Raw genomic sequence first — 54,869 nt, 5'->3', positions numbered from 1 at the left:
GAACACTCCTGGTCCGTACCGGACACGGCTCGGCGGCGGCCTCGGCCGTCCCCGGACTGCCGGACATCACGCCGGACACCAGGGTCGAGGTCGCGGCCGAGGTCACGGCGGTGCTCCCCCCGGTACCGCTGGACCCGCCGGACCTCCCGCCCGTGCCGTCCGCCCCGCCGGTGATCCCCGCTCCGCCGGCCGAGCCGCCGGCCGTCCCCGCGCTGCCGCCGGCGCCGTGCGCGCCGTTCGCGACGCAGGCCCCCGCCGGGCCCGCGATCGAGCCGCTGATCACCCGGGCGCCCGGCCTCAACTGGGCCGGACCGGGCGACCAGTGGAGCCGGGCCTGGGCGCTCCAGACCATCGACGCGTCCCACTCCGCGGCCGGCCCCGAGCCCGTGCCCGAGCCCGTGCCCGCACCCGATCTGCGCGCCGCGGCCGAACAGCCGCCCACCGCAAGGGACATCGAGCTGATCCGGGCCAGCCTGGCGGTGGTCGAGCCGGTCGCGGACCGGGCCACCGCGCACTTCTACGCACTGATCTTCCTGCACCACCCCGAAGTCCGGGCGCTGTTCCCGGCCGCCATGGACGTCCAGCGCGACCGCCTCTTCCGCGCCCTGCTGGCGGCCGCCCGCAGCGCGGACGACCCGGACGCCCTGCGCGCCTACCTGAGCGGTCTCGGCCGCGGACACCGCCGGTACGGCACGCTGACCGGCCACTACGCCCCGGTGGGGGAGTGCCTGCTGCAGGCGCTGGCCCGGTACGCGGGCAGCCGCTGGGACGCGGGGACGGAGCTGGCCTGGCGCCGGGTCTACCGGCTGGTCTCCTCGATCATGATCGAGGCCGCCGAGGAGGCCGCCCGCACCTCCCCGCCCTGGTGGCAGGCCGAGGTGGTGTCGCACCGGCTGCGCACCCGGGACGTCGCGGAGATCACCGTCCGCCCGGACCAGGCCTACCCGTACCGGGCCGGGCAGTACACCAGTCTGGAGACGCCCTGGTGGCCGCGGGTCTGGCGGCACTTCTCGTTCGCCTCGGCGCCCCGTACGGACGGCCTGCTGACCTTCCACGTGAAGGCCGTCCAGGCGGGCTGGGTGAGCAGCGCGCTGGTGCACCGCGCCGCCGCCGGCGACGTCCTGCGGCTGGGCCCGGCGGCCGGGGCGATGACCGTCGACCACGCGGCCGGCGCCGACCTGCTCTGCCTGGGCGGCGGCACCGGTATCGCGCCGATCCGCGCCCTGGTGGAGGAGGTCGCGGAGCACGGCGCGGCCGGCCGCTCGGTGGAGGTCTTCTACGGCGCCCGGCAGACCGAGGGCCTGTACGAGCTGGAGGCGCTGCGCGGGCTCGCCCAGCGCCACCCGTGGCTCTCGGTGCGGCCGGTGCTGTCCGGTCCCGGGGCGGCCGGCAGCGGTGCGCTCACCGGTGAACTGCCCGAGGTGGTGGGCCGGTTCGGGCCGTGGCAGGGCCGGGAGGCGTACCTCAGCGGGCCCGCCGCGATGGTGCGGCGCGCGGTCGGCGTGCTGCTGCGCGCCGGAGTGGCGCAGGAACGGATCCGGCACGACCTGGTGGGCGAGCTGGCGGCGGGCTGATCCCGCGGGTCCGGTCGTCCGCTCGTTCGACGGGGTCGGTTCGGCGGGGCTCAGCCGAGGTCGGGGGCCAGCAGCGCGCGGACGCCCTCGATGTTGGCCGCCAGGTACGCCCGCAGCCGGGGCGGTACGACGTTCACCGAGGTCACGCCCTCCCGGGTGAAGGGCAGCCGGACGACCTCGTACTCGCCGTTCGGGTCGTCCACCTCGGGGCCGTGCCGCCGGGTGAGGTCCATCGCGGCGAGCCGGCAGACGAAGAAGTGCTGGACCTTGACCCCGTGCGGCTCGATCAGGGTGCCGTCGTCGACGGCGCCCCCCTCGCCCGCCGGGTGGGGAAGGGGGTGGCTGATGGTGTCCACGAAGGCGGGGACGACGTCGACGACCTTGCCGCCGAGCTCCTCGTCGACCTCCCGGTGCAGCGCGTCGACCACCGTGGGGTCGCCGCGTTCGACGCCGCCGCCCGGCGTGATCCAGTACGGGTGGGGTGAGTCGGGCCGGGTGCGCTTGATCAGCACGATCGAGGCCGGGCCGTACGGGTCCTCCCGGTCCAGCTCCAGCAGGATCGCCCGCGCGGTGCGCTTGACGACGGGCCGCGGCGGACGGGGGATCGGGGTGCCCATGGCGACCTCCGGGGCTGGAGCGTTGTGCGGGAGTCTCCCGCAGGTCGGCGGGGCCGAAACGCGGGCCGTCCCGGGTGCGTCCGTTCGGGGGCAGGAGGCGCTATTGATGGATCTTGGATAGCGAAGTCGAAGCTTGAAATTCTCTTGCAATTATCGGATCAAAACAGCATTTCACCTTTCATTCAAAGGATTTTGCCAAGTGAACCGTGCGAGAGTGATTGCAGCTCCGCCTGCCCTGTGCTGCAATGAGCGACTATCGGGCAAATCGGAGCACTTCACTCCGCATGTCCTCCTGGTGCAATGACTCGGGTTGGGGGCTGGGTGTGGCCATGGATCAGATCGCAGAGCCGTCCCGTACGGTCCGGACGGGAGGGGTGGCCGTGTCGCCGAAGCCCGCGTCTCCGAAGCCCGCGTCACCGGCGCGCAAGGACCGGCAGCCTACCTTGATCACCTCGGTCCAGCGGGCGCTGCGCCTGCTGGAGGCCGTCGGCGGCTTTCTGCAGGGGGCGACGGCCAAGCAGCTCGCCCGCGCCGCCGGCCTGCCGCTCGGCACCACGTACCACCTGCTGCGCACCCTGACCCACGAGGGCTATCTCCGCCGGGCCGAGGGGAGGTTCTTCTACGGGGATTCGGTGGACGACATAGGCCGGGCCGACGACCGGCAGTCCGAACGCCACGATCTGCGCGGGCGGATGGAGCAGCTGCGCGACGAGCTGGGCGCCGCCGTCTACTTCGCGCTCTACCAGGACGGCGAGATCCACGTGGTGGACACCGCCGCCGGGCCCGGTCAGCCCGCCGTCGAGCCCTGGGCGGACTTCCGGGCCACCGCCCACGCCCATGCGATCGGCCAGTGCCTGCTGGGCCAACTGCCCGAGGACGCCCGGCGCGACCACCTCGCCCGCCACCCGCCGGCCGGGCTCACCCCCTCCACCCTCACCGACGAGTCCGCCATCCTGCGCCGGCTCTCCTCGCTGCGGCCCACCATGCCCGTTCTGGAGCGCCAGGAGTACGCGCTCGGCACGGTGTGCGCGGCGGTGCCCATCACCGTCGGTGCCGTGGTGGCCACGATGGCCGTCTCGCTCCCCGTCGAACAGGCCGCCCGGCTGACCGCCACCGCCGGGCAACTCCGGCGGAGCGTCGGGGCGATGACACCGTCGTTCGTCCTCTGACGCTCCTTGCGCCGCCCCGGTTCCGCCGTGTTCACCATTTGAAAAAGCACACCTTGTCCACTACGTCCCCAAACGTGGACGATGAGGATCGAACAGGGATCGGCGGTACAAACCCACCGAATCAGCCGCACGACAGACATCGCACAGCCGCACTCCCTCCCATGACAGCGAACTGCATTGTCCGGCCACCTGCGGACCCACAGCACGCACGGCCGGGCAGAACGAGAGGTACTGGCGCCATGCAGCACAGCACAGTCCAGGGCCACCTGGTGATGAGCCTCGTGGTCTCGAACGAGCTCTCCTTCCGCATCGTGGTCGACCTTGAGTACGACGCCGCCGACCCGTACGCGGTCCGCTTCACCTTCCACCTGCCCGGCGACGAGCCGGTGACCTGGGTCTTCGCGCGCGAGCTGCTGCTCGACGGGATCAGCCGGCCGTCCGGCGAGGGGGATGTGCACATCCACCCGGTCGGCGGGGAGCTGTCCGACGTCTGCATCGTGCTGCACTCCCCCGGCGGTGACGCCCTGTTGAAGGCCTCCGCGCCCCCGTTGATCGCCTTCCTGGCCCGCACCGACCGGCTGGTGGCGATGGGGCAGGAGCTCACCGGCGGCGAACTGGAGGCCAAGCTCGCGGACATCCTCGGAGGATGCGAGAACGCCGGGTGAGCGCCCGCACTCCCCCGGCGGCCGAAGGGGCCCGCACCCGGTGGACGAACCGGGTACGGGCCCCTCGTACGGGACCGGGCGGGCGCCCGCCGGGCGTCGGTCAGTCGTCGTCGCCGAGGGCCAGGCTGAGGCCCCAGGAGACCAGGCTGATGATCAGCGCGCCGAACAGCGCGGCCCAGAAGTCCTCGACGTGGAAGTTCAGGTCGAGCTTGTCGGAGACCCAGGAGGTCAGCAGCAGCATCAGGGCGTTGATGACAAAGGTGATCAGCCCCAGGGTGAGGACGAACAGCGGCAGTGAGAGCAGCTTCACCACCGGCTTGATCAGCCAGTTCACCACGCCGAAGACCAGTGCCACGGCGATCACGGTCAGGCTCACGTGCTGCCAGTCGTCCCCGACCAGCGTGATGCCCGTGACGATCCAGGCGGCCACCCAGATGGCGGCCGCGTTGATAAGTGTCTTGATGACGAAACCCTTCATGGGGCCAGCGTCGCAGGCCGGGTGGGGCGGGGGAAGCTCTCACCGGGCATGTTGGTGTTGAATGCCCGGTGGTCCCGGACACGGAGGGTGGTACCGATGAAGCTGTTCAGGCTGGACGAACTGGACGCCGAGCGCGCCGCGAACGACGGCGCGTACCTGCGGTTCCTGCGCGAGCCGCGGATGTCCGCCGGCCTCTACGCGCTCTCCCCCGGCGACACCGACCAGCAGACCGCGCACGCCCAGGACGAGATCTACCAGGTGGTCAGCGGCCGGGCCGAGCTGACCGTCGGCGACGAGACCACCACGGTGGCCCGCGGGACGGTGGTCTACGTCCCCGCCGGGACGCCGCACCGCTTCCACCACATCACCGAGGAGCTGCGGGTCCTGGTCGTGTTCTCCCCGCCGGAGGACTGACCGGCGGGGGGACCGCCCCGCCAAGGGACTGAGTAGGGTCGTCGCCATGAGCCTGAGCCTGACGGAAGAACTCTGGGCGGCGATCGAGCCGGTCTACGCGAGGATCCTCGACCACCCCTTCATCGGCGGACTGACCGACGGGACCCTGCCGCGCGAGGCGTTCCGCCACTTCGTGGTCCAGGACTCGCACTACCTGCGCGACTACGCCCGCGCGCTCGCCGTCTGCGCCGCCAAGGCGCCCGGTGAGGAGGAGGTGCGGGCCTTCGCGGACGACGCGATCGGTGCGCTGGCCGCGGAACAGGGCATGCATGCCGAGTTCATGACGGCCTTCGGGGACAGCGCCGAGCAGGCCGCCGCCGAGCCGGTGCTGCCGACCACCCGGGCCTACACCAGCTACCTGCTGGCCACCGTGTACGGCGGCTCCTTCGCGGAGGCCCTCGGCGCGGTGCTGCCCTGCTACTGGATCTACGCCCGGGTCGGCGACGAGCTGCTCGCCAAGGGCTCCCCTGACCCGCTCTACGCGAAGTGGATCGCCACCTACGGGGACGAGGCCTTCCAGTCGGTGGTGCGCCGGGTGCTCGCGCTCGCCGACCGCCTGGGTGAGGAGCTCTCCCCCGCCGAACGCCGCCGGGTGGTGGAGCACTTCACCACCACCTCGCGCTACGAGTGGATGTTCTGGGACGCCGCCTGGCGCGGCGAGGTCTGGCCGGTCTGACCCTGCCCGGGGCGCCGGCCCGCCCCGGGCCCGGACGGGCGGGACGGGTCGGCGGGGACGGGTCGGCGGGGTCGGGTCGGCGGTCGGCTCAGCCGGCGGTGAAGAAGCCGGTCAGGTCGACGATCGCCTGGGCGGGAGCGGCGGAGTGGAGGTAGATGCCGACGGCGCCGGGCACGTCGCCCAGCTCGCTGGTGACGCCGTTGGCGACCGTCTGGCCCGGGTTGAAGTTGACGCTGGAGGTGCCCGGCCGGATGTCGTCGGCCCGGAAGACGTCCACGTGCCCGCCGGCGCCCGGTCCGGTGACCGTCACGTTCAGGGTGGCGGCGGTGGCGGTCGGCGGGACGCCGGTGTTACCGCCGGCCACCGGGAGCACCCGGGTGGCGAACGGCATGAGCGCGCTGCCGTACCGGGTGTCGAGCAGCCGGGGCTGCTCGGTGACGGCGCTGAACAGGTTGTGGCCCGAGGGCCCGTAGAAGCCGACGATGTCGACGACGAGGTCGGTGGAGCCGGTGTTGAAGACGTTGATCCTCCCGTCGGCGCCGACCGGGACGACCACCTGGTTCGCGGTGGTCCGGCCCGGCGCGTAGTTGAGGTTGGACCCCTCGCTCGGGTACGGCTCACCGGAGGGGTAGGCCGTGACGAAGCCGCTGGTGCTCGGCTCGGCGGCCGTGACGTTCAGGACGACCGCCTTGGCGCCGGCCGTGCCGAGCTCGGCCGTGGCCACCTTGGGCGAGACGATGCTGCCCCAGCCGAGCCGGCCGCCGGAGATCCGGCTGTCGACCAGCCGGGTCGGCTGGACGGCGTCGTACTTGTCGGTCCCGGTGGGCGCGTAGTAGCCGAGGACGTCGACCACCACGTGGGTGGTGCCCGCGTTGTTGTAGAGGTTGATCTGCGGGCCCTTCGCGGACCCGGGCGGGGCGACCGCGACGGCGATCGTGTTGGAGATCGTCTCGCCGGCCCTGAAGTTCAGCGTGGACGTGGCCGGGGGCCCCGGCATGTCGCCGTCCCGGCGGACGGTGAGGTAGCCGTCGGTGCTGGGGTTGGTGACGGTGACGTTGACCAGGACGGCGGTCGCTTCCTTCGGTACGACCGGGACCTCGCGCTCCGGGTGGGACTTCCAGGCGGAGAGCGGCACGTCGAAGGACTCGCCGGGGTTGAGCGGGCGGGCCTGGCCCGCCGGGGTCTCGCGGGCGTCGCGGGTGTCCAGCAGCCGCCGGATGTTCAGCGGGACGAAGGCCGCCGGGGTGGTCGACTGGCCCGGGCCCACGCCGGAGGCCGCGGTGGCGGCGGTGGCGACCGGGGCCGCGGTGGCCGGGGCGGCCGCCAGGACCGGGGCGGTCAGGGTCAGGGCCGTGAGGACGGACAGGGCGACAGCGGGTCGAGCGCGCATCTTCGTTCCCCCAAGTGTGCTGGCCTCCGGGCTTGTTCCGGAGGTCTGTACACCCATAGACGGCTGACCTCGGGGGAGGTTGCAGGTCGGTTCCAAGATCTTTCCCGGGTGGGCCCGGGGGTCGTCCCGGGTGCCGGGCTCGGGGTGATCTCCGGGTTCTATGGGGGCCGTCGGCTCTCGTTCCGGCACTTGCGTCCCCGTACGATCGAAGTATCGAAAGCAAGCGGGATGCGGCACCAGACGGCAGCCGGCCCGAGGGGAGAGAAGGAACGGACATGGCTGAGCTCTGGAAGTCGCTGCCCTCCTGGGTGCGCAACATCGTCGTCCCGGTGCTGGTGCTGGTGCTGGCCTGGAACATCATCGGATTCGTCTTCGGCGTGGTCGGCGCCCTGCTGATGCTCGTGATCAAGCTCCTGGTGGTGGTCGGCATCGCCGCCGCCGTGGTGGTCCTGGTGAAGAAGGCAGCCAAGAGCTGACCGGTGTGAGACCCCGGCGCCCGTACCCCCTGAGCGGGGGTGCGGGCGTCAGTCGTGTGCGGCGCCGGCCCGGTGCTGCCGCAGGACGGCGGTGAGGTCCCAGGCCGGGTGCCAGCCCTGGGCCCGTGCGCGGCCGAGGTCGAGCGTCACCTCGTGCGCGAGCTGGTCGACGGCGTAGCGGGTCAGGCCGGGGATCCGGCCGGTGCGGGCGGCCAGACCGGCGAGCGGCACCGGAACGTGGGCGATCCGGGCCCGGACGCCGTGGGCGGCGAGTACCGAGCGGACGGCGTCGTCGCGCCGGTAGGGCCGGGCGTCGGCGATGTTGTAGGCCCCGGGGGGCCAGGCCGGGCCGGTCGCGGCGGGGGTCGTCGAGCCGGGTGCCGTACGTGCCGGTGCCGTAGGTGCCGGTGCCGGCAGGCCGAGCGCGGTCAGACAGGCGTCGGCGAGGTTCTGTACGGCGGTGAGGCTGATCCGGACGTCCCCGCCGGGCAGCGCCAGCAGGCCCCGGCGGACCCGGGACAGCAGCTGCGGGACGAGGTGCGGATCGCCCGGGCCGTACACCGCGCGCGGGCGCAGCACGATGGCCCCCGCCGCCAGCGCGATCCGTTCGCCGGCCGCCTTGGTGCGCCCGTAGGCGTTGAGGTGGCCGCCGTCGGTGGGGTGGTCCTCGGCGACGGACGCCCGGGTGGTCCGGGGGTCGTAGACGCTGGCGCTGCTCACCCAGACGACCGGGCGGCCGAGGGCGGCGCGCATCAGCCGCTCGGTGCCGGTGACGTTGACGGCGTGCTGCCGGGCCTCGCCGGGCGAGCCCGGGGGCAGGTCGGCGACGGCGGCCGCGCAGTGCACCACCAGGTCGGCGGCGCCGAGCTCCGGATCCCCGGTGGTGGCGTCCCAGTGGACGTGCCGGCCGACCGGGCCGGGGGTGCGGCCGTGGCAGTCCACGTCGAGGCCGAGCGCGGCGGCGGCGCGGGCGACGTGCGAGCCGCAGAAGCCGCCGGCGCCGGTGACGGCGATCCGCAGGGGGGCGCTCACCGGGCCCGCCCGGCGCGGAGGGTGAGTTCGGCGTAGCCGGGCAGGGCGGCCCGGCGGTCCACCCGGGCCCGCCGGACCACCGGGCGGTAGGGGGCCAACGCGAGGAGCAGGTCGGCGAGTTGGGCGCGGGCCAGGCCGGCGCCGGGGCAGGCGTGCGGGCCGGCGCCGAACACGGCCTGGGTCGCGGCCGGGCCGGTGGCAGGCCCGGTGCGGTGGGCTCCGGCGGCGTGGCGGGCGACCAGGACCAGCCGGTCGCCGGCGGTGATCGGGTAGCCGGCGACGGTGGCGTCGGCCGCGGCGACGCGCGGCAGGATCGGCGACGGTGCGGTCAACCGCAGGAGTTCGGCGGCGAGTTCGGGCGCCGTCGCGGTGGTGGGCCAGAGCCCGGCGGCGGCGCACCAGGCGGCGGCCCGGGGGAGGGCGGCGACGGTGGTGTTCACCGCGGCGACGGCGAGCATCGCGTCCAGCGGATCGGGGAGCAGGGTGGTGAGCTCCGCGGCGGCGGCGGCGGCGCCGGCGCCGGTGCGGGGGCGTCGGCCCGGGCCGGGCAGGTGGTCGCGGACGGCGGCCGAGGCGGCCTCGGCGGCGGCCCGGACGAGGGCCTCCGGCGGGTGTCCGGAGCCGGTCAGGGCGGCGACCGTGGCACCGGTCAACTCCCTTGAGAGGGAGACGAGTTCCAGCTCGCCATCGGCCAGTGCGGGGGCTCGTGCGGCCAGCACGGCCTGCCAGTGCGGGCGGATCCGGTCCAGCGCGCCGGAGGTGAGCTCGGCGGCCAGTGCCCGGCGGGCGGCCCGGTGTTCTCCCCCGTCCTGGTCGAACAGCAGCCCGCCGTCGGTGAGTCGGGCGCCAGCCCCGCCGGTGGTGCCGGGCGCGGTGCGGTCCAGCGGGACTCCGGTGAGCACCTCGCGGTAGGCCTCGGCGCCGTGCACCAGCACGGTGCGGCCGATCCGGACCACCGGGCGGCGGCGGGTGGCGCAGAGCAGCGCGAACAGGACGGGGTGGCTGCGAAGGTAGACCCGCCGGTCGCGGCGGCGGGCGGTCCGGGAGGCGGCGGGCGTCATCCGGCGAGCTCCCGGGCGCAGTGGGCGGCGGCGGCCGCCCGGTCGGGCTTGCGGGAGCGGCCGGCCAGCGGGACCTCGCCGAACAGGACGGCGTCCGGGCGGGCGGAGCCCATCCGGTCCAGCGGGCCCTGCAGGGCGGTGCGCAGGCGGTGCGGGTCGGTGCCGGGCCGGGGCTGGACGAGGGCGACCAGGAGTTCCTCCCCCGGCTCGCCGCTGCGCGGGACGCCCACCAGGACGGCGAGTTCGACGTCCGGCAGGTGCAGGGCGGGCTCGTACAGGCCGGGGTAGATGTTCTCGGCCCGCCGCAGCACCATGTCCTTGAGCCGGCCGGCCAGCACGATTCGGCCGTCCGGGGTCAGGGCGGCGCGGTCGCCGGTGCGGATCCAGGGTTCGGGCTCCTCGCCGAGGTGGCGGTGGCGGGCTCCGGGGCCGGTGACCAGCAGTTCGCCCTCCTCGGTGAGATCGGTGCGCACGCCCGGCAGGGGAGCGCCGACCAGGTCGCCGGGGCCGGTGTGGGCGCTCTTCTCGGTCTCCTCGACGGCGGCGGCCGGGAACAGTTCGGTGAGCGCGTACACGCCCCAGGCCTGGTCGGCGCCGGCCTGCTTGACCCGGCGCAGCAGGGCGGCGTCGGCGGGGGCGGAGCCGGTCCAGACCCGGCCGGTGAAGCGGGCTCCGGCGGCGAGGGCGGCGCGCAGCTGCGGGGGTGTGAGGTAGGTCTGGGCCGGTGCAAGACGGGCGAGTTGGCGGGCCAGGGTGCGCGGGGAGCGGGCCGGCAGGGCGACGGCGGCGCCGGCCGCGAGGGCGGGGAGCAGGACGAAGAAGGTGCCGCCGAGGACGGTGCTGCCGGGGCGCGGGTCGACCAGTTCGGTGACGGTGCGCAAGCCCGCCGCCAGGCCTTCGCGGGTGTGCACCACGGCGCGCGGCCGGGCGGTGGTGCCGGAGGTGAAGACGATCACGGCGTCGCCGTCCCCCTCCGGCCGGCCGGCCGCGGGCGGGGGTGCGGGTCGGCCGGCCGGGCCGAGGGCCGGGGCGCAGCCGGGCCAGCGGCGGCCGAGGGTGGCGACCGGGCCGAGGGCGGTGAGCGGGGGCAGGGCGAGGTCGGCGCGGCGGGCGAGCTGGCGGGCCCAGCCGGCCACCGCCTGGGCGGCGGCGTCGGCGAGCACCAGGTCGGGCCGGGCCAGGGCGAGCCGGGCGGCGAGGACGTCCGGTCCTGCGGTCGGGTCGAGGACGGCGATCCGCACCCCGAGGCGGTGGGCGGCGAGCAGGACGGCGAGGGCCCGGGGTCCGGGGCGGACGGCGACCCCCAGGGTGGTGCCGGGGGTGAGGCCGCGGGCGTGCAGGGCGGCGGCGTAGCCGTCGGCGAGGTCGGCGAGGTCGCCGCGCCGGATCCGGACCTCGGCGGCGCCGGTCCGGGTGTGCCGCAGGACGGCGGGGCGCTCGGGGTGGTCGGTGCGCAGCGCGTGGTGGAGCCGGTCGAGCATGGTCGCGCCTCCTCGGGGGCGTCGGGCCTCGGTGGGTGCGGGGGTGGCGGGGCGGGCCTCAGCGGACGTCGACCGAGCGCGGTCCGGCGCCGCGCTCCAGGTACCAGCGGGCGGTGCCGGCCACGCCGTAGGCGCGGATGCGCCGGGTGGAGTTCTGCACCACCATGTCGCGGCGGTGGACGATCGCGGTGGTGTGCCGGCGGATCCGGTTGACGAACATCCGGTCGGTGGGGGAGGGCCGCCGCGGCATGCCGCCGACGGCCAGGTACAGCTCGGCGGTGATCGCCATGTTGTTGCCCGCGTGCATCCGGTACGGGGTGAGGTAGCCGTGCCGGCGGCGGTGCGCGGGCCGGATCCGGCCGAAGAGGGCGCCGAGCGCGACGAGCAGGCGGAACACCGCGCGCCCGGTCGGCCCGTGCTCGTCGCGGCGGGCGGTGACGCGGCCGCAGACCAGCCCGCCGCAGGCGTCCAGGCCGGCCCGGGCGGCGGCCGTCCAGCCGGGCTCGGGCAGGCAGTCGGCGTCGGTGCGGGCCAGTAGGGCGGCGCCGTGCGCGATGGCGTACCGGAAGCCGGTGTCGATCGCCGAGCCGACGCCCTTCTCGGGCTCGACCAGCACCTCGACCGGGAACGGCGCCCGCCCGGCGAAGGCCCGGACCTTGGCCGCGGTGGCGTCGGTGGAGCCGTTGTCGACCACGAGGAGGGTGAAGCCCTGGTCCCGCTGCGCGGCCAGCGCCCGCAGGGTCCCCTCGATCCGGGCCTCCTCCTGGTAGGCGGGGACGACCACCCACAGCCGGGTCACGATGCCTCCCAGACCATCGTCATCAGGCTGACGCCGCCGCCCAGGCCGATCAGCAGGACCTTGTCGCCAGGGTTCAACTCGTGCTTGATCCGGTCGAGTTGGATCCCGAGGGTGGCGCTGGCCACGTTGCCGAGCTCGGGCACGGTGAGGACCAGCCGGTCCTGCGGCACGCCGGTGAGCTCGACGAAGCGCTCCAGGTACGGGACGGTCACCTGGTGCACCAGCACGCGCGCGTAGTCGTCCCAGCCGAGGCCGGTGCGGTCGGCCACCCGGGTCAGGATGGCGCCGCCGATCCGCTCGAAGACTCCGCGCAACTCCTTGCCGCCGCCCCGGAAGTAGCTGTACTCGTCGCCGCGCGGGTGGCGTGAGCCGCCGCCGGGTATGCCGCCGGCCTCCCAGTGCTCGGAGGCGGTCTCGGTCTCGATGTCCAGGATGCCGCCGCGCTCGACGGCCTCGACCAGCACGGCCGCGCCGGCGTCGCCGAAGGTGTAGCCGGCGAAGCCCGCCCGGAAGTCGCCGGGGCCGGAGGGGGCGCGGCGCATCGCCCGGCTGGGTGTCTCGCCGGTGACGACCAGGGCGCGTTCGGCCCGTCCGGCCAGGATCATCGCGCGGGCCAGGTCGATCCCGTTCAGGAAGCTGTTGCAGGCGTTGGAGACGTCCAACGCGTGGGCCCGGGAGCCTAGTTCGGCCTGGACGAGGTGGGCGGTGGCGGGCTCGCAGATGTCCCTGGTGGCGGAGGCGTACAGCAGCAGGTCGAGGTCGAGCGGGTCCAGCCCGCGGTCCTCCAGGGCGCGCCGGGCGGCGGCGATCGCCAGCGTGGAGGCGTACTCGCCGTCGGCCGCGAAGTGCCGGGTGGCGATGCCGGTCGCCTTCTCGAACATCCGCTCCGGCAGGCGCAGTCGACCGCCGGCGGTGACCTCGTCCTGGAGCTGCTGCGAGGTGAGGCGGCGGGCGGGCAGGTGGGATCCGACGGCGGTGATGCCGATCCGCGCGGTGGCAGCAGGGTGCATGCCTCCATGCTCCGGCGGACACGGCCGCGCCCGCGTGAGTACGGGTACTCACGCGGGCGCGGGCGGCTACCCAGTGGGCGGGTGGCCGGGGGGCCTGACTACTTGTTGCGGTAGTAGCCGAAGAGGTCGGCGATCACGTGCGTGGAGCCGGAGTTGTTGGCGATGTCGAAGCGGCCCGCGGCGTCCACCGGGATGGTGGTGTGGTTGGGGACGTCCAGCCCGGCGGTGGCGTTGAGGTTGCTGGTGCCGGGCTTGGCGCTGCCGGTGGCCCAGGCGGTGAGGTGGGTGGCCTCGGTGGTCTGGGTGGCGGTGAGGTTGACGGCGGCCGCGGTGGCGCCGGCCGGGACGCCGCCGACGGTGCGCACCGAGCCGCCGCCGAGCGGGTTGCCGTTGCGGGAGTCCAGCAGACGGGCCGGGGTGACCGGGGTGAACAGGCCCTGGCCGTCCGGGCTGAAGTAGCCGAAGACGTCCACGATCGCGTGCGAGCTGCCGTTGTGGTTGTAGATGTCGATCGAGCCGTCGGCGCCGAGCGGGACGATCACCTGGTTGGGGATGTTCCGGTTGGGGACGGTGTTGAGGTTGGAGCCGGCGGAGGGGCGCTGGGTGCCGGCCGGGAAGACGGTGAAGAAGCTGGTGGCGGTGGACTCGGTGGCGGTCACGTTGAGGACGACCGAGGTGGCGTTGGCCGGCACGCCGCCGGAGCCGGCCACCTTCAGGCGGCGGGTGGCGGTCTCGCCGATCGGGCCGCCGGCGCTGCGGGTGTCGAGCAGCCGGGCCGGGGCCAGCGAGGTGAACCCGCCGGGGGCGTCGGCCTTGTAGTAGCCGAGGACGTCCGCGATGGTGTGCACCTGGCCCGCGTTGTTGCGGATCACGACCTTGCCGTCCGGGCCGATCGGCACGGTGACCAGGTTGGAGACGTCCTGGCCGGCGGTGAAGTTCACGTTCGAGGTGATCGGGCGCTCGCCGCCCGCCGGGTACACGTCCAGGTGGCTGGCGGCGGTGCCCTGGGTGGCGGTCAGGTTGAGCACGACGGCGGTCGCGCCAGGCGGGACCACGTCGGTGGCGCCCCAGGTGCGGCCGCGGACGTACAGCTCCATGGTGTCGCCGCCGCCGAGCCGCGGGTAGCGGCTGCCGACCGCGCGGGTGTCGAGGATCCGGGTCGGCGCGATCGCGGTGAAGCCCGCGGGGGTGTACGCGACGGTGACCTGCTGGGTGCTGGTCGCGCTGGCGCCGTTGTCGTCGGTCACGGTGACCTTGACGGTGTAGGTGCCGGGCTTGGCGTACACGTGGCGCTCGACCTGGTAGCCCTCGTTCGGCTTGGCCGGGCCGTCGCCGAAGTCGAAGGAGTAGCTCGCGATCCGGTACGGGCCGGAGGTGGCGACCCGGGCGCTCACGGCGAGCGGGTCGCGGTCGCTCTCCTGGGTCACCGTCAGGGCGGCGCCGAGCGGCTTGTCCTCGCCGACCTGCACCGGCTGGCTGTAGGTGGTGGTCACCGAGCCGCCGCGGCCGTCGGTGACGGTCACCTTCGGGTGGAAGTCGCCGATCGCGGTGTAGGTGTGCCGGACGGTCTTCGAGGCGCCGCTCACCGGGGCGGTGCCGTCGCCGAAGTCGAAGGTGTAGGTGAGCGTGGTGTCCCACCGGTTGGTGGCGTCCGCGGTGAGGTCGACCGTCAGCGGGGCCGGGCCGCCCGGGTACTCGTGGACGGTGCCGACGACCCTGAGGTCGACGGCGAGCAGGCCGCGGACCTCGTAGGCGCCGCGGTCGCGGAACGTCCCGTTCGGGCCGGAGTTCGCGACGGAGGGGTGGTCGGCCGCCGGGTTGCCGAGCAGGTCCTGCCCGATGACGCCGGGGGCCTGCGGGTCTGCGGAGTCGATGGCGGCCCTGCCGCTGCTCTGGGCCGGTACGGCGAGCGGGAGGAAGGCGTTGTCGAAGGCCACGGCGATGTCGGTGTCGTGGGTGCCCTGGCCGGTGGCGGCCAGCAGCTCGGCGGGGGTGCGGTAGCCGGCCCCGGCCCAGCTGTAGGCGGGCAGTCCGGACACCGGGTGCGCGATGTTGTAGTCGAGCGTGGTGCCGGTGGCGGAGCCCGCCGAGACCGTCACGGTCGATTCGTTGACGATGTTGTTGTAGACCGCGGAGCCCGTCGAGGCGCCGTTCAGCGCGAGACCGGAGGTGGAGCCGTCGGTGAGCGTGTTGTTGGTGATGGTCGTGCCGGGGGCGTCGGTGACGTCGATGGCGGTGCCGGACATCGTCCTGCTGAACTGGTTGCCGACGACGGCCGTCTGCTTCGAGCCGGCGCCGACCGACAGGCCGCGGGTGTTGTAGAAGACCGACTGGGCGATGGTCACCTGCTCGCTCGACCCGGAGACGGCCACGGCGGGGGTGGTCACGGTCGAGCCGAGGGCGGGGTTCTCGAACCAGTTCCGGGAGAGCTCGACGCGGGCCGATCCGACGACCTCGACGGGATCCAGGTCGAAACCGGTGAGGACGACGTCGTGCACGTTCGAGAGCCGGATGGGGCGCTTCGAGCTGGGCACGATCGCCGACTGGGAGTAGTCGCTGAGGCCGGTCATCGGGGCGCCGCGAATGATGATCGGCTTCCCGGGTTCGCCCGAGCGCGTGATGACGAGGTCGTCGAAGTACTCGCCGTACGGCGCGACCTGGACGGTCTGTCCCGGCTGTGCGGCGTCGGCTGCGGTCTGGATGGTGCAGTACGGCGTGGCGGCGGTGCCGGTGCCGTGCTCGTCGCAGCCGTGGCCCAGCTGGTTGTCGACGTACAGGACCGGGGCGGGTGTGGCGGCGACGGCCGGAAGGGGCAGTCCGACGACGGCGGAGACGACGGCGGCGCTGAGGCCGGCGACATGACGAAGGCGCACGGTGTGCTTCCCCCTGAGCGTGATGAATGTCGGTGCTGCTCGACGCGTCGGCGCCCGCCGGCGGGACGGTGCGGGCGGCCTGCGGAGCAGATGTGAGCATTATGCGGCCGGGTGTGATCGCCGATGTCGCCAGGGTGTCGTTGTCGGAGTCCTTTCGACACGGAGGTGCCCGCCCGCGAACTGCTGCGGACGGGCACCTTGGCGTGAAGCCAGGACGAAACGGTCAGCCCTCGACGGGGATCTGCTGGACCGGCACCGCGGCGGCGGTCGGGGCGGCGGCCGGAGAGGCCTGGTCCGCCGGAGCGGTCACCTGCATGGTGGCGAGCAGCTGACGGGCCAGGCCGAGGCCGGTGCCGCCCATGGTGAGGGCCTTGGCGAACATGTCCCCCATGCCCTCGGCGCCGTTCAGCAGCACCATGTGCTCGACGTTGCCGAACGCCTCGGCGCCGGCGCGGACGATCTCGGGCCACTTCTCGGCGAGCTGCTGGGCGACGACGGCCTCCTGGTTCTCGGCCAGGGCGGCGGCCCGGGCCTTGATCGCCTCGGCCTCCGCCAGACCCAGGGCGCGGGTGGCCTCGGCGGTGGCCAGGCCCTTGGCCTCGGCCGCGGCGGCCTCGGCCTGGCCGGTCGCCCGGGTGGCCTCGGCGGAGGCCAGACCGCGGGCCTTGGTGGCCTCCGCCTCGGCGGACGCGGCCACCTTCACCCGGTTCGCCTCGGCGGCCGCCTTGAGTTCGGTCTCCTTGGCCTGCGCCTGCGCGGCCGAGATCCGGGCGTCGCGGTCGGCCTCGGCCTTGGTGCGGGTCTCGTACGCGCGGGCGTCGGCGGGCTTGCGGACGTCCGCCTGGAGCTGCTGCTCCTTGCGGTGCGCCTCCAGCTCGGCGACCTTGGTCTCCTGGACCACCACCTCCTGCCGGGAGGCGGCCTGGGCCAGCGGTCCGGCCTGCATCGCGCGGGCGGTCGCCGTCTCCAGCTCGGCCTGGTAACCGGCCTGCTGGATACCGCTGTTGCGGGTCGCCTCGGCCTTGCGGGCGAAGGCCTCCTGCTCGGCCTCGGTGGCCTGGCGGTCCGCCTCGGCCTGGGCGATGCGGGCGTCCCGCATGACGGCGGCGGCGTGCGGAGCGGCCAGGTTCTGGATGTACCCGGTCGGGTCGATGATCTCCTGGATCTGCAGCGAGTCGATGATCAGGCCGAGCTTCTCCATCTCGGAGCCCGACGCGGCCCGGGTCTCCCCGGTCAGCCGCTCGCGGTCGCGGATCATGTCCTCGACCGTCAACCCGCCGACGATGGACCGCAGATGACCGGCGAAGACGTTGTGGACCCGGTGGCCCATCATCTCCTGCTGGTCGAGGAAGCGGCGGGCGGCGTTGGCGATCGACACGGTGTCGTCGCCCACCTTGAAGATCACAACACCCTTGACGTGGACCGGGATTCCCTGCGACGTCACGCACTCGACGTCCAGGTCCGCCTCGTTCAGGTCGAGGGAGAGCTTGCGCACCACCTGCACGCCCGGGGTGACGAGCGTGCCCCGGCCGGTGACGATCCGGAAGCCCAGGCCCTCGCCGACACCCTCGGTGCGGTGCCTGGAACCGGAGATGATCAGGGCCTCGTTGGGCTCGGCGACCCGCCACATCAGCTTGAAGAGAACGATCAGGATGACGATGGAGGCGACGACCGCCCCCGCGATGCCGATCAGCATCGGCGAATTCCCCCTTCAGGGCACACCGGTCCCGTGGCTGCGCTCTGTTGCAGGATGGCGCGGAACGCGGTGGCAGCAGGGATTCTGCGCCTCTTGTGGATCAGTGGGAAGGACTTTTCGTCCCGACTTCGCACCAGGACCGTCAAGACCGCGTCAAGGCCGTGTCAGGACGGTGGCAGGACGGCGGTGTGACGGCGGTATGACGAGGCCGCCGAAGGGCGGCCGCGGCGTCAGCCCAGCGCGTGCGCGACGTAGACCGTCCGCGGCGGCTGGTACTCCACCACGACCACCGGCGTGCCGGGCGGCAGCACCTCGCCGGGCACGGCCGGGTACGCGAGGAACGCCTCCGTGCCCTGCCGTTCGCGGACGTGCAGCAGCACCTCGCCGACCAGACCCGGACCGATCCTCCCGGTCACCCGACCGGTCGCCCCCACCATGCCGCCAGTGTGCCAGCGCTTCCCACTGGCTGGAAGCCGTCTGGACCAGCGGCGATCCGCTCGCTACGGTGTTGGACGTCATGCGCAGGCAACACCGCCTGCGGACACGGGAGCTCGGAGCACCGGGCTGAGAGGGCGCTGAACGGCACGTCGGTGTACGTGCCAACCGCTGCGTCGACCGCAGGAACCTGACCGGGTAATGCCGGCGTAGGGAGTAGTAGGTCTGATGACCGCATTTGATGTACAGCCGCAGTCTGCCCGGACGTCCGCCGCCAGCAGCACCTCCACCGGCTACCCGACCCCGGCCTGGCGCAAGGCCTACCGCGAGGGCTCCCGCCCCGACCTCGCCGTCCCGTACCGCGAGGTCGTGCTCACCAACGGCCGGACCGTCCCCCTGTACGACACCTCCGGGCCCTACACCGATCCGGCGTACGAACCCGACGTGCGGCGCGGCCTGCCCGCCCTGCGCGACTCCTGGATCCGCCAGCGCGGCGACGTCGAGGAGTACGACGGCCGCGAGGCCCGCCCCGAGGACGACGGGATCAAGCACACCTCGCCGCGCGGCGGGAACCTGAAGAACCTGGACGCCGTCTTCCCCGGCCGGCCGCGCCGCCCGCTGCGGGGACGCGGCGGAGCGGCCGTCACCCAGCTCGCGTACGCCAAGCGCGGCGTCGTGACGCCGGAGATGGAGTTCGTGGCCCTGCGCGAGGGCCTGGAGCCGGAGTACGTCCGCGCCGAGGTGGCCCGCGGCCGGGCCGTCATCCCGGTCAACGTGAACCACCCCGAGGTGGAGCCGGCGATCATCGGCACCAACTTCCTGGTGAAGATCAACGCCAACATCGGCAACTCCGCCGTCACCTCCTCGATCGAGGAGGAGGTGGAGAAGATGACCTGGGCCACCCGCTGGGGCGCCGACACCGTCATGGACCTCTCCACCGGCCGCAACATCCACACCACCCGTGAGTGGATCCTGCGCAACTCCCCCGTGCCGATCGGCACCGTGCCGCTCTACCAGGCACTGGAGAAGGTCGACGGCCGGGCCGAGGACCTGAGCTGGGAGGTCTACCGCGACACCGTCATCGAGCAGTGCGAGCAGGGCGTCGACTACATGACCGTCCACGCCGGCGTGCTGCTGCGGTACGTGCCGATGACGGCCCGTCGCAAGACCGGCATCGTCTCGCGCGGCGGCTCGATCATGGCCGCCTGGTGCCTGGCGCACCACCAGGAGAACTTCCTCTACACCAACTTCGAGGAGCTCTGCGACATCCTCGCCGCCTACGACGTCACCTTCTCGCTCGGTGACGGCCTGCGCCCGGGTTCGATCGCGGACGCCAACGACGAGGCGCAGTTCGCCGAGCTGCAGACCCTGGGCGAGCTGGGCCGGATCGCCCGCGAGCGCGACGTCCAGGTGATGATCGAGGGCCCGGGCCACGTCCCGATGCACAAGATCAAGGAGAACATGGACCTCCAGAAGGAGATCTGCGACGAGGCGCCGTTCTACACCCTGGGCCCGCTCACCACGGACGTCGCCCCCGGCTACGACCACATCACCTCGGGCATCGGCGCCGCGATGATCGCCTGGTGGGGCACCGCGATGCTCTGCTACGTCACGCCCAAGGAGCACCTGGGCCTGCCCAACCGGGACGACGTGAAGACCGGCGTCATCACCTACAAGATCGCCGCGCACGCCGCCGACCTGGCCAAGGGCCACCCCGGCGCCCAGGAGTGGGACGACGCGCTCTCCGACGCCCGCTTCGAGTTCCGCTGGGAGGACCAGTTCAACCTGGCCCTCGACCCGGAGACCGCCCGCTCGTTCCACGACGAGACGCTCCCGGCGGAGCCCGCCAAGACGGCCCACTTCTGCTCGATGTGCGGCCCGAAGTTCTGCTCGATGAAGATCTCCCAGCAGATCCGCGACGAGCACGGCGACGGCTCCAGCGCGGTCGCCTCCGGCTACGACGCCGAGGCACTGGCCGGCATGCAGGCCAAGTCCGAGGAGTTCGCGGAGCACGGCAACCGGGTCTACCTCCCGCTGGCCGACTGACCGTCGCCCGTATCGCACCGGTCCGCGCTCCGGAGGGGGGAGCGCGGACCGGTGCGTGCAAACGTCGTCAGGCGTCCCAGGTGGTCACGATCGGCTCCGGCCAGTCCTCGGCCGTCGCTGTGAGATTCGCCGACAGTATCGCGGGCAGTAGGGACCGGCTGCCGGCGACGTACTTCAACGGGGGCTCCTGGGCGTCGTCCTTGGCGTCTCCTGCTGGGGCAAGCCCTAGTGCCGTCGGCGGGCTGCGGCTCGGCCGCTTCGCCTCACGAGGATGACAAGTCCACCGCCCAGGGCGATGGCTACCGCCGAGCCGACCACGATGTTGATCGATCCGCCTGCGCCGGTGGCGGCGAGTGCCTGATCCGACTCCTTCGGGTGCTGAACGGCGCTGGCTGGTACGTTGCCGCCCTGTTCGTGACCGCCTTGAACGGCGCTGGCTGGTACGTTGCCGCCCTGTTCGTGACCGCCTTGAACGGGACCGCCGCCCTGCTCGTGACCGCCCGGCACGTTGCCGTGGTTGCCCTGGTCGTTCCCGTGATCACCTTGCTCGTGACCGCCGTGCCCCTGGCCACCGTGACCGCCTGGCGATTGGGGCGGTCCTGCGGGCCCTGCCGGTCCTGCGGGCCCTGCCGGGCCTGCGGGTCCCGCCGGGCCTGCAGGTCCGGGTACTCCGGGTGAGCCGTTGGCGCCGGGTGAGCCGTTGGCGCCAGGGAGTCCGTTGGCGCCGGGCGAGCCGTTGGCGCCGGGCGAGCCGTTGGCACCGGGTGAACCGTTGGCGCCGGGTGAACCGTTGGCGCCGGGCGAGCCGTTGGCGCCGGGCGAGCCGTTGGCACCGGGCGAGCCGTTGGCACCGGGCGAGCCGTTGGCACCGGGTGAACCGTTGGCGCCGGGCGAGCCGTTGGCGCCGGGCGAGCCGTTGGCACCGGGTGAACCGTTGGCACCGGGCGAGCCGTTGGCGCCGGGCGAGCCGTTGGCGCCGGGCGAGCCGTTGGCGCCAGGGAGTCCGTTGGCACCGGGCGAGCCGTTGGCGCCAGGAGCTCCAGGGGCGCCATTAGGCCCCGGGGCACCCGGAGCACCGGGAGAGCCGTTGGCGCCGGGAGCGCCGTTGGGACCGGGGGCACCGGGAGCACCCGGAGCACCGGGAGCGCCGTTGGGACCGGGCGCACCGGGAGCACCCGGAGCACCGGCCGCGCCGGAAGCACCGTCGGGGCCGGGGGCACCCGGAGCACCGGGAGAGCCGGGCACGCCGGGAGCGCCGTTGGGACCGGGGGCACCGGGAGCACCCGGCGCACCGGGAGCGCCGTTGGGACCGGGCGCACCGGGAGCACCCGGAGCACCGGCCACGCCGGAAGCACCGTTGGGGCCGGGAGCACCCGGAGCACCGGGAGAGCCGGCCGAGCCGGCGGGCCCACTGGGGCCGGCAGGCCCGCTCGGACCCGCCGGCCCGCTCGGACCCGCCGGCCCGCTCGGTCCGGGCGGGCCGACGGTGCAGGCCGCCCTTGTGATGGTGTTGTCGTCCAGCGTGACGGCCCCCGTGCGCGCCAGGGCGCGGCCTTCGATCACCGAGGCGTGGTTCACCGTGATGGACGTCATGGCCAGGATGTTGCCCTTGAAGAAGGAGCTGACGTCGATGGTGGCGGAGCTGCCCACCTGCCAGAACACATTGCAGGGCTGCGCCCCGTTGATCAGGCTGACGACGCTCGACGGGGCCGTGATCAACGTGGAGGCGATCTGGAAGATGAAGACGGCGCTGGGATCGCCCAGGGCGTCGAGAGTGACGGTCCCGGTGAGGTTCAGCGACGACGTCGCGTTGTAGACGCCGGGCGTCAGCGTCAGTCCGCCGATGTCGCCCGGAGACGTCAAGCTGGCCGTGGGGGCCCGGCCTGCGGCGTCGTTGTAGGCGATGACCAGATCGGACTGAGCCTGTGCGGCCTGGGCGTCGTTGACATGCTGGACTCCGTTCACGATCCCGGGCGGAAAGCCCGTCACGCTGGTGCCCGGGCTGAGGCCGAGGTCCCCGTTGATCACGCTGGGACCGGTGTTGGTGACCGTCGAGGCGCCCAGGACCGCGTAGCTGGTGTCGGTCCCCAGCGTCACCGGTGCCTGTGCGGCGTGTGCGGGGCTCGCGACCAGGCCCGCCGTCGCAAGCAACGTCAGTCCGGACAGCAGGACGAGCGCCCCGGTGAGTCGGGAGCGTTTACGCCCTCTCTCAGGTGGGGCGGACGGAATGGCATTGACTGCCATAGGACAGGACCCTTTCTAGTCGCGTTGGGATCCGTCACTCGGAAAGATGATTTCGGAGCGCCGGTAGTGAGTTCTGGTCGGACCACAAGCCCTCGTGCATGCGCCAGGGCGCCACGGGCGTCACCCCAGGAGGGCCGCGGAGCGGCAGCCGACCAGGGATGGTGATGCACCGTCACCAACTCAGTACACCGTGCAACGAAAACATGAAAAGGAAAGAATGATAAAGATGCAAAAGGGTGACGCACTGGCGCCAACGGGGCATATTCATCCCTGCCCCGGCGTGTCGTTTGCTAACGAACTCAATGCCGCGTACGGGGCCGTCGACTTCTGCTTCGGTCGGCTCCCCCGAGTCCTGCCATGCCGGCGGAACCCGGCCTCGCCCTCGGCGGAGCCCGCCAACCCGGCTTCCACCGCAACCCTCCCCGAGTCGCCGCTCACGCCTTAGCAGTACCGTTTTTCCTCTTGGCTGCGTCCAGGGTGGTGAAATGACGTATCGCCCGGGGGATGGATTCGTTGGCCCGAATATGAACGACCCAACGAATCCGCAGGGCGGGCTGCTCGCGGCACCCGAAGGCAACGCCGGCACCGTGGCCGAACGCTGTCGCATCGCCGGCGGCCTGCTCAGAGTCACGCTCGGGGAGCTGCGCGAGGCTCTCGGGTATCGGAGACTCGGCAAGTACGTCCTGGACGAGGTGGCCGAGAGTCTGACCGCGGAGGGGCTCGGCTGGTTTCCGGCCTGGCGGCTGTCACCGAGGGAGAACGGTGAACCGCGCAAGGAGCACGAGCTGTGGGTGTTCCTCCGGGACGACGGCCTGCGGTGCCAGGTCATCGACGCCATCCAGACCCCCGACGGTTTCGACGTCCCCACCGTCCTGAACGGTTTGCTCGCCGACCGCCCCCAGGACCTCTCCCCGGAGCGCAAGCTCGGCCTCATCCGCGAGATCCTCGGGCTCTGAGCCGCCGAGCGGGTGGCCACGGGCGGTAGGGCGGATCAGCCGGGCGCGGGACACGTTCTACGCATGTGCGCGAGGTGATCTGGGGATTGCCGGGCCGCCTCCGCCCTCGGGTGGTCGGCCTCGGGCGTGGCAGCAGCCGGACCTCGAATCGTCGTCCTGACGGCCGCGGCGCCGAGGCGGGAGTCGAGGGCCGGTCCGGCGGAGGGTGACGCGGAGTACCGTGGGGAGTAACCGAGGACACGTCGCATACCGGTATTCACGCCGGTGTCGCCCTGGGTCATGAGCGGCCCTCCTGCCGAGGGCCCGACGGGCGGCCACTGATGATGGCGATCCCCCTTCCCTTCTCCTCCGCGGGCCCGTGGTCCGTTCCGGGTGTGCCGCTGCTGCCGCGGCTGGTGCTGGAACCGACCTTGGCGCGGGGCGGGATGTTCGACGGCGCCTGGTGGCCGCGGTCGAAGGACATCCGGGCCGAGCTGCCCGATCTGATCACCGCGCTCGGGGCCCATCTGGGCCGGATCGTCCGGGTCGGCCTCGACACCGGCGCCTGGGGTGACATCCCCCAGTCGGTCGTGGTGGACGGGCTGGTGGTCAGGATCGGATGGTTCGCCGCCAGTGGCGAGACGATCAGCCTCACCCGGGGCTTCCAGGACCACTTCCTCCTGTTGGTGGTGCCGCCCGGCACCGACGCGGGGATCGCGGCGAGCGCGATGGCGGGTGCCGCTGCGCTGGGGAACCACACCCCGGCGGCGGAGCTGCTCGCCTGAGCGGCTACTGCGCGACGTCCTGCGGGTACCAGCGCAGCTCGACGGTGTTGCCGTCCGGGTCCTGGACGTAGACCGAGGTGGCGCTGCCGCGTGCGCCGTACCGCTGGACCGGTCCTTCGAGGACGGTGAAGACGCCGCTCGCGATGACCTCGTCCCAGTCCAGCGGCTCGACCGTGAGGCAGATGTGGTCGACGTTGGACTCGCCGCGGTCGCGGCCGACCAGGTCGATGATGGTCTCCTCGGCGACCCGGGCCGAGGGGAACGAGACACGGCCGGCCCGCCATTCGTCGACCCGGACCGGCGCCAGGCCGAGCAGTCCGATGTAGAAGTCCAGCGAGCGCTCGACGTCCTGGACGTTGAGGACGAGGTGGTCGAAGGCCTTGACGCGGATGGCGGCCATGGGGGGCTCCCGGGGTGGTGGTGGGTCGTGGTGACGGGTTCTACGATCCGCTGTTCGGGGGGCGGCATCAACGCACACCTGCACTACGATCGTTGACTCAGACTCAACGATCGGATGGCAGGCATGTGGGAACGGCATGAGATCGAGGCCTTCCTGACGCTCGCGCGGGAGCTGCACTTCGGCCGCACCGCGGAGAGCCTCGGCGTCACGACCGGGCGGATCAGCCAGGTGATCGCCACGTTGGAGCGCCGGATCGGCGCCCGGCTGTTCGAGCGGACCAGCCGTACCGTGCGGCTCACCGCGATCGGGCGGCGGCTGGCGGACGACCTGGGGCCGCTGGTCGCCGGGATCGAGGAGTCGGTGCGCCGGGCCGTCGACGCCGGTCGCGGTGTGACGGGGGAGCTGCGGGTCGCGTTCCTCGGCGAGTGGACCGCGACGGTGCTGCTCCGGGCCGTGAACCTGTTCGCCGAACGCCACCCCGGGTGCCGGGTCGACGTCCGCGAGGTGCAGCTCTTCAACTCCCGGGCGAGCCTGCTGGACGGCTCCGTCGACCTGCTCATCGCCGCCTTCCCCTTCGACGGGATGGCCCGCGGGCCGGCCCTGATCTCGGAGCAGCGGGTCCTGGCGGTGCCCGCCGGGCACCCGCTGGCAGGGGTGGATTCGGTGTCGGTGGAGGTCCTCGCCGAGCATCCGGTGGTGCAGTACCCGGCGGTCACCTCGATGGAGTTCAAGCGGGACCGGACACCGGACCGGACCCCCTCCGGCCGCCCGGTGCCGAAGGGGCCGGTGGGCAACACCTTCTCCGAGATGCTCTCGCTGGTCGCGATGGGCCGGGGCGTCCTCCCGGTGGGCGAGCACTCCCGGCGCTACTACCCCCGCCCGGACGTCGCGTACGTGCCGATCCACGACGCCCCGCCGATCGACCGCGGGCTGGTCTGGTTGGAGAGCAACACCACCGAGCGGGTCCGCGAGTTCGTCCGTGCGGCGACGGATGCCGCCGGGGATCCGGCCGGGCCGGCACCGCAGGTCTGACCCGGCACCGCAGGCCTGACCCGGCGTCATGGGGCGTGCCGGGGAAGATCGTCGGGCCGTCCGGTGTTCGGGTGGGGGACGAAAGGGGAGTGACGATGTCGCAGCGGATCACCGCGGTCGCGGTCCTGCGGGCCAAGGCCGGCCGGGAGGCCGAGATGCGGGAGCAGGCCCGGTCGATGATCGAGCCGAGCCTGGCCGAGCCGGGGTGTCTCTCGTACCGGAACTACGTGGACCCGGACGATCCGCGGGCCTGGGTGGTGCTGGAGGAGTGGGAGTCGAGGGAGGCCTTCGAGGCGCACCTGGCCAGCCCTCATCTGGCCCGGTCGCTGGAGCGGACGGCGGAGCTGCTGGACGGCCCGCCCGAGCTGCGGGTGCTGACCGGCGCCGGGTGAGGCCCGCGGCGGGCGGGTGCTGACCCGACCCGGTCAGCACCCGCCCGGTCGGCAACCCCTACGGTCAGACCTCGTCCGGGCCGGTGAAGGCCGGCGGGGTGTAGCCGGGGCCGGTGAAGTCCGGGCCGGTGAAGGCGGCGGTGCGGGGCTCCCGGCCCTCGGGGTCGGTCAGCCCCTCGGCGCCGGGGCTGGTGAAGCCGGGCCCGGTGTAGTGGCCGCTGCTGTAGCCGGGGCTGCTGAAGTCCGGCGGCGGTGGCGAGCCCGGGGCCGGGACTACGGGCGGCAGCGCCGGCTCCGAGTGCAGATGGGCGTGCAGGTACGGCAGCAGGGCCCGCCGGCCCAGGGCGTGCTGCCACTCCCGGCGGGCGTCGGCGAGTTCGGCGGTGAGGTCCGGGTCGGCGCCGCCGGGGGCGGTGGCACCGTCGCGCAGGGCGGTGAGGATCAGCCCGACTATGCCGACGACCATCGCGAGGGCGCCCGCCGCGAGCGCCACCCAGCCCGCCGTGAGCACCGAGCGGGCCAGCGGCAGATCGGGGTCGGCGGCGCGCAGCGCGTACCCGAGGAGCAGCAGGACGAGGGCGGCGGCCCAGGCGAGGATCGGGGTGAGCACGGTGAGCACCGGGAACAGTCCGGCGCCGCCGTTGCCCGAGCGCAGCTGGGTGAGCAGCCCGGGGGCGGTCGATTCGCCGTGCCGGCCTGGTGGGGGCGCGCTGCGCAGGCTCGCGCGCAGCCGGGTGTAGTGCTCGTACTCGGCACCGGCCGCGGCCGCGACGGTGTCGGCGGCGAGCAGCGCCTTGGTGCGCAGCTGTTCGGCGGTGAGGGCGCCGGGCGTCTGCAGGGCGGTGAGGATCGTGCCGTCACGCAGTGCTTCGTCGAGGAGGCGCTCGAACTCCGGGCGGTCCTCGGTGAGCAGGTGCGGGGCGTTGTTCATGGGGACCCCGTTCATGCGAACCCCGTGCGGCCCCGCTCCGCGGAGGCTTGCGGACACGGTGGTCCCGGGCACCTGGGCCCCGCGGGCACGGAGACGGGCCGCCACACGAGCGGCCGGGTGTGGTGTGCCTTGATGGTAGGGGCGGGTGCGGTCGCGCTGACAGTCGGTTTCCGGAATTTCGCTCCGGCCGCCGCCCCGGCCCGCGAAGGGTGCAGGCCAGGGGCGGTTGCGAACACCTGTTCAGTTGACGGTCTGGTGGGTCGTCCGGGGCGTCGGCCAGGCCGACCGACCGGTCAGCCGGTCGGATCGTCGGCCCGGTCGGGCCCGCAACCCGGTCGGCCCGGTCGGCCCCGGTCAGCCCGGTCGGACCGTCAGATCGGCCGGCCCGGTCAGATCGGCAGCCGCGCGACCAGCAGCCGGCCCTCCATGGTGACGCCGCCGTCCATGGCGACGGCGAGGTCGTCCGCGTAGATGTACGGGCCGGGGATGTGCGGGGGCGCGCCGTCGTCCGCGTGCACCGTGCCGGTGAGGTACGGGATGGGGCTGTGCCCGTGCACGACGCGCGAGCCCCCGTAGGCGTCGAGCAGCTCGTGGACGGCCTGCGGGCCGGCGTCGCCGCGGAAGGCGAAGCGCTTGGTGAAGCGGCGGAAGCAGTCCCACCACTCGTCCACGCCCTCGTCCGCGAGCAGGTCGTGGACGGCGTCGTTGACGTCGGGGATGGACTCGCCGTACTCCAGGTACGCGGTGGTGTCGGAGTGCAGCAGCAGGTGGCCGTCCTCCAGCGCGATGGCGGGCAGTCGGGAGAGCCAGCTGATGTGGTGCGCCTCCAGGCGGTCCAGGTCGTGCTGCTGGCCGCCGTTGAGCCGCCAGGCGGCGAGGAAGGAGGCGGTGCCGGCGGTGGACTGGACGGGCTCGTCGCCGTACCGCGCGGCGCCGAGGAAGAGCAGTTCGTGATTGCCCATCAGGGCCCGGCAGTACCCGCCGGCGGCGGCGGCCTCGGCGGCGAGCTGCATGACCAGGTCGATCACGCCGATGCCGTCCGGGCCGCGGTCGGTGAAGTCGCCGAGGAACCAGATCCGGGAGCGGCCGGCGGCCCAGTGGCCGTCGGCGTCGATCAGGCCCTGGTGGCGCAGCTCGGCGCGGAGCTCCTCCAGGTAGCCGTGCACGTCGCCGACGACGTAGAGCGGGCCGACCGGCTCGTCGGGGCCGGGCGCGGGGTACGGGTAGGCCGGGACGGGCTCGGCGAGCGGCGGGCCCAGCTCGATGGTCGGCGGGTCGTCGCCCTGGTGGACGGGCGAGGGCCGGTCGGGCAGGGTCGGCTCGTAGCCGGGGTGCGCGGCCTGCTGGTCGTGGACGTTGTGTGCCTGCCCGGTGGCCGGCCAGTGCTGTTCGAGGTAGCGCGCGCCGCCGTAGCCGCTGTACGTCTCCGACCCGTACGCGGCCTCGGCGTACCCGGCGGGCTCCGGTTCGTAGTAGGTGCCGTAGGGCAGCACGTCGAGGTCCGGCTGGTGACGTGGGCCTGAGTCCGGGTGTTCAGGCCCGGGGAAGCGGTCCTCGGGTGTCATTCGCCCATCATAGGAAGACCACTCTCCCGGCGTCGTCACCTGGTGGGTATCCAATCCTCCGGAGCGTCAGCCGGGCAGTCCGTCAGGTCCGTTTTGTCCCGGCTGGGGATGGTCTGGTGGCGCCATCTACACCTCGCCCGGCGGGCGCGGCGGGGAGACCGTGGTGCGCGGGCTCCGGCGCTGGGAGGACGCGCGGACGATCAGCTCGGTGGGCATCAGGGTGCCGGGCGGCGGGCCGGTGCCGGCGGTGCGGAAGCGCGGCGGGAAGAGCCGGGCGATGTCGACGCCCGTCCCGGAGTCCACTCCCTCGATGGCGTCGATGAGCAGGTTGACGACGGTGGTGCCGATCCGCCGGGGCTTGAGCGACAGGGTGGTGATCGGCGGCTCGGTGGCCGCGTAGACGTCGCTCTCGCTGCAGCAGACCAGCAGCAGGTCGTCGGGGACCCGCAGGCCGTACCGGCGGGCGGCGGCGAGCAGGTCGGTGCCGTTGGGGTCGAACAGGCCGTAGACGGCGTCGGGTCGGTCGGGGCGGGCGAGCAGCCGGTCGGCGGCGACGGCGCCGGCGGCCGGGTCGTGGGCGGGGTAGGCCTCGTACACCGGCTCCTGTCCGACCTTGGCGCACCAGCCGAGGTAGGCCTCGGTGGAGAGCCGGGTGTAGGTGTCGGTGCTGGTCCCGGTGAGCAGGCCGATCCGGCGGGCGCCGGCCTCGGAGAGGTGGTCGAGGATGCCGAGCACGGCCGCCTCGTGGTCGTTGTCGACCCAGGCGGTGACCGGGCAGTTGCCCGGTTTGCCGTCGCTGACCACCGGGACGCCGGACCGGTACAGCTCGCCGACCAGCGGGTCCTGGTCGGGTGGGTCGATCACCACGGTGCCGTCCAGGGCGATGTTGCCCCAGACGTCGTGCCGGGAGGAGGCCGGCAGGACCACCAGGGCGTAGCCGCGGCCGAGCGCGGCGCTGGTGGCCGCCCGGGCCATCTCGGCGAAGTAGGCGAACTCGGTGAAGGTGAACGGCTCTTCGCCGTAGGTGGTGACGGTCAGTCCGATCAGGCCGGAGCGCCCGGTGCGCAGGGTGCGGGCGGCGGCCGAGGGGCGGTAGCCGAGGCGCTCGGCGACCTCGCGGACCCGGCTTCTGGTCTCGTCGGGCAGGCGGCCCTTACCGTTCAGCGCGTCGGAGACGGTGGTGATCGACACTCCGGCGGCTGCTGCCACATCCCGGATGCCGGCCCGCTCCAGACGCCGTGAGGTGGTGGGCCGCCGACCGCTCTGGTTGGCTGCTGCTGTCATGGCGGACCGATCGTATGGCTCCTGACAAGGGTCTGTGACCGGCGCATCGGGAGCCCGGAAGGAGCCCGAGGAGATACGTTTCTCCGTGAGTGAGACGGCGTGCGCCCCTTCGATACCCGCTCGAAACCGGCCGTCTTACCTCTGACATGTGCCATAGGAACCCTGCAGAATGGCTGATCTGCGCCCGTAACCCGGCCGGGCATCTCACCCCTTCGGGTGAGTGCGGTCGGTATCGTTCAGGGCACCCGACCGGGGTGGTCCGGGTGCGTTCCGACCATTCCGGGCACGGCGGCGATCCCGTGGCGTGACGGGAGCGAACGCAGCGGAACTGCAGAAGAAGAAGGAGAAGGACCGTGAGCGGTACGGCAGCGCAGGGCCCCCGTCTGAGGCCGACCCTGGATGGCATTCCCACCTACAAGCCCGGCAAGCCGGCCGGAGCCGACGCCTACAAGCTGTCCTCGAACGAGAACCCGTACGAGCCGCTGCCCGGTGTGCTGGAGGCGGCGGTCGCGGCGGCGGGCTCGCTCAACCGGTACCCGGACATGGCGGTCACCGAGCTCACGGCCGAGCTGGCCCGGCACTTCGACGTCCCGGCCGAGCACATCGCCACCGGCACCGGCTCGGTCGGCGTCGCGCAGTCGCTGATCCTCGCCACCGCGGGCCCCGGCGACGAGGTGATCTTCGCCTGGCGCTCCTTCGAGGCCTACCCGATCATCGTCCAGGTGGCCGGCGCGACCCCCGTCCCGGTGGCGCTCACCGAGACCGGTGACCACGACCTGGACGCGATGCTCGCCGCGATCACCCCGAACACCCGGCTGGTCTTCGTCTGCAACCCCAACAACCCGACCGGCAACGTGATCCACCGCGCCGAGCTGGAGCGCTTCCTGGACGCGGTGCCCGGGGACGTCCTGGTCGTGATCGACGAGGCGTACATCGAGTTCATCCGCGACCCCGAGGTCCCCAACGGCATCGACCTCTACCGCGACCGCCCGAACGTCTGCGTGCTGCGCACCTTCTCCAAGGCCTACGGCCTGGCCGGGATGCGGGTGGGCTTCGCGATCGCGCACGAGCGGGTGGCCACCGCGCTGCGCAAGACCGCCGTCCCGTTCGGCGTCACCCAGCTCGCCCAGGACGCCGCCGTCGCCTCGCTGCGGGCCGAGGAGGCCCTGATGGTCCGGGTCGACGCGCTGGTCGAGGAGCGTGCGCGGGTGGTCGCCGGGCTGCGCGAGCAGGGCTGGACCATCCCGGACTCGCAGGCCAACTTCGTCTGGCTGGCGCTCGGCGAGCGCTCCCAGGAGTTCGCCGCGGCCTGTGCCGAGGCCGGCGTGATCGTCCGGCCGTTCCCGGAGGGCGTCCGGATCTCGATCGGCGAGGTCGAGGGCAACTCGATCTTCCTGTCGGTGGCCGAGGCCTTCCGCAAGGAGCTCTGAGCCCGGTACTCACGGCGGAGTGGGGAGTCGGCCCGGCCGACTTCCCACTCCGCGGTGCTTTCCGGGGTCACCCGCGGCGCAGGAAGAGCGCCGAGGCGGCGAAGCCCAGCAGCACCAGGGCGGTGTTGGCGGCGATCGCCCAGCCGACCCCGGTGAGGACGGCGGAGCCGGCGGCGGTGGCGACCGCGCTCATCACCGGGGTGCCCAGCGTGATGCCCACCTGCTGGGTCATCGTGGCGACGCCGGTGGCCAGCCCCTGCTCCCCGTCCGGCAGGCCCGAGGTGGCCGTCACCATGAAGCCGACGATCGCCAGCATGTTGCCGACCCCGCCGACGAAGGTCGCCACCAGCAGCAGGCCGAGCCAGGCCCGGCCCTCACCGAGCAGCACCAGCGAGCCGGTCGCGACGGCCTGCACCAGGAAGCCGGCCAGCAGGGCCCGGCGGGTGCCGAGGCGGCCGATCAGCCGGGGCGCGAGGATCCCGCCCACCACCGTGCCCGCACCCAGCACGCCGAAGGCCAGGCCGGTGGCCAGCGCGGAGAAGCCCAGCACCTGCTGCAGGTAGAGGGTCAGCAGGAAGACCAGCGAGGTCTCGGTGGCGAAGGCCAGCAGCCCGGCCACGTTGCCCCAGACCACCGTGCGGCGCCGCAGCACCCGGACCGGGACCAGCGGGGCGGCGGCGGACCGCTCCACGAACCAGAACACCACCAGGAGTACCGCGCCCAGCCCCAGCGCCCACAGCGCCACCGGGTCGCCCCAGCCGTGCTCGCCCGCCGTGGTCAGGCCGTAGACCAGGGCGAGCAGGCCGCCGGTGACGGTGACCGCGCCCGGCAGGTCCATCCGCGGCCGCTCGGCCGGGCGGCTCTCGGCGATCAGCCGGGGGGCGACCAGCAGCACGGCCAGCGCGACCGGCACGTTGACGAAGAACGCCCAGCGCCAGCTGAGCAGGTCGGTGAGCAACCCGCCGAGCACCGCGCCCGAGGTGAAGCCCGCCGACATCAGCGCGCCGTTCAGACCGAGCGCCCGCTCGCGCAGCGGCCCCTCGGGGAAGGCCGTGGTGAGCAGCGCCAGCCCGGCCGGCGTGACGGCGGCGGTGGCCAGGCCCTGGGCGACCCGGGCGGCCAGCAGCAGCCCTGGGCTGGTGGCCAGGCCGCCGACCAGGGAGGAGACGCCGAGGACCGCCAGGCCGACCAGGAAGACCCGGCGCCGCCCGACCAGGTCGGCCACCCGCCCGAACAGCAGGGTGAAGCCGGCGGCGGCGAGGGCGAAGGAGGTGGCGATCCACTGCAGGCCGCCGAGCCCGAAGCCGAGGCCCCGGCCGATCACCGGCAGGGCCACGTTCAGGATCGAGAAGTCCACGGCCAGCATGAACTGGGCGGCCAGCAGGACGACCAGGACGAGTCGTTGGCGTCCGGTCATACCGGTGGCGGCCTTGGTGGGCGGTGCGTCGTCGAGCAGGGCGGTGGTCATCGGCTCGCTGCCTCTCGGGAGGGGTTCCGCGGGGTACGGCAGCAGCCTGCGCCGCCCGGCGGGGCCCACCCAGGCCCCTGCGAAGGGTGGTACTCACAGGGGCAGGCTCGGCGGCGCGGCCCGGTGTTCACTGGGGACATGACCGCAACGGACACACCGACCGACCTGGGCGAGTTCCTGCGCACCCGGCGGGCCCGGCTGCAACCCGAGGACGTCGGCCTGGTCTCGTACGGCACCCGGCGGCGGGTGCCCGGGCTGCGCCGCGAGGAGCTGGCCCAGCTGGCGGGCGTCAGCATCACCTACTACACGCGGCTGGAGCAGGGGCAGAGCCGGGGCGCCTCCGACGAGGTGCTGGACGCCCTCGCCCGCGCGCTGCGGCTGAGCGCCGACGAGCACGCCCACCTGCGCAACCTGGCCCGCCCGGGCCGGGCGAGGCCGCGGCCGGCGGAGCGCTTCGAGCGGGCCAGGCCCGCGGTGCGGCAGCTGATCGGGGCGATGACGGACGTCCCCGCGGTGGTGGTCGGGCGGCGCAACGAGGTGCTGGCCTGGAACCCGCTCGGCCACGCCCTGCTCGCCGGGCAGCTCGACGTGCAGGCGCCGGACCGCCCGGAGGACCGGCCGAACCTCTCCCGGCTGCTCTTCCTCGACCCGCACACCCGGGAGCTGTACCCGTGCTGGGAGGCGGAGGCGCGGGCCCAGGTGGCGTTCCTGCGGCTGACCGCAGGGCGCCACCAGGACGACCGTCAACTGGCGGAGCTGATCGGCGAGCTGTCGATGAAGAGTCCGCAGTTCGCGGCGCTCTGGTCGCGCCACCCGGTGAACGACTGCCTGTTCGGGCGCAAGGAGTTCCACCACCCGGTGGTCGGGAGGCTGGAGTTGGACTTCGAGGCGCTGCCGCTGCTGGAGGTCTCCGGGCACCGGATGCTGCTCTACAGCGCGGCCCCCGGCTCGCCGGCCGAGGCGGCCCTGCGCCTGCTGGGCAGTGTCCTGGCGGGCGGACCCCGGGAGGCCGGGGCGGACCGCGGGTCCGCGGTGGCCTCCGGCTGACGGGAGGCGGCCTCCGGTCGACGGGAAAATCGTGAGGGGCCCTGTCCTGCGCACCGCCGTGCGCAGGACAGGGCCCCTCGTTGCTCCGTGCTCCGGTCAGCGCTGGGGACGCATCCGGCGCACGGCGATCAGGGCGCCGGCGCCGAGCGCGAGCAGGGCGGCGGCGGTGGCGGCGAGGAGGCCGTTGGGGGTGTGCGCTCCGGTCTGGGCGAGCTCGGGGGTGCCGGCCGGGGCGGTGGTGGCCGGGGCGGCGCTCGGGGTGGCCTTCGGGGCCTCGGCGGGCTTGGGCGCGGCGGTGGTGGTCTGGTCGGCGGCGGGCTTGGGCGCGGCGGGCTTGGCGGCGGGCTTGGCCGGGGTGCTGGGCTTGGCGGTGGGCTTGGCGGTCTCGGCGGGCTTGGTGGTGGTGGCCTGGCCGTGGGTGACCTTGACGGTCTTGAGGTCGCTGGCGCCCGTCCCCGCGGCGCCCTGGCGCCAGGCGTCGGCCACCAGCTGGATGGTGCCGATGTTCTTCGAGCTGGCGGCGGCGATCGAGTAGCGGAACTTGATGGTCGCGGAGCTGCCGTTGTCGAGGCGCTGGCGCTGCTCGTAGCCCGCGTCCACGGTGCGCATGCAGCCCGCGATGGACTGCACGTTCTTCCAGGCGCCGTTCTCCTGGACCTGGATGCGGACGTCCTGGGTGCGCAGCGAGGCGCCCGTGCCGGGGGTGTAGATGCCGAAGCTGGCCTGCATGCCGTGGGCGTCGACGCCGGTCTTGTTGGTGACCTGCACGGCGACCTCGTTCCAGCTGCCGTCGGCGGCGACGGTGGCCTTGGTGGAGAGGGCGGCGTCCGGGGCCATGTACTGCGCCTCGGTGTGGGTGGCGGCGGGGTTGGGGCCGCTGATGCGCATGTCGCCGCAGGCCCAGGAGGAGTCGGCGGCCACCAGCTGGACGCCGCCGGCGAGGACGGCGGTGGCGGCGACGACGGCGAGGCGACGACGGCCGGAGAGCGAGCGGGCGTTCTTCGCAAAAGCGGTGATAACGGACGTGCGCATGACGTGACTCCCCAGGGTCCTGACTCTGACAGTGTGTGAAGGTGACCGGCCGGCTCCAACTGAGCCGCAGCGCCCCCCGGCCTCGCCGGTCTCGCTCTCCGTGCCTTCATCCGTAAAGACGTGCATCCCCGCGGGAGGTTGCAGGTGGGTTCAAAAGTTTTTTCGGGAATCTTCGAGCGGGTCGCGAAGCCGGTCCCGGGGCTGGGGGACGGGGCTCCTGGCGCACTGATCCGTCAGGGGTTCTGGCGGTCCGGCGAACGCCAGGCGGCGCGGTCGGCGCCGGTGCGCGAGGGCGAAGGGACGCGGCGAGGCCCCCGCCCGGGCGGGCGGGGGCCTTCGTGTCGCGCTTAGGTGGGTATGCGGTGGCGGCCCCTGGGGTTGGCGGTGTCGGTGGTGGTGTTGGTGGTGTTGCGGTGGTGGGTTTCGGGGCCGTAGTGGCCGGCCTGGCGGGCGATCCAGGCGTACTCGGTGGTGCCGTCGGGGAGTTGGCGCAGTTCCCAGCGGCCGTGGCGGGTGATCGGCTTCGGGGCGAGGGGCTGGGAGTCGTCGTTGACCCTGAGGGCGGTGACGACGCCGAGGGCGACGGTGGCCAGGGCCAGCGCGAGGAGGGTGAGCAGGGCCGCGCCGACGAGGAAGCCGGCGGTGCCGGTCCTCATCGGCGGATCCCGATCACGCGGTGGCCGAGGTGGGCGGCGAGGGTGTGGAGGAGTTCCTCGGCCTGGTCGCGGGCGAGGGGGAGGGCGAGGTGCTCGCCGGGGCCGGCCTGGATGTCGAGGTCGACGGCCAGGCGGAGCTGGAGGGCGGCGTCGGGGACGGTTTCGACGGCGAGGTAGGCGACGGTGGTGCGCTCGGTGTGGATCGCCTCGGTGACGAGGGGGATCAGGACTCCCACGGCTCGTTCCTCCCGGTGTCGCGCAGGAGGTGGAGGAGGTTGAGGAGGGTGGCGACGGGGGCGTTGCCGAAGTCGATGAGGATGCGGCCGTCGACGGTGCCGTTGACCGTCGTCGCGGAGCCCCAGCGGATGCCGAGCGCGGATCCGCGGGTGTGGAGTTCGCCGAGGAGGGTGGTGATCTGGGCGTCGGTGTAGTCGCGCATCCGGGGGTCGTCCGGGGCGATCGGCTCGCGGGCGCTCACGCGGCGCAGTCCAGCTCGAACCAGACGGCCTTGCCGTTCTTGCGGGGGTTGGCCCCGAAGCGGTGGGTGAGGGAGCGGACCAGGTGCAGGCCCCGGCCGGAGAGCTCGTAGGGGTCGGCGGAGCGGCGGGGCTCGGGCAGGACGGGGCTGTCGTCCGCGACGGAGACCCGCAGGGTGCGGGCGGCGAGCAGGACGACGACCACGGTCGGCGCGGGGCTGCCGCCGTGCCGCCAGGCGTTGACGAACAGCTCGCAGAGGGCGAGTTCGGCGTCGCGGATGAGGTCGTCGGGCCAGGAGGCGGCGGCGAGGGCGTCCCGCAGCTCCTCGCGGGCGGCCGACCAGTCGGGCGGGGCTTCGGGCAGGTTGAAGGCACACATGGGGAACCTCCGGAATGAGGTCAGTGGAGAGGGGTTCGTCGATCACCGGCGGATACGCCACCGTGAGCCAGGCCAGGACATGGCTGCTCTGCGGTGCGAGGGCAGCAGGCGCCTACTGCCCTGGAAACAGGCGTTACTGACGATCCGTCGGATCAATGTGAGAACGACCATAGCGCAGCCTGACTTCAATTGAAGGCGGATCTCGTAGAGTTCCCTCTCCAGGGGGAAGCGTGCGCTCCAGAGCCGGATGGACCCGCGCGCGACCAGCGCGGCACACTGGCCTCACGACACGCTGAGAGGACAACATGCCCCTTCGCCGCAACCCGACCCTTCGTCAGCGCCGCCTGGGCACCGAGCTGCGGAAGATGCGAGAGCAGGCTGGTCTCGGCGGCAGTCAGCTCGCCCGTGCTCTCGGTCTGAACCCCACCCAGGTAACGCAGATGGAGTCGGCGAAGATCGGCGTCAGTGCGGCGCGCCTGCGCACGGTCGCCGCAGCCTGTAGCTGCGCCAATCAGCCCCTTATCGATGCGCTCGCAGACATGGCGGTCGAACGGAACAAGGGCTGGTGGGAGGAGTACCGCGGGGTTCTGCCAACCGACTTCCTTGAGGTCGCAGAGATGGAGGCCCACGCTTACAAGCTCTATACGTGGGCCACTACGTACATCCCGGGACTCCAGCAGACTGGCTCTTACGCCTCTGCGGTGTTCGCGCGGATTACACCACCGCTGCCCCGCCACGACATCGCGGTCAGGACCGAGTTTCGCGTGCAGCGCCAGCACGTCGTCCGCTCTGGCCGGACGCCGTACGTTTCCTTCATCCATGAGGCTGCCCTGCGGATGCAGTTCGGAGGACCACGGGTACTTGCCGACCAACTCGACAGCTTGATCGAGGACTCGGAGAAGCAGGCAATCTCGGTCCGGGTGGTCCCGTTCGATATGGACACCTTCCCCGGCGCGGGCGAGAACATCATGTTCTCCGAAGGCCGGGTGCCAGAGCTTGCAACCCTTCAGATGGACACCGCACAGGGTGTCCTGTTCTTCGATTCCCCAGCAGATCTGGCCAGTCACCGGGCGACGTTTTCGCGGCTGGACTCCATCGCCCTGTCGGAAGATGAGTCGCGTGAGTTCGTTCGAACGCTCAGCGGTGAGATGAAGGGCAAGTATGAGTAGGTCCGAGTGGCAGAAGTCGAGCTACAGCGGCGCATCCAACGAGTGCGTCGAGGTGCGCACCGTCGACGGGATGGTCGAGCTGCGCGAGTCCGACGACGGCGAGGTCATCGTCCGCACCACTGCCGTGAAGTTCGCCAAGTTCCTTCAGGGCGTCAAGGCCGGTGAGTTCGACCACCTCGGTGATCTGTGCTCCTGACTGGGCATGTGTGTGGGCTCTTCGCTGTGGAAGGCTCATCTCGTACGAAACCTTTGGGAGGACCGGTGCTTGGTGGCACTTGGCGGAAGTCCAGCTACAGCGCCTCCAATAACGAGTGCGTCGAGGTGCGCACGGTCGACGGGCTGGTAGAGCTCCGGGAGTCCGACGACGGCGACGTCCTCGTTCGCACCACTCCGGCAAAGTTCGCCAGGTTTCTCGAAGGCATCAAGGCCGGCGAGTTCGACCACCACGCCGGCCCGACTGCCGAAGAGTCCCGGCCCCTCGGTCCGCCGGGGGACGCTGTCGGCTAACCACCCACCTGGTGGTCGCGGGTGGAGTCGAGCTCGCGTACCGCGTCGGCGACGGCTCGGAAGTCGTTGCGCAGGATCTTGGAGTGGTTGCTGGCGACCTTCGCGCTGACCCGGATGTTCGGGTTGCGGGCGAGGACCGGGTCGAGGTTGGCGCGGATCCGTTCCATCAGCTTCGCGTCGCCGCCCAGGTTGCCGCCGGTGGCGAGCACGTACCGGGTCGGTACGGTCAGGCGGTCGAACACCGGGTTGAGTGCGGTGGGCGCGCAGAGCTCGTTGGCCTCGATGTTGACCTCGGCGTGTTGCGCGGCGCTCATCCGCGCGGCCAGGCCGAGCGGGCGGGCGATCGGGAACAGCGGGCTCATCCGGCGGAACAGCCTGCGGATCTGCTCCCGGCCGGCGTCGTCGAGCCACTCGTGCGGCAGAGCGCCGTCCACGGACACCGCCCCCAGGGCGCGCTCCGGGTGCCGGGAGGCCCAGTGCACGGCGAGCATGGCGCCGTAGGACCAGCCCACCAGGATCGGCCGCTCCACGCCCCTGGCGGTGAGGACGGCGTCGAGGTCGCGGACGCACGCCTCGAACGAGTAGTCCGCGGCCCGCTTCGACTTTCCGCGGGCACGCTCGTCGTAGGTGATGTGCCGGTAGCCGCCGCCGAGGTCGGAGATGACGCGTCGCCAGTGCGACTGGTCGGCGTAGCAGCCGTTGAGGTAGACCACCGGGCGGCCGGGCCCGCCGGTGTCGGTCACGGCCAGTGCGGTGTCGTCGATCGCCACCATGCCGGTCCACGCGGACTGCTTGACGATTGTGTCGATGGCCATGGTCTGCCTTCTTTCAGGGGTGGGGTGGATCCGGGAGCGGTGGACGGTGGTGTCGCCGCAGGAGGTGCGGCCGGGCGCTCGGTGGCCTCCTCGGCCCCTTCGGGCCGGGTGGCGGCTCAGAGGCTGCGGGCGGTGACGTTGCCGTAGGAGGTGGTCGCGTGGATGTTCAGGTCGGCGGTGCCGTCGGTGTTGCGGAGGGCGTTGTGGATCCGGCCGTAGGCGGTGCCGGCGTCCAGGGAGGCGGAGCTGCCGCGGGCGGCGCCGACGGCGATCTCGCCGTACTCGGTGCGCAGTTCGACCGTGCCGCGGACGGCCTCGGTGATCCGGATGTCGCCCTTCTGGGTGCTGATCTGCGCGGGGCCGGCGAGGCGGCCGACCGCGACGTCGCCGGCGAGGACGGTGAGGCGGGCGCTCGCGGCCTCGTCGAGCTTGACGGTGCTCTGGGCGGCCTCGAAGGCGACGTCGCCGAGTCGTCCGACGCCGCGGAGTTCGGCGCTGGCCGCCTTCGCCTCGATGCGGGAGCCGGCGGGGAGCTGGACGGTGATCTCGACGGATCCGGAGTTGCCGAGGATCTGGTTCCTCGCCGGTGCGGCCTGGATCCGCAGGACGCCGTCGGCGTACTCGACGGTGGTCTGCTCGGCGGCCTTCACGTCGCGGCCCTTGGCGGCGTTCGCGGGCAGGACCTCGACGGCGGTGTCGGCGCGGTCGGCGGCGATGAAGCGGATCCGCCCGGCGGGGATGTCGAGGACGGCGGCGATCGGGGCGGGGGTGGCGAACTTCTGCATCGTGCTCTCCTGTGACTCGTTGTTTCGAACGAGGGAAAAGCTACGTTGCTTTCCATATGGCTGCAACATGTTCGTTGCTCTGGATTGGTATCTCTGCAGCTCAGGGCTGCAGTATTGTTGCGATGGCCTCGAATCGAATGCAACGATAGCCTTGCTGTTCGTTGCAATGAGCTGAAGTGAACGCCACCCCGGAGGCGGCACGGACCACGAAGGCCCGCACCGGCGCCGGCCGCCGCCGTGGCGGTCGCGGCCGGGCTCCCGGATGGCTGGGGATGGCTGGGAGCCTCCTGGGAGTTCGGCCAACGACTGGCCAGGCGGCGGCCAAGCGGGGCGCACGTCAGGGGCGGACCGTGCCGGAATGCCCGGATTCGGACGTCCAGCCTTCTCCCAGCCGGGGCTCAGGACTCCGCAAGAGCGCCCGGCGAAGCTGTCCGCCATGAAGGTCCTCCCGCGACGGCGTGGTGCCGTCCTCCTCAACTCCGCGCTCGGTGTGGCCCTGGTGGGCGCCGCGGCCCTGGCGTACACCACGTTGGACGGCGGCACGACGAAGGCCGCCGGAAAGGCCCAGGTCCGGACGGCGACCGTGGCCAAGGGCACGGTCCTGGCCACCGTGTCCGGAACCGGCACACTGGCCTCGCCGACCGATGCCGCCCAGGACTTCACGACCGGCGGTAGGCTCACCGCGGTCAAGGTGGCGGTGGGGGACACCGTGACCAAGGGCCAGGTGCTGGCCACCGTGGACACCACGGCGGTCCAGCAGCAGGTGGAGGCCGCCCAGTCCGCGCTGACCACGGCGAACGCCAACCTGACCAAGGCCCAGGCAGGTGTCACGACCACGACCACCCAGCAGATTCCGGGCAGCGCCCAGCCGTCCGGTTCCGCTGCCGGTGCGGGCGGCAGCGGTGGTGGTGAACGCGGAGCGGGCGGGAGCAGCACGCCCGCTCCGCAGACCACCACCATCACCACCACCAAGGTGGACGCGGCCGCCGTGGCCCAGGCCCAGCAGCAGGTCGCCACCGCGCAGACCAGCCTGGCCAACGCCCAGGCCGCCCTGGCCGGGACGACGCTGACCGCCTCGGTGGACGGCACGGTCGCCTCGGTGGCCAACAAGGTCGGCGACACCGTTGGCGGGGGCTCCGGGAGCGGCTCGACGACGACCGCCAAGTCCACCGGCAGCAGCGGCTCCACCGCCCCGAGCGGCTTCATCGTGCTGACCAACCCGACCGGCATGCAGGTGACCGCGAACTTCTCCGAACTGGACTCGCTGAAGCTGAAGAAGGGCGAGGCGGCCACCGTCACCCTGAACGCGCAGTCCGACACCAAGCTCAACGCCACCGTGCTGTCCGTCAGTTCACTGCCCGCGGGCAGTGGCGGCACCGGCGGCGCGGCCGCCGTCCAGTACGCGGCGACGCTCCAGATCACCGGCGACACCGCCAAGCTGCGCACCGGGTTGAGCGCGACCGTCTCCGTGGTCACCGGCGAGGCGGACAACGCGCTGTCGCTGCCCACCGCCGCCCTGGCCGGCACCGGCGCCAGCCGGACGGCCACCCTGGTGCAGCCGGACGGCTCCACCGAGCGGGTCGAGGTCGGCGTGGGCGTCGAGGGCGACACCACCGTGCAGGTGGTCTCCGGGCTGAAGGAGGGCGACAAGGTCGAGATCGCCACCACCAGCGGCGGCAGCGGCTTCCCGAACGGCTCCTTCCCGGGCCTGAACGGCGGCCAGGGCGGCCGCGGCGGTGCGGGCACGGGCGTGGCCGGTGTCGGTGCGGCCGGCGGCGGCGCGGCCGGTGGCGGAGCCGGTCGGGGCGGTACGCGCTGATGGCACGCCAGACCCCCCGCACCGACGTCGGCCGGACGCCGCCACCGGTCATCCAGATCCGCGGCGTCACCAAGTCCTACGGCCACGGAGACGCCACCGTGCACGCGCTGCGCGGCCCGTCCGACCCGGTCACCGGCGAGCCGCTGGGCGTCGCGCTGGACATCGACCAGGGCGACTTCGTTGCGGTGATGGGCAGTTCGGGCTCCGGCAAGTCCACCCTGATGAACATCCTCGGCTGCCTGGACGTGCCCACCGCCGGCCGCTACCTGCTGGACGGCATCGACGTCGGCCACCTGGACGAGGGGCAGCTCTCGCTGGTGCGCAACCGCAAGATCGGCTTCATCTTCCAGTCCTTCAACCTGGTGCCCCGCACCACCGCCCTCGCCCAGGTCGAGCTCCCGCTCGCCTACGCGGGGGTGCGGGCCGCCGAGCGGCGCCGGCGGGCCCTCGCCGCGCTCTCCCTGGTCGGCCTCGCCGAGCGCTCCGGGCACCGGCCCAACGAGCTCTCCGGCGGCCAGCAGCAGCGCGTCGCGGTGGCCCGCGCCCTGGTCACCGCCCCCGCGATGCTGCTCGCCGACGAGCCCACCGGCAACCTGGACAGCCGCTCCACCGAGGAGGTGCTGGCCATCATCGACGGCCTCAACGCGACCGGCCGCACCGTGGTGCTGATCACCCACGAGGACGAGGTCGCCCTGCACGCCAAGCGGGTGATCCGGCTGGTCGACGGCGCGATCACCAGCGACGTCCGGCAGGCCCCGGTGGCCGGGCCGCCGCCCGCCCTGCACGCGGCCGCCGGACTCCAGGGGGTGCTCGCGTGATCCTCTGGCAGATGCTCCGCTTCGCCGTCGGCGGCCTGGCCGCCAACAAGGTGCGCTCCGCCCTCACCATGCTCGGCGTGCTGATCGGCGTCGCCTCGGTGATCCTGCTGCTCGCGGTCGGCAACGGCTCCTCGGTGGCGGTCAAGGAGTCGATCACCTCGCTCGGCACCAACTCGCTGACGGTCAGCTCGGGTTCGTCCTTCGGCGGCTCGCGCACCGCGGCCGGTACGAAGAAGCTCACGGTCGCCGACGCCAAGGCGCTGGCGAGCGACGCCGACACGGCCGCGATCAAGTCCGTCGCGCCGGTGGTCACCGCGAGCGGCACCGCGCTGTACGGGGACATCTCGTACAGCCCCGGCTCGATCGTCGGCACCTACCCGGCGTACTTCGAGACCGCCAACCAGAAGGTCGGGCACGGCGACTACTTCACCGCCGACGACGTGCTGAACTCCCGCAAGGTCGCGGTGCTCGGCGCCACCACCGCCAAGCAGCTGTTCGACACCGCCGACCCGGTCGGCAAGCGGATCACCGTCGGCGGCACCCCGTTCACCGTGGTCGGCGTGCTCCAGGCCAAGGGCGGGACGGGCTTCACCGATCCGGACGACGTGGTGATCGCGCCGCTGCCGACGGTGCAGAACGCCTTCACCGGGTTCGGCTCGGTCAACCAGATCCTGGTCCAGGCGACCTCGGCCGAGACCACGGCCGCCGCGCAGAGCGAGATCACCCGGGTCCTGCTCGGCACCCACGCGATCGCCGATCCGAGCAAGGCGGACTTCCGGATCAGCAACCAGGCCTCCCTGCTCACCGCCCGGGAGAGCACCACCAGGACCTTCACCGTGCTGCTCGGCGCGGTGGCGGCGATCTCGCTGCTGGTCGGCGGGATCGGGATCACCAACATCATGCTGGTCACCGTCACCGAGCGGACCAGGGAGATCGGCATCCGCAAGGCCCTCGGCGCCCCGCGCGGGGTGATCCTCGGGCAGTTCCTCACCGAGTCGACCCTGCTCTCGGTGCTCGGCGCCGGACTCGGGGTGGTGGTCGGCATCGCGGGTTCGCACTTCAGCGTCGTCGGCATCAAGCCGGTGGTGATCCCCGAGTCGGTGCTCGGCGCCTTCGGGATCGCGGTCGCCATCGGGCTGTTCTTCGGCAGCTACCCCGCCAACCGGGCCGCCTCCCTGCGCCCGATCGACGCCCTCCGCCACGAGTGACCAAGGATGTGCAGACCATGAGCAACGAGATCGAGCCCCGTACCCCCGCCGAGCAGGTCGTCCTGCTCGCCACCCCGCCGGACGCCCGGGACGTCACCGCCGAGCTGGCCGCGCCGCCACGCCGGCGGCTGCCCTGGCTGAGCCTCGCCCTGGCGGGCGGGGTGATCGCCACGGCGGCGTTCGCGGGCGGGGTCTGGTACCAGCAGGACAACGGCTCCGGGAGCGGGAAGACGGTCGCCGCGGGTGGCGGGCAGCAGCCGCGGGCCGGGGCGACCGGCGGGGCGAACGGCACCCGTCGGGGCGCCGGCCAGGGGCAGACCGGCCAGGGGCAGACCGGCCAGGGGCAGGGCGGCCAGGGCCAAGGCGGCCAGGGCGGCGGCGGTTTCGCCCGCGGCACGGTCAAGGCCGTGGACGGCACCACCGTCTACCTCACCGACGCCAACGGCAACACCGTCAAGGTGACCACCGGCGACGCCACCAGGGTGCAGCTCAACAAGGAGGGCAAGGTCGCCGACCTGCAGCCCGGCCAGAGCGTCACCGTGGTCGGCACCCCCGCCGAGGGCGGCGGCTACAACGCCACCCAGCTGATCGAGGGCGCCGCCGCCGGGGGCTTCGGCGGCGGGGGCGGCTCCGGCGGCGCCCGGACCCCCTCCGGGGGCTGATCCCCAGCCCGCCCGGGGCCGGCCCAGCCGCCCCGGGCGTACGCGCGGCCCGGCCGAATCCCTCCGGCGGCCGGGCCGCGCGGCCCCTCGACGCAGTGGCGTGCGGCGCCTCGGCGCAGTGGCGCGCGCCGTGCGCACACCATCCAGCCCGCCCCTGTGGGCTTGTTCGCCCAAATCCGCCCGATAAGGTGTTAATCCAACATTCATCGATGGCGCATAGCCTCCCCGGGCTAGCCTCAAGCTGAACGCCATCGTCCGACCGGGAGGCGGAACCCCCGTGCAAGGCACTGTGTCCACACCAGGTACCGCCGCAGTGGCCGGCGTCCCGGGCGAGGCCTTCCTCCTCGTCGTCGACGACGAACCCAACATCCGCGAGCTGCTCTCGGCCTCCCTGCGCTTCTCCGGATTCCGGGTCGCCTCCGCCGCCACCGGCACCGAGGCCCTCGAACTCGTCGCCGTCGAACGCCCCGACCTCATCGTCCTCGACGTGATGCTCCCCGACCTCGACGGCTTCACCGTCGTCGAGCGGCTGCGCGAGCAGACCAGCCGCGGACAGATAGCGGGCCCGCACGGCCACGCCGGCGACCACCTGCCGGTGCTCTTCCTCACGGCCAAGGACGGCGTCGGCGACAAGGTCCAGGGCCTGGCCGTCGGCGCGGACGACTACGTCACCAAGCCGTTCAGCCTTGAGGAGCTGATCGCCCGGATCCGGGCCATCCTGCGCCGGGCCGGCGGCCCCGCCGAGGACGGCCGGCTCGTGGTGGCCGACCTCACCCTCGACCCGGTCGCCCACGAGGTCACCCGCGGCGGCACCCCCGTCGCGCTCTCGCCCACCGAGTTCAAGCTGCTGCACTACCTGATGGCCAACGTCGGCCGGGTGGTCTCCAAGGCGCAGATCCTCGACCACGTGTGGGCCTACGACTTCGGCGGCGACCTCTCCATCGTCGAGTCGTACATCTCCTACCTGCGCCGCAAGCTCGACTCCGGAACGGCCCACGGCCCGAAGCTGATCCACACCGTGCGCGGGATCGGCTACGCCCTGCGCCGCCCGCCGCAGAACTGACCGGCGCCCGGATGCCCACCCGCTCGTCGCTGCGCGCCCGCCTGTCGCCGCTCACCCGGCTCTCGCTGCGCGCCCGGCTGCTCGTGCTGGTGCTCGCCCTGGTCACCACCGGGCTCGCGGTGAGCGACACCGTGGTGCTCGGCACCGTCCGGGTGCAGTTGGTCCAGCGGCTGGACGACCAGCTGCAGCGCTTCGGCGAGCCGCTCTCCTACCGCGCCCCGAACCGGCAGAGCTGGGCCGACTCCAGACAGCCCGCGGTCAACGGCGGCGTCAACGGCGGCAAGCGCGGCGGCCCCAACTACCTGGCGGCGCTGCCCAGCCAGTACCTCGTCCAGTACCTCTCGGCGGACGGCAAGGTGCAGCAGGTCGTCCGCCAGCCCGTCTCCGAGAACGACCCGGCGCCGCAGCTGGGCGGCCTCGACCCCGCCGCCACCGCCCCCGACACCCCCTTCGACCTCCCCGACCAGCGCGGCCAGCGCAGCTGGCGGGCCCTGCTGCTGCCACTGCAGCGCCAGCCCGCCCCCGCCAGCCTCTTCGCCGCGCCCGCGCCCACCGCCTCGTACCTGATGGTCGCGGTGTCGCGGGAGGACATCGACGCCACCGTGGCCCGGCTGCGGACCGCCTTCCTGGGGATCGGCGGCGCGGTGCTGGTCCTGATCGCCGCGCTCGGCTTCTTCGCCGTCCGGGCCGGACTGCGGCCGCTGCGCCGGATCGAGGAGGGCGCCGAGCTGATCGCCTCCGGCGAGCTCTCGCACCGGATGCCGGTGCTGCCCGCGCGCACCGAGGTCGGCCGGCTGTCCATCGCGCTCAACGGCATGCTGACCCAGATCGAGGCCGCCTTCGCCGCCCGTGCCGAGTCGGAGGCCCGGATGCGGCGCTTCGTCGCCGACGCCTCGCACGAGCTGCGCACCCCGCTGGCCGGCATCCGGGGCTTCGCCGAGCTGTACCGGATGGGGGCGCTGCCCACCGAGGCCGACGTCACCCGCACCATGACCCGGATCGAGAGCGAGGCCGTCCGGATGGGCACCCTGGTCGAGGACCTGCTGGTGCTCGCCCGCCTCGACGAGGAGCGCCCGCTCGACCTCGCCCCGATGGACCTGCGCACCCTGGCCGCCGACGCGCTGCACGACATCACCGCGCTGGACCCGAGCCGCCCGGTCGCGCTGACCGGCCCGGCCGGCACCGGCTCGCCGGGCGCCGCGCCCGTCCTCGGCGACGAGGCGAGGCTGCGCCAGGTGGTCACCAACCTGGTCGGCAACGCCGTCAAGCACACCCCGCCCGGCACCCCGGTCCGGATCGGCGTGGGGACGGCCGGCGGGCTCTGCCTGCTGGAGGTCGCCGACGCCGGCCCCGGCCTCACCGAGGAGCAGGCCGTCCGGGTCTTCCACCGCTTCTACCGGGTGGACGCCTCCCGCAGCCGCCACGACGGCGGCGGCGCCGGCCTGGGCCTCGCCATCGCCACCGCCCTCACCCACGCCCACGGCGGCACCCTCACCCTCCACACCACCCCCGGCACCGGCGCCACCTTCCGCGTGGAGCTCCCCCACCAGCGCTGACCCGCCCCGCCCGGCTGAAGCCCGGCCGATCCCCCGCCCTCATGCCTGCGACGGTGCGGCCGGCTGGCGCGGGGTGTGGTCGCGGGTGAGGTCGCGGGCCAGGAGGCCCGCCTGGAAGCGGGAGGTGGCGCCGAGCTCGGTCATCAGCTCGGCGACCCGGCGGCGGTAGGTGCGCAGTGAGAGGCCGAGCAGACGGGCGGCGGTCTCGTCGGTGTGGCCGGCCGCGAGCGCGTGCAGGATCTGACTGGTCCGGTCGGTGAGGTGTGCCGGGCGGGCGCAGTCGGCGAGGTCGGTGGCGCTCTCCCAGTTGGCCCGGAACAGCGAGCGCACGCCCTCGACCACCTCCGGGGTCTGCACCACGGTGTACGTCCGCACGCCGCGCACCGGGGCACCGGCCAGGATCGCGGTGCGCCGGTCGATGATGATCGCCTCGCGGGCGAGCGGCCCCTCGCAGAGCCGGACCTCGATGCCGGAGGCGGCGATGCGCTGCAGGCGCCGCACCTGGTCGGGGTCGGCCAGCGCGCGCCGGGTGTAGAGCTTGCGCATGACGAGGCCCGGGATCTTGTGCGGCCGCTTGCCCTCGGAGAAGGCGGCGTTGACGCCGGGGGAGAAGGTGGCCAGGTCGGCGGCCGCGACCAGGAACTCCTCGCGCGAGTCGACGAAGAGGTGGCCCGCCTGCCGGACGAGGTCCCGCTCGCCGTGCAGGGTGATGATCCGGTCGGTGCTCATGCCAGCAACCTGCCAGACCGGGTGGGGCGCGGGCCAGCGGGTAGCCGCCGCTAGGTCTCCTTGAGCGCGGCGAGGGTGTCCGCGACGAGCCGTTCGGCCTCGGCGACGGTGGCCGCCAGTTCCGGCGCGGTCGCGCCGGGGGCGGCCAGCAGGCGGTGGGCGCGGGGGCCGAAGCCGGGCGGGGCGGTCGGCAGGCCCTCGGCGGCGGCGAGGGCGCCCTTCTCGTTGAGGCACCAGCGGCGGGCGGCGGCGTGCAGCGACTGCGCCAGGACGCCGACGGCGCGGGAGAGGCAGAGCGAGACGTAGAGGGTGTCCGCCCGGGCCGCGCCCTTGGCGGCGCAGGCGACCAGGAACCCGGCCTCCCAGGCGCCCGCCGTCAGCGCCGTCCGCAGCTCCTCCGGGTAGGCCCTGGTCACCTCCTGGAGGGCGGCCAGCCGCCCGGTGGGGTCGGCGAGCACGCGGCCCAGCGCGACCTCCCCCGGGTAGCACGGGGACCAGAAGCCGAGCGGGTGGCCGGCCTGGACGCCCACCTCGTAGCGGCCCTCGCGGCAGTCCGCCCAGACCTGTTCGACCCGGTCCAGGTCGCGCAGGATCCAGTCCACCGCGACGCCGTCGACGGTCAGCCAGGCTCCGCCGTTCACCCAGGGGCCCCAGCCGCCCGGCCCGGCGACCTCGACGCCCGGCCCGGCGAGCGCCCGCAGCGCGTCCAGGTCGAGCGGCCCCCGGTAGTAGACGCCGAGGTCCCAGTCCGACTCCGGCCGGTGCTCCCCGCGTGCCCGGCTGCCGCCGAGCATGACGCCCACCACACCCGGGACCCCGGCCAGCCGTTCCGCCATCGGTTCGATGATCCTCTGCACGGAGGGGGAGTCTGGCACGGGGCGGAATCCGGGTCGACCGGATTGCCGCCCCGGCCGTACCGTCAGGGGCATGAAGGTGATATCGGTGAATCTCGGTGTACCCCGGTCCAACCCGTGGAAGAGCGGGTCCGACCTGACGGGGATCGACAAGCGTCCGGTGGCCGGGCCGGTCGCCGTCGCCGCCCCGGGGCCGAAGGGCACCGGCGCGGTCGGGCTCGCCGGGGACGAGGTGTTCGACGTCAAGCACCACGGCGGCGACGACCAGGCGGTCTACGCCTACGCCCGGGAGGACCTCGACGGCTGGGAGGGGGAGTTGGGCCGCGAGCTCGGCAACGGCTCCTTCGGGGAGAACCTCACCACCTCCGGCCTGGACGTCAACGGCGCGCTGATCGGCGAGCGCTGGCGGATCGGCTCGGCCGTGCTGGAGGTGTCCTGCCCGCGGATCCCCTGCGGCACCTTCCAGGGCTGGCTGGAGCGGGCCGGCTGGATCAAGCGGTTCACCGCGGCCGGGCTGCCGGGCGCCTACCTGCGGGTGGTCGAGCCGGGCGAGCTGCGCGCCGGGGACGAGGTGGAGGTGGTCCACCGCCCGGACCACCAGGTGACGATCGCCCTGACGTTCCGTGCGCTGACCCTCGAACCGGAGCTGCTGCCAAGCCTGTTGGCGGCCGATGCGCTGCCCGAGGAGACCCGGGACCTGGTCCGCCGCCGCGCCGGGATCTAGACTCCCCCTACGGCATCGCGTGTCGGTCACCGTCCGGGTGAGGCATGGAGGTAGCCCGTGAGTGCCTTGTAGGAGGCATTCCGCACATGACAGTCCAGTTGAACCACACCATCGTCCACGCCCGGGACCACCGGGAGTCCGCCGAGTTCCTGGCGGGGATCCTCGGCCTTGAGGTCGGGACACCGTGGGGCCCGTTCATCCCGGTGGCCACCGGGAACGGCGTCACCCTCGACTTCGCGTCGATCCCGGCGGAGTCGATCGTCATGCAGCACTACGCGTTCCTGCTCCCGGACGAGGAGTTCGACGCGGCCCTGGCCCGGATCGAGGCGGACGGCGTGGAGTACTTCGCCGATCCGCAGATGCGGCTGCCCGGTGAGATCAACCGCCACCACGGCGGCCGGGGGCTGTACTTCCTCGATCCGGCCGGGCACGGCATGGAGATCATCACCAGGCCGTACGGCAGTCACTGACCGCTGAACCACGGCGCCGCCGCCTGCCCCGGCAGACGGCGGCGCCTCGGCGTGTCCGCCCTCGGCCATCCGGCCCAGGCCGGCTGTCAAGCGCCGGATCGTCCAAGATCATCCCCGCACCCGCCCCGCCGCTCGTTGTGGCCGCCGCGGGCTGGTCCGCAGACTGTGCGCACGGCATCGCCGGTCAACCCCACCCCGCCTGTGGATCACTCGTAAGCATGATGGATACTGCTCCTTGTGAACGTGTTCACGTTCACAAGCGGACAAGCTTGCGCGGTTAAGCAGCGGTCTACGGATATAGATGAAGTTTGTCCGAAACATGCCCTTTTGAGGGGCCGGTTGGAGAGAGGGCGACGTGGAACTGGCAATCGCTCACGAGACCATCGCGCGATGGCAATTCGGCATCACCACCGTCTACCACTTCCTCTTCGTTCCGCTCACCATCAGCCTGGCCGCCATCGTGGCCGGGCTGGAGACCGCCTGGGTGCGGACGGACAAGGAGAAGTACTTCCACGCCACCAGGTTCTGGGGCAAGCTCTTCCTGATCAACATCGCGATGGGCGTGGTCACCGGCATCGTCCAGGAGTTCCAGTTCGGGATGAACTGGTCCGACTACTCCCGCTTCGTCGGTGACGTCTTCGGCGCCCCGCTCGCGATGGAGGCGCTGATCGCCTTCTTCTTCGAGTCCACCTTCATCGGGCTCTGGATCTTCGGCTGGGACAAGCTGCCGAGGAAGCTGCACTGCGCCTGCATGTGGATGGTCTCGATCGGCACCGTCCTCTCCGCCTACTTCATCCTGGCCGCCAACTCCTGGATGCAGCACCCGGTCGGCTACACGATCGACCCGGTCACCGGGAAGGCGCAGCTCACCGACATCGTGCGGGTGCTGTTCCAGGACACCACCGTGACCGTGGTGCTGCACACCCTGACCGCCGCCTTCCTGACCGGCGCGGCCTTCATGGTCGGCATCGCCTCCTTCCACCTCTGGAAGGCCAAGCGCCGGCCCGAGACGGCCGACCCCAAGCGGGTCGCCGTGATGCGGACCTCGCTGCGCCTCGGGCTGGTCCTCGCCGTGGTCTTCGGCCTGGGCACCGCGCTCAGCGGTGACTCGCTCGCCAAGGTGATGTTCCGCCAGCAGCCGATGAAGATGGCCGCCGCCGAGGCCCTGTGGGACAGCCAGGCGCCGGCGCCGTTCTCGGTCTTCGCGGTCGGCGACGTCGGCAAGGGCCACAACTCGGTGGAGCTGGAGATCCCCGGGATACTGTCCTTCCTCGCCAACAGCGACTTCAGCTCCTCCGTCCCCGGCATCAACGACACCGCCAACGCCGAGGCGGCCAAGTACGGCGGCGACCCCAAGGACTACATCCCGAGCATCTTCGTCACCTACTGGGGCTTCCGCCTCATGATCGGTTTCGGGATGACCTCCTTCGTGGCCGGGGTGATCGGGCTCTGGACCACCCGGAGAAAGTGGCTGCTGGCACCGGAGTTCCGCACCGGCGACACCGAGGTGCCCCGGCTGATGCTGGCCCCGAAGCGCGAGCTCGGCCCGTTCCTCACCAAGTGGAGCTGGCGAATCGGCATCCTCACCATGGGGTTCCCGCTGATCGCCAACAGCTTCGGCTGGATCTTCACCGAGATGGGCCGTCAGCCGTGGGCCGTCTTCGGGCTGATGACCACCGCGAGCGCCGTCTCGCCGAACGTCGGCATCGGCACCCAGATCGGCGCGCTGACCACCTTCACCCTGCTGTACGCGATCCTCGCCGTCATCGAGGTGCGGCTGCTGGTCAAGTACGCCAAGGCCGGGCCGGTGACCTCCGAGCAGCCGCCCGCCAAGGACCCGTCGCTGCGCGGCCCGTCCTCGGACGAGGACGCCGACAAGCCACTCGCGTTCGCCTACTGAGGCCGATAGGACCGATAGCGCATGCAACTCCACGACGTCTGGTTCATCCTCATCGCCGTCCTGTGGATCGGCTACTTCTTCCTTGAGGGCTTCGACTTCGGCATCGGCATCCTCACCAAGCCGCTGGCCCGCTCCACCGCCGAGCGGCGGGTGCTGATCAACACCATCGGCCCGGTCTGGGACGGCAACGAGGTCTGGCTGCTCACCGCCGGCGGTGCCACCTTCGCGGCCTTCCCCGACTGGTACGCGACGCTGTTCAGCGGCTTCTACATCCCGCTGCTGGCCATCCTGGTCTGCCTGATCGTCCGGGGCGTCGCCTTCGAGTACCGCGCCAAGCGGTCGGAGGCGCGCTGGCAGCGGAACTGGGAGGAGGCCATCTTCTGGACCTCGCTGCTCCCGGCCTTCCTCTGGGGCGTCGCCTTCGCCAACATCGTGCGCGGTGTGGCCATCGACGGGCAGAAGAACTACGTCGGCGGCTTCTGGGAGCTGCTCAACCCGTACGCGCTGCTCGGCGGCCTGGTCACGCTCTCGCTGTTCACCTTCCACGGCGCGGTGTTCGCCGCACTCAAGACGGTCGGCGACATCCGGGACCGGGCGCGGCGGATGGCGCTGCAACTCGGCCTGGTCGCCGCCGTGCTGGCCCTGGTCTTCCTGGTCTGGACGCAGGCCGACAGCGGCAACGGCTGGAGCCTCGCCGCCCTGGTGACCGCCGTGGCGACCCTGCTCGGGGCGCTGGTAGCGACCCGACTGGGCCGCGAGGGCTGGGCGTTCATCCTCTCGGGGGCGACCATCGCGGCGGCCGTCGCGATGCTCTTCCTGGCGCTCTTCCCGGACGTGATGCCGTCCACCCTCGACCCGGACTGGAGCCTGACCGTCTCCAACGCCGCCTCCTCGCCCTACACGCTGAAGCTGATGACCATCGTCGCGGCGGTCTTCACCCCGCTCGTGCTGCTCTACCAGGGCTGGACGTACTGGGTGTTCCGCAAGCGCATCGGCGTCCAGCACATCCCCGGCCACGACCCGGCCGCCGCCCTCGAGCAGCACTGACACCGTGATGAAGCCAGTCGACCCCCGACTCCTCGGGTACGCCCGCACCACCCGCGCCTTCCTCGCCGGATCCGTGCTCCTGGGCGGTGCGGGCGCGGCCCTGGTGGTCGCCCAGGCGAGCCTGATCGCCGAGATCGTCGTCCGGGCCTTCCAGCAGCGGGCGACCGCCGGTGAGCTGACCACCCCGCTGGTGCTGCTCGCGCTCACCGCGGTCGGCCGCGGGCTGGTCGCCTGGCTCACCGAACTCACCGCCCACCGCTCCGTCGCCCGGGTGAAGTCCACCCTGCGGCGCCGGCTGCTCGACCACGCCACCGCGCTCGGCCCGGCCTACCTGGCGGGCCGGCGCACCGGCGAGCTCACCACCCTCGCCACCCGCGGCATCGACGCGCTCGACGACTACTTCGCCCGCTACCTGCCGCAGCTGGCGCTGGCCGTGGCCGTCCCGGTGATCGTGCTGCTGCGGATCGTCGGCGCCGACGCCACCTCCGCCGCGATCATCGCCGGGACGCTCCCGCTGATCCCGCTGTTCATGGCGCTGATCGGGATGGCCACCCAGTCCCGGATGGACCGGCAGTGGGACACCCTCGCCCGGCTCTCCCACCACTTCCTCGACGTGGTCGCCGGCCTGCCCACCCTCAAGGTGTTCAACCGGGCGCGGGCCCAGGCCGCCACCATCGCCAGGATCACCGCCGACTACCGGCGGGCCACCCTGCGCACGCTGCGGATCGCCTTCATCTCCTCCTTCGCCCTGGAGCTGCTGTCCACGCTCTCGGTCGCCCTGGTCGCGGTCTCGATCGGCTTCCGGCTGGTGGACGGCACGCTCGACCTGGAGACCGGGCTGCTGATCCTGGTCCTCGCGCCCGAGGTCTACTTCCCGATCCGCCAGGTCGGCGCGCTCTACCACTCCAGCGTGGAGGGGCTGACCGCGGCGGACGAGATCTTCCAGGTGCTGGAGACCCCGCTGCCGAAGGCCGGCACGGTGGCCGCGCCCGCGCTGGCGGGTGCCGTGATCACCGTGTCGAACGTCCGCGTCACCCACCCCGGCCGGACCGAACCCGCCCTCGACGGCGCCTCGCTGACCCTGCGCCCCGGCGGCACCACCGCCCTCACCGGTCCGAGTGGCGCCGGCAAGAGCACCCTGCTCGCCGTCCTGCTCGGCCTCACCGCACCGGACGCCGGCACCGTGCGGATCACCGCCGCCGACGGGCGCGGGTACGACCTGGCGGAGCTGGCGCCGGACGGCTGGCGGCGGCAGATCGCCTGGGTGCCGCAGCACCCCTACCTGTTCGCCGGGAGCATCGCCGACAACCTGCGGCTCTACCGGGCCGAGGCGGGCGAGGCCGAGCTGCGCGAGGCCCTGCGGGCCGCGCACGCGCTGGACTTCGTGGAGCGGCTTCCCGAGGGGCTCGCCACCGTGCTCGGCGAGGACGGTGCCGGGCTCTCGGCCGGGCAGCGGCAGCGGCTGGCGCTGGCCCGGGCGCTGCTCGCCGCGGACCGGCCGCTCGTCCTGCTGGACGAGCCGACCGCCAACCTCGACGGGGAGTCGGAGGCGGCCGTGGTGGAGGCCGTCCGGGCGCTGGCCGCCGACCCGGCGCGCACCGTGCTGCTCGTCGCGCACCGGCCGGCGCTGCTGGCGGCGGCCGACGAGCGGGTCCGGCTGGCGGGTGCCCCGGTACCGGCGGGCGCTCCGGCGCCCCGGCTCGGGCACAGCGGCCGCCCCGTCCCGGCTCCCGAGGCTCCCGAGGTCTCCGAGGACGGCGGCGGCCTGGTCCGGGCCCCGCGCCTCGGGCTCGCCATCCTGCTCGGCGCCCTCGCCCTCGGCTGCGCGGTCGCGCTGATGGCCACCTCCGGGTACCTCATCTCCTACGCCTCGGAGATGCCGCCCGTCCTCTACCTGATGATGGCCGTCACCGCCGTCCGCGCCTTCGGCATCGGCCGGAGCGTGCTGCGGTACGCCGAGCGGCTGGTCTCGCACGACGCGGTGCTGCGCACCCTCGGCACCCTGCGGGCCGCCGTCTACCGGCGGCTCACCGAGCTCGCCCCGGCCGGACTGCCGGCCTTCCGGCGCGGGGACCTGCTGTCCCGGCTGGTCGCGGACGTGGACGCGGTCCAGGACCACTACCTGCGCTGGCGGGTGCCGGCGGCCGTGGCGGGGCTGGTGTCGCTGGCCGCCGCCGTTGCGATGGGCGCCTTCCTGCCGTCCGCCGGACTGGTACTCGGCCTGGGGCTGCTGCTCGCCGGGGCGGTCGTGCCCGCGCTGGCCGCCCGCTGGTCGGCCGGCGCCGAGCGGCGGCAGGCACCGGCCCGCGGCCGGCTGGCCGCGGCGGTGGTCGACACCTTCACCGGCACGGCCGAGCTCACCGTCGCCGGGGCGCTGCCCGCCCGACTGGCCGCCGCCCGCGCCGCCGATGCCGCGCTGACCGGGCTGGCCGCCCGGTCGGCCGCCACCACGGCGCTCGGCACCGGCCTGGTCGCCCTGCTCACCGGGCTGACGGTGGCCGCCGCCGCGGCCGTCGGCATCCGCGGCGTGCAGGACGGCGCGCTGGCGCCGGTCTGCCTGGCCGTCGTGGTGCTGACCCCGCTGGCCGCCTTCGAGGCCGTCACCGGAATGCCGCTCGCCGTCCAGGCCCGCCAGCGCAGCCGGGCCGCCTCGGCACGGCTGGCGGAGGTGCTGGAGGCGCCCGCCGCCGTCGCCGAGCCCGCCGCCCCGGTCGCCCTGCCGGGGCAGCCGCTGCCGATCGCCGTCCGCGGTCTGA

53 protein-coding genes and 1 riboswitch (2 of these 54 running past the window's edge) are annotated in these 54,869 nt (G+C 73.1%); of the genes, 27 read left to right on the top strand and 26 right to left on the bottom strand.

Translation table 11 applies throughout. The annotated features are described in order from the left end of the window. A protein-coding gene (locus ACGFZP_RS09075) for a globin domain-containing protein (protein ID WP_392930190.1) crosses the window boundary here: on the top strand, window positions 1-1,574 show its 3' portion. The gene continues 13 nt to the left of window position 1, outside the view; only the last 1,574 of its 1,587 coding nucleotides appear in the window; its start codon lies beyond the left edge, outside the window; its stop codon occupies window positions 1,572-1,574. A 50-nt stretch (window positions 1,575-1,624) separates the two neighbouring features. Here ACGFZP_RS09075 and ACGFZP_RS09070 read toward each other — a convergent pair whose 3' ends face one another. Beyond that, window positions 1,625-2,191: an NUDIX domain-containing protein gene (locus ACGFZP_RS09070; RefSeq protein WP_392930187.1), complete on the bottom strand. Its 567-nt coding sequence runs from the start codon at window positions 2,189-2,191 to the stop codon at window positions 1,625-1,627. 443 nt (window positions 2,192-2,634) lie between these two features. On the opposite strand from ACGFZP_RS09070, the gene ACGFZP_RS09065 reads away from it, so the two are divergent. Together ACGFZP_RS09065 and ACGFZP_RS09060 are read left to right on the top strand one after the other, a co-directional pair. Further along, window positions 2,635-3,360, top strand: coding sequence for an IclR family transcriptional regulator (locus ACGFZP_RS09065; RefSeq protein WP_392930186.1), 726 nt, complete (start codon window positions 2,635-2,637; stop codon window positions 3,358-3,360). A 239-nt stretch (window positions 3,361-3,599) separates the two neighbouring features. Beyond that, window positions 3,600-4,025, top strand: a complete 426-nt coding sequence (locus ACGFZP_RS09060; RefSeq protein WP_392930184.1) for an SsgA family sporulation/cell division regulator — start codon at window positions 3,600-3,602, stop codon at window positions 4,023-4,025. 100 nt (window positions 4,026-4,125) lie between these two features. Here the strand turns inward: ACGFZP_RS09060 and ACGFZP_RS09055 are convergent, their stop codons facing one another. Further along, window positions 4,126-4,503, bottom strand: coding sequence for a phage holin family protein (locus ACGFZP_RS09055; RefSeq protein WP_392930182.1), 378 nt, complete (start codon window positions 4,501-4,503; stop codon window positions 4,126-4,128). Between the two features lie 96 nt (window positions 4,504-4,599). On the opposite strand from ACGFZP_RS09055, the gene ACGFZP_RS09050 reads away from it, so the two are divergent. After that, complete coding sequence (locus ACGFZP_RS09050; RefSeq protein WP_392930179.1) at window positions 4,600-4,917, top strand: cupin domain-containing protein; 318 nt, start codon at window positions 4,600-4,602, stop codon at window positions 4,915-4,917. A gap of 46 nt (window positions 4,918-4,963) precedes the next feature. After that, a complete protein-coding gene (gene tenA / locus ACGFZP_RS09045; RefSeq protein WP_392930177.1) occupies window positions 4,964-5,632 on the top strand; it encodes a thiaminase II in 669 nt (222 codons plus the stop codon). 88 nt (window positions 5,633-5,720) lie between these two features. Here tenA and ACGFZP_RS09040 read toward each other — a convergent pair whose 3' ends face one another. Next, a complete protein-coding gene (locus ACGFZP_RS09040; protein ID WP_392930174.1) occupies window positions 5,721-7,022 on the bottom strand; it encodes a hypothetical protein in 1,302 nt (433 codons plus the stop codon). A 275-nt stretch (window positions 7,023-7,297) separates the two neighbouring features. Between ACGFZP_RS09040 and ACGFZP_RS09035 the strand changes: the two genes are divergently transcribed. Next, window positions 7,298-7,498: a DUF5326 family protein gene (locus ACGFZP_RS09035; RefSeq protein ID WP_392930172.1), complete on the top strand. Its 201-nt coding sequence runs from the start codon at window positions 7,298-7,300 to the stop codon at window positions 7,496-7,498. Window positions 7,499-7,546: 48 nt separating this feature from the next. Here ACGFZP_RS09035 and ACGFZP_RS09030 read toward each other — a convergent pair whose 3' ends face one another. The 8 genes from ACGFZP_RS09030 to ACGFZP_RS08995 all read right to left on the bottom strand — a co-directional run bounded on the left by ACGFZP_RS09030 (window position 7,547) and on the right by ACGFZP_RS08995 (window position 17,887). Beyond that, window positions 7,547-8,530, bottom strand: coding sequence for an NAD-dependent epimerase/dehydratase family protein (locus ACGFZP_RS09030; protein WP_392930170.1), 984 nt, complete (start codon window positions 8,528-8,530; stop codon window positions 7,547-7,549). Then, window positions 8,527-9,591, bottom strand: coding sequence for a cytochrome P450 (locus ACGFZP_RS09025; protein WP_392930168.1), 1,065 nt, complete (start codon window positions 9,589-9,591; stop codon window positions 8,527-8,529). The genes ACGFZP_RS09030 and ACGFZP_RS09025 overlap by 4 nt, the downstream gene beginning before the upstream one ends. Further along, entirely contained in the window at window positions 9,588-11,072 is a 1,485-nt protein-coding gene (locus tag ACGFZP_RS09020; protein WP_392930165.1) for an AMP-binding protein, read from the bottom strand. The genes ACGFZP_RS09025 and ACGFZP_RS09020 overlap by 4 nt, the downstream gene beginning before the upstream one ends. A 58-nt stretch (window positions 11,073-11,130) precedes the next feature. Further along, window positions 11,131-11,871, bottom strand: coding sequence for a glycosyltransferase family A protein (locus tag ACGFZP_RS09015; RefSeq protein WP_392930162.1), 741 nt, complete (start codon window positions 11,869-11,871; stop codon window positions 11,131-11,133). Continuing rightward, on the bottom strand, window positions 11,868-12,881 hold the full coding sequence (locus ACGFZP_RS09010; RefSeq protein ID WP_392930160.1) for a 3-oxoacyl-ACP synthase III family protein: 1,014 nt from the start codon (window positions 12,879-12,881) through the stop codon (window positions 11,868-11,870). Before ACGFZP_RS09010 ends, ACGFZP_RS09015 begins: the two co-directional genes overlap by 4 nt. Before the next feature lie 98 nt (window positions 12,882-12,979). Beyond that, window positions 12,980-15,754, bottom strand: a complete 2,775-nt coding sequence (locus ACGFZP_RS09005; RefSeq protein ID WP_392930158.1) for a PKD domain-containing protein — start codon at window positions 15,752-15,754, stop codon at window positions 12,980-12,982. A gap of 223 nt (window positions 15,755-15,977) precedes the next feature. After that, the gene (locus ACGFZP_RS09000) at window positions 15,978-17,450 is read right to left on the bottom strand and encodes an SPFH domain-containing protein (protein WP_392930156.1); all 1,473 of its coding nucleotides are present in this window, start codon (window positions 17,448-17,450) and stop codon (window positions 15,978-15,980) included. A 230-nt stretch (window positions 17,451-17,680) separates the two neighbouring features. Beyond that, window positions 17,681-17,887, bottom strand: coding sequence for a hypothetical protein (locus ACGFZP_RS08995; protein ID WP_392930155.1), 207 nt, complete (start codon window positions 17,885-17,887; stop codon window positions 17,681-17,683). A gap of 96 nt (window positions 17,888-17,983) precedes the next feature. Next, window positions 17,984-18,118, top strand: a riboswitch (TPP riboswitch). Between ACGFZP_RS08995 and thiC the strand changes: the two genes are divergently transcribed. Beyond that, entirely contained in the window at window positions 18,114-19,931 is a 1,818-nt protein-coding gene (thiC, locus tag ACGFZP_RS08990) for a phosphomethylpyrimidine synthase ThiC (protein ID WP_392930153.1), read from the top strand. Its footprint overlaps the riboswitch before it by 5 nt. 225 nt (window positions 19,932-20,156) lie before the next feature. On the opposite strand, the gene ACGFZP_RS08985 is transcribed toward thiC, so the two are convergent. After that, window positions 20,157-22,175, bottom strand: a complete 2,019-nt coding sequence (locus tag ACGFZP_RS08985) for an ice-binding family protein (RefSeq protein WP_392930151.1) — start codon at window positions 22,173-22,175, stop codon at window positions 20,157-20,159. Window positions 22,176-22,699: 524 nt separating this feature from the next. Between ACGFZP_RS08985 and ACGFZP_RS08980 the strand changes: the two genes are divergently transcribed. Both ACGFZP_RS08980 and ACGFZP_RS08975 read left to right on the top strand, forming a co-directional pair. Further along, window positions 22,700-23,131, top strand: a complete 432-nt coding sequence (locus tag ACGFZP_RS08980) for a hypothetical protein (protein ID WP_392930148.1) — start codon at window positions 22,700-22,702, stop codon at window positions 23,129-23,131. 374 nt (window positions 23,132-23,505) lie between these two features. Beyond that, a complete protein-coding gene (locus ACGFZP_RS08975) occupies window positions 23,506-23,895 on the top strand; it encodes a DUF5994 family protein (RefSeq protein WP_392930145.1) in 390 nt (129 codons plus the stop codon). 4 nt (window positions 23,896-23,899) lie between these two features. On the opposite strand, the gene ACGFZP_RS08970 is transcribed toward ACGFZP_RS08975, so the two are convergent. Continuing rightward, a complete protein-coding gene (locus ACGFZP_RS08970) occupies window positions 23,900-24,295 on the bottom strand; it encodes a VOC family protein (RefSeq protein WP_392930142.1) in 396 nt (131 codons plus the stop codon). 123 nt (window positions 24,296-24,418) lie between these two features. Here ACGFZP_RS08970 and ACGFZP_RS08965 point away from each other — a divergent pair, with 123 nt between their 5' ends. Both ACGFZP_RS08965 and ACGFZP_RS08960 read left to right on the top strand, forming a co-directional pair. Continuing rightward, window positions 24,419-25,327, top strand: a complete 909-nt coding sequence (locus tag ACGFZP_RS08965) for a LysR family transcriptional regulator (protein WP_392930140.1) — start codon at window positions 24,419-24,421, stop codon at window positions 25,325-25,327. A gap of 95 nt (window positions 25,328-25,422) precedes the next feature. Then, the gene (locus ACGFZP_RS08960) at window positions 25,423-25,719 is read left to right on the top strand and encodes a putative quinol monooxygenase (RefSeq protein WP_387941174.1); all 297 of its coding nucleotides are present in this window, start codon (window positions 25,423-25,425) and stop codon (window positions 25,717-25,719) included. Between the two features lie 64 nt (window positions 25,720-25,783). Here the strand turns inward: ACGFZP_RS08960 and ACGFZP_RS08955 are convergent, their stop codons facing one another. The 3 genes from ACGFZP_RS08955 to ACGFZP_RS08945 form a co-directional block, all read right to left on the bottom strand. Beyond that, on the bottom strand, window positions 25,784-26,665 hold the full coding sequence (locus ACGFZP_RS08955; RefSeq protein ID WP_392930138.1) for a hypothetical protein: 882 nt from the start codon (window positions 26,663-26,665) through the stop codon (window positions 25,784-25,786). A 374-nt stretch (window positions 26,666-27,039) separates the two neighbouring features. Beyond that, window positions 27,040-28,215 carry a metallophosphoesterase gene (locus tag ACGFZP_RS08950; protein ID WP_392930136.1) on the bottom strand — a complete coding sequence of 392 codons (1,176 nt, stop codon included), beginning with the start codon at window positions 28,213-28,215 and terminating at the stop codon, window positions 27,040-27,042. 126 nt (window positions 28,216-28,341) lie between these two features. Next, entirely contained in the window at window positions 28,342-29,499 is a 1,158-nt protein-coding gene (locus ACGFZP_RS08945) for a LacI family DNA-binding transcriptional regulator (RefSeq protein WP_387941168.1), read from the bottom strand. A gap of 353 nt (window positions 29,500-29,852) precedes the next feature. Here ACGFZP_RS08945 and hisC point away from each other — a divergent pair, with 353 nt between their 5' ends. Continuing rightward, window positions 29,853-30,929, top strand: coding sequence for a histidinol-phosphate transaminase (hisC, locus tag ACGFZP_RS08940; RefSeq protein ID WP_392930134.1), 1,077 nt, complete (start codon window positions 29,853-29,855; stop codon window positions 30,927-30,929). A 67-nt stretch (window positions 30,930-30,996) separates the two neighbouring features. Here the strand turns inward: hisC and ACGFZP_RS08935 are convergent, their stop codons facing one another. After that, window positions 30,997-32,397 (bottom strand): MFS transporter, encoded by a 1,401-nt coding sequence (locus ACGFZP_RS08935; RefSeq protein WP_392930132.1) that lies wholly within the window; start codon window positions 32,395-32,397, stop codon window positions 30,997-30,999. A gap of 138 nt (window positions 32,398-32,535) precedes the next feature. Here ACGFZP_RS08935 and ACGFZP_RS08930 point away from each other — a divergent pair, with 138 nt between their 5' ends. Beyond that, the gene (locus ACGFZP_RS08930) at window positions 32,536-33,444 is read left to right on the top strand and encodes a helix-turn-helix domain-containing protein (RefSeq protein ID WP_392930130.1); all 909 of its coding nucleotides are present in this window, start codon (window positions 32,536-32,538) and stop codon (window positions 33,442-33,444) included. Window positions 33,445-33,540: 96 nt separating this feature from the next. Here ACGFZP_RS08930 and ACGFZP_RS08925 read toward each other — a convergent pair whose 3' ends face one another. The 5 genes from ACGFZP_RS08925 to ACGFZP_RS08905 form a co-directional block, all read right to left on the bottom strand. Further along, window positions 33,541-34,476, bottom strand: coding sequence for a hypothetical protein (locus tag ACGFZP_RS08925; RefSeq protein ID WP_392930128.1), 936 nt, complete (start codon window positions 34,474-34,476; stop codon window positions 33,541-33,543). Window positions 34,477-34,823: 347 nt separating this feature from the next. Further along, window positions 34,824-35,132, bottom strand: a complete 309-nt coding sequence (locus tag ACGFZP_RS08920; RefSeq protein ID WP_392930126.1) for a hypothetical protein — start codon at window positions 35,130-35,132, stop codon at window positions 34,824-34,826. Next, a complete protein-coding gene (locus ACGFZP_RS08915) occupies window positions 35,129-35,368 on the bottom strand; it encodes a hypothetical protein (protein WP_392930123.1) in 240 nt (79 codons plus the stop codon). Before ACGFZP_RS08915 ends, ACGFZP_RS08920 begins: the two co-directional genes overlap by 4 nt. After that, window positions 35,356-35,610 carry a hypothetical protein gene (locus ACGFZP_RS08910; protein WP_392930120.1) on the bottom strand — a complete coding sequence of 85 codons (255 nt, stop codon included), beginning with the start codon at window positions 35,608-35,610 and terminating at the stop codon, window positions 35,356-35,358. Before ACGFZP_RS08910 ends, ACGFZP_RS08915 begins: the two co-directional genes overlap by 13 nt. Continuing rightward, window positions 35,607-35,987, bottom strand: coding sequence for an ATP-binding protein (locus ACGFZP_RS08905; protein ID WP_392930117.1), 381 nt, complete (start codon window positions 35,985-35,987; stop codon window positions 35,607-35,609). Before ACGFZP_RS08905 ends, ACGFZP_RS08910 begins: the two co-directional genes overlap by 4 nt. A 305-nt stretch (window positions 35,988-36,292) precedes the next feature. On the opposite strand from ACGFZP_RS08905, the gene ACGFZP_RS08900 reads away from it, so the two are divergent. The 3 genes from ACGFZP_RS08900 to ACGFZP_RS08890 are packed head-to-tail and all read left to right on the top strand — an operon-like array spanning window position 36,293 to window position 37,663. After that, window positions 36,293-37,156 carry a helix-turn-helix domain-containing protein gene (locus ACGFZP_RS08900; protein WP_392930114.1) on the top strand — a complete coding sequence of 288 codons (864 nt, stop codon included), beginning with the start codon at window positions 36,293-36,295 and terminating at the stop codon, window positions 37,154-37,156. Next, entirely contained in the window at window positions 37,149-37,352 is a 204-nt protein-coding gene (locus ACGFZP_RS08895; RefSeq protein ID WP_392930111.1) for a DUF397 domain-containing protein, read from the top strand. The genes ACGFZP_RS08900 and ACGFZP_RS08895 overlap by 8 nt, the downstream gene beginning before the upstream one ends. Beyond that, on the top strand, window positions 37,343-37,663 hold the full coding sequence (locus tag ACGFZP_RS08890) for a DUF397 domain-containing protein (protein WP_392930108.1): 321 nt from the start codon (window positions 37,343-37,345) through the stop codon (window positions 37,661-37,663). The genes ACGFZP_RS08895 and ACGFZP_RS08890 overlap by 10 nt, the downstream gene beginning before the upstream one ends. Here ACGFZP_RS08890 and ACGFZP_RS08885 read toward each other — a convergent pair. Together ACGFZP_RS08885 and ACGFZP_RS08880 are read right to left on the bottom strand one after the other, a co-directional pair. Then, window positions 37,660-38,478: an alpha/beta fold hydrolase gene (locus ACGFZP_RS08885; RefSeq protein WP_392930106.1), complete on the bottom strand. Its 819-nt coding sequence runs from the start codon at window positions 38,476-38,478 to the stop codon at window positions 37,660-37,662. The genes ACGFZP_RS08890 and ACGFZP_RS08885 overlap by 4 nt on opposite strands. Before the next feature lie 116 nt (window positions 38,479-38,594). Further along, on the bottom strand, window positions 38,595-39,263 hold the full coding sequence (locus ACGFZP_RS08880) for a DUF4097 family beta strand repeat-containing protein (protein WP_392930103.1): 669 nt from the start codon (window positions 39,261-39,263) through the stop codon (window positions 38,595-38,597). 436 nt (window positions 39,264-39,699) lie between these two features. Between ACGFZP_RS08880 and ACGFZP_RS08875 the strand changes: the two genes are divergently transcribed. From ACGFZP_RS08875 to ACGFZP_RS08850, 6 genes are all read left to right on the top strand, one after another. Beyond that, a complete protein-coding gene (locus ACGFZP_RS08875; protein ID WP_392930101.1) occupies window positions 39,700-41,082 on the top strand; it encodes an efflux RND transporter periplasmic adaptor subunit in 1,383 nt (460 codons plus the stop codon). Further along, a complete protein-coding gene (locus ACGFZP_RS08870) occupies window positions 41,082-41,900 on the top strand; it encodes an ABC transporter ATP-binding protein (protein WP_392930098.1) in 819 nt (272 codons plus the stop codon). The genes ACGFZP_RS08875 and ACGFZP_RS08870 overlap by 1 nt, the downstream gene beginning before the upstream one ends. Next, a complete protein-coding gene (locus ACGFZP_RS08865) occupies window positions 41,897-43,108 on the top strand; it encodes an ABC transporter permease (protein ID WP_392930095.1) in 1,212 nt (403 codons plus the stop codon). The genes ACGFZP_RS08870 and ACGFZP_RS08865 overlap by 4 nt, the downstream gene beginning before the upstream one ends. A 17-nt stretch (window positions 43,109-43,125) precedes the next feature. Further along, entirely contained in the window at window positions 43,126-43,770 is a 645-nt protein-coding gene (locus ACGFZP_RS08860) for a hypothetical protein (protein WP_392930092.1), read from the top strand. A gap of 313 nt (window positions 43,771-44,083) precedes the next feature. After that, a complete protein-coding gene (locus ACGFZP_RS08855) occupies window positions 44,084-44,833 on the top strand; it encodes a response regulator transcription factor (protein ID WP_392930090.1) in 750 nt (249 codons plus the stop codon). An 11-nt stretch (window positions 44,834-44,844) separates the two neighbouring features. After that, the gene (locus tag ACGFZP_RS08850; protein WP_392930087.1) at window positions 44,845-46,389 is read left to right on the top strand and encodes a sensor histidine kinase; all 1,545 of its coding nucleotides are present in this window, start codon (window positions 44,845-44,847) and stop codon (window positions 46,387-46,389) included. Window positions 46,390-46,428: 39 nt separating this feature from the next. Here ACGFZP_RS08850 and ACGFZP_RS08845 read toward each other — a convergent pair whose 3' ends face one another. Further along, on the bottom strand, window positions 46,429-47,118 hold the full coding sequence (locus ACGFZP_RS08845; RefSeq protein WP_392930084.1) for a LuxR C-terminal-related transcriptional regulator: 690 nt from the start codon (window positions 47,116-47,118) through the stop codon (window positions 46,429-46,431). A gap of 50 nt (window positions 47,119-47,168) precedes the next feature. Next, window positions 47,169-47,954, bottom strand: coding sequence for a nucleotidyltransferase domain-containing protein (locus tag ACGFZP_RS08840; protein ID WP_392931005.1), 786 nt, complete (start codon window positions 47,952-47,954; stop codon window positions 47,169-47,171). Between the two features lie 91 nt (window positions 47,955-48,045). Here ACGFZP_RS08840 and ACGFZP_RS08835 point away from each other — a divergent pair, with 91 nt between their 5' ends. The 5 genes from ACGFZP_RS08835 to cydD form a co-directional block, all read left to right on the top strand. Next, window positions 48,046-48,696, top strand: a complete 651-nt coding sequence (locus ACGFZP_RS08835; protein WP_392930081.1) for an MOSC domain-containing protein — start codon at window positions 48,046-48,048, stop codon at window positions 48,694-48,696. 86 nt (window positions 48,697-48,782) lie between these two features. After that, window positions 48,783-49,166 (top strand): VOC family protein, encoded by a 384-nt coding sequence (locus ACGFZP_RS08830; RefSeq protein ID WP_392930079.1) that lies wholly within the window; start codon window positions 48,783-48,785, stop codon window positions 49,164-49,166. Between the two features lie 355 nt (window positions 49,167-49,521). After that, window positions 49,522-51,066 carry a cytochrome ubiquinol oxidase subunit I gene (locus ACGFZP_RS08825; RefSeq protein WP_392930077.1) on the top strand — a complete coding sequence of 515 codons (1,545 nt, stop codon included), beginning with the start codon at window positions 49,522-49,524 and terminating at the stop codon, window positions 51,064-51,066. Window positions 51,067-51,087: 21 nt separating this feature from the next. Beyond that, entirely contained in the window at window positions 51,088-52,113 is a 1,026-nt protein-coding gene (gene cydB / locus ACGFZP_RS08820; RefSeq protein WP_392930075.1) for a cytochrome d ubiquinol oxidase subunit II, read from the top strand. Window positions 52,114-52,120: 7 nt separating this feature from the next. Next, window positions 52,121-54,869, top strand: the 5' portion of a protein-coding gene (cydD, locus tag ACGFZP_RS08815; RefSeq protein ID WP_392930074.1) for a thiol reductant ABC exporter subunit CydD. The gene runs 749 nt beyond the window's last position; only the first 2,749 of its 3,498 coding nucleotides appear in the window; its start codon is at window positions 52,121-52,123; its stop codon lies off the right edge, out of view.

This window comes from Kitasatospora sp. NPDC048239 (genome assembly GCF_043202015.1).
Taxonomy (GTDB): Bacteria; Actinomycetota; Actinomycetes; order Streptomycetales; family Streptomycetaceae; genus Kitasatospora.
Note: the sequence above shows the minus strand (reverse complement) of the source record. Positions and strands in the feature narration are given on the sequence as shown.

What these genes read in the sequence shown, in the direction of transcription:
- ACGFZP_RS08960 (WP_387941174.1), top strand. Translation starts at nt 25,423, where the DNA reads ATGTCGCAGCGGATCACCGCGGTCGCGGTCCTGCGGGCCAAGGCCGGC.
- ACGFZP_RS08985 (WP_392930151.1), bottom strand. Translation starts at nt 22,175, where the DNA reads ATGGCAGTCAATGCCATTCCGTCCGCCCCACCTGAGAGAGGGCGTAAA.
- ACGFZP_RS08850 (WP_392930087.1), top strand. Translation starts at nt 44,845, where the DNA reads ATGCCCACCCGCTCGTCGCTGCGCGCCCGCCTGTCGCCGCTCACCCGG.
- ACGFZP_RS08935 (WP_392930132.1), bottom strand. Translation starts at nt 32,397, where the DNA reads ATGACCACCGCCCTGCTCGACGACGCACCGCCCACCAAGGCCGCCACC.
- ACGFZP_RS08965 (WP_392930140.1), top strand. Translation starts at nt 24,419, where the DNA reads ATGTGGGAACGGCATGAGATCGAGGCCTTCCTGACGCTCGCGCGGGAG.
- ACGFZP_RS08835 (WP_392930081.1), top strand. Translation starts at nt 48,046, where the DNA reads ATGAAGGTGATATCGGTGAATCTCGGTGTACCCCGGTCCAACCCGTGG.
- ACGFZP_RS08920 (WP_392930126.1), bottom strand. Translation starts at nt 35,132, where the DNA reads ATGAGGACCGGCACCGCCGGCTTCCTCGTCGGCGCGGCCCTGCTCACC.
- ACGFZP_RS08900 (WP_392930114.1), top strand. Translation starts at nt 36,293, where the DNA reads ATGCCCCTTCGCCGCAACCCGACCCTTCGTCAGCGCCGCCTGGGCACC.
- thiC (WP_392930153.1), top strand. Translation starts at nt 18,114, where the DNA reads ATGACCGCATTTGATGTACAGCCGCAGTCTGCCCGGACGTCCGCCGCC.
- ACGFZP_RS09010 (WP_392930160.1), bottom strand. Translation starts at nt 12,881, where the DNA reads ATGCACCCTGCTGCCACCGCGCGGATCGGCATCACCGCCGTCGGATCC.
- ACGFZP_RS09000 (WP_392930156.1), bottom strand. Translation starts at nt 17,450, where the DNA reads ATGCTGATCGGCATCGCGGGGGCGGTCGTCGCCTCCATCGTCATCCTG.
- ACGFZP_RS09025 (WP_392930168.1), bottom strand. Translation starts at nt 9,591, where the DNA reads ATGACGCCCGCCGCCTCCCGGACCGCCCGCCGCCGCGACCGGCGGGTC.
- ACGFZP_RS09050 (WP_392930179.1), top strand. Translation starts at nt 4,600, where the DNA reads ATGAAGCTGTTCAGGCTGGACGAACTGGACGCCGAGCGCGCCGCGAAC.
- ACGFZP_RS08925 (WP_392930128.1), bottom strand. Translation starts at nt 34,476, where the DNA reads ATGCGCACGTCCGTTATCACCGCTTTTGCGAAGAACGCCCGCTCGCTC.
- ACGFZP_RS08930 (WP_392930130.1), top strand. Translation starts at nt 32,536, where the DNA reads ATGACCGCAACGGACACACCGACCGACCTGGGCGAGTTCCTGCGCACC.
- ACGFZP_RS08950 (WP_392930136.1), bottom strand. Translation starts at nt 28,215, where the DNA reads ATGACACCCGAGGACCGCTTCCCCGGGCCTGAACACCCGGACTCAGGC.
- ACGFZP_RS09040 (WP_392930174.1), bottom strand. Translation starts at nt 7,022, where the DNA reads ATGCGCGCTCGACCCGCTGTCGCCCTGTCCGTCCTCACGGCCCTGACC.
- ACGFZP_RS08895 (WP_392930111.1), top strand. Translation starts at nt 37,149, where the DNA reads ATGAGTAGGTCCGAGTGGCAGAAGTCGAGCTACAGCGGCGCATCCAAC.
- ACGFZP_RS08830 (WP_392930079.1), top strand. Translation starts at nt 48,783, where the DNA reads ATGACAGTCCAGTTGAACCACACCATCGTCCACGCCCGGGACCACCGG.
- ACGFZP_RS08875 (WP_392930101.1), top strand. Translation starts at nt 39,700, where the DNA reads ATGAAGGTCCTCCCGCGACGGCGTGGTGCCGTCCTCCTCAACTCCGCG.
- ACGFZP_RS08970 (WP_392930142.1), bottom strand. Translation starts at nt 24,295, where the DNA reads ATGGCCGCCATCCGCGTCAAGGCCTTCGACCACCTCGTCCTCAACGTC.
- ACGFZP_RS09055 (WP_392930182.1), bottom strand. Translation starts at nt 4,503, where the DNA reads ATGAAGGGTTTCGTCATCAAGACACTTATCAACGCGGCCGCCATCTGG.
- ACGFZP_RS08860 (WP_392930092.1), top strand. Translation starts at nt 43,126, where the DNA reads ATGAGCAACGAGATCGAGCCCCGTACCCCCGCCGAGCAGGTCGTCCTG.
- ACGFZP_RS08995 (WP_392930155.1), bottom strand. Translation starts at nt 17,887, where the DNA reads ATGGTGGGGGCGACCGGTCGGGTGACCGGGAGGATCGGTCCGGGTCTG.
- ACGFZP_RS08905 (WP_392930117.1), bottom strand. Translation starts at nt 35,987, where the DNA reads ATGTGTGCCTTCAACCTGCCCGAAGCCCCGCCCGACTGGTCGGCCGCC.
- ACGFZP_RS09060 (WP_392930184.1), top strand. Translation starts at nt 3,600, where the DNA reads ATGCAGCACAGCACAGTCCAGGGCCACCTGGTGATGAGCCTCGTGGTC.
- ACGFZP_RS08955 (WP_392930138.1), bottom strand. Translation starts at nt 26,665, where the DNA reads ATGAACGGGGTCCCCATGAACAACGCCCCGCACCTGCTCACCGAGGAC.
- ACGFZP_RS08885 (WP_392930106.1), bottom strand. Translation starts at nt 38,478, where the DNA reads ATGGCCATCGACACAATCGTCAAGCAGTCCGCGTGGACCGGCATGGTG.
- ACGFZP_RS09035 (WP_392930172.1), top strand. Translation starts at nt 7,298, where the DNA reads ATGGCTGAGCTCTGGAAGTCGCTGCCCTCCTGGGTGCGCAACATCGTC.
- ACGFZP_RS08945 (WP_387941168.1), bottom strand. Translation starts at nt 29,499, where the DNA reads ATGACAGCAGCAGCCAACCAGAGCGGTCGGCGGCCCACCACCTCACGG.
- tenA (WP_392930177.1), top strand. Translation starts at nt 4,964, where the DNA reads ATGAGCCTGAGCCTGACGGAAGAACTCTGGGCGGCGATCGAGCCGGTC.
- ACGFZP_RS08980 (WP_392930148.1), top strand. Translation starts at nt 22,700, where the DNA reads ATGAACGACCCAACGAATCCGCAGGGCGGGCTGCTCGCGGCACCCGAA.
- ACGFZP_RS08880 (WP_392930103.1), bottom strand. Translation starts at nt 39,263, where the DNA reads ATGCAGAAGTTCGCCACCCCCGCCCCGATCGCCGCCGTCCTCGACATC.
- ACGFZP_RS08870 (WP_392930098.1), top strand. Translation starts at nt 41,082, where the DNA reads ATGGCACGCCAGACCCCCCGCACCGACGTCGGCCGGACGCCGCCACCG.
- ACGFZP_RS08840 (WP_392931005.1), bottom strand. Translation starts at nt 47,954, where the DNA reads ATGGCGGAACGGCTGGCCGGGGTCCCGGGTGTGGTGGGCGTCATGCTC.
- ACGFZP_RS09070 (WP_392930187.1), bottom strand. Translation starts at nt 2,191, where the DNA reads ATGGGCACCCCGATCCCCCGTCCGCCGCGGCCCGTCGTCAAGCGCACC.
- ACGFZP_RS08845 (WP_392930084.1), bottom strand. Translation starts at nt 47,118, where the DNA reads ATGAGCACCGACCGGATCATCACCCTGCACGGCGAGCGGGACCTCGTC.
- ACGFZP_RS09020 (WP_392930165.1), bottom strand. Translation starts at nt 11,072, where the DNA reads ATGCTCGACCGGCTCCACCACGCGCTGCGCACCGACCACCCCGAGCGC.
- cydB (WP_392930075.1), top strand. Translation starts at nt 51,088, where the DNA reads ATGCAACTCCACGACGTCTGGTTCATCCTCATCGCCGTCCTGTGGATC.